This window comes from Bradyrhizobium sp. BRP20, from assembly GCF_020194215.1.
Classification (GTDB): domain Bacteria; phylum Pseudomonadota; class Alphaproteobacteria; order Rhizobiales; family Xanthobacteraceae; genus Bradyrhizobium; species Bradyrhizobium yuanmingense.
Genome location: NZ_JADYVY010000009.1, coordinates 1 through 55,808, shown reverse-complemented (window position 1 = coordinate 55,808; position 55,808 = coordinate 1). Strand labels below are relative to the sequence as shown.

The window sequence follows — 55,808 nt, the reverse complement described above, 5'->3', positions numbered from 1 at the left end:
GATTGGTATCGAGGTTCGCACCCTGGAAGCGCGGCGTCATCAGCCGGTAGTCACGGCCGGCCCTGCCTGAGTCCTTCGACCAGTGACCGCTGATCAGGCCGCGCGCGAGCACGCCGTAAGCGGTGATGCCAATGCCGAGCTCGCGGCAGGTCTTCAGGATATCGCGTTCGATGCCGCGCTCGATCAGCGAATATTCGATCTGGAGATCGGCGATCGGATGCACCGCATGCGCGCGGCGGATGGTGTCGGAGCCGACCTCGGACAGGCCGATATGCCTGACATAACCGGCCTTCACGAGATCGGCGAGACCGCCGATGGTCTCCTCGATCGGCACATTGGGATCGAGACGCGCGGGACGGTAGATGTCGACATAGTCGGTGCCGAGGCGCTGCAGCGAATAGGCGAGGAAGTTCTTTGTCGCCGCCGGCCTCGTGTCCATTCCCGCGAATTCACCGGCGGGGCCGCGCAGCGCGCCGTACTTGACGCTGAGCTGCACTTTGTCGCGCGGCACGTCCTTCAGCGCGTCCCGCAACAGCATCTCGTTGTGCCCCATGGCGTAGAAATCGCCGGTGTCGAGCAGGGTGATGCCGCCGTCGAGCGCCGCGTGCACCGTGGCGATGGCCTCGCCGCGATCGGCGGCGCCGTAGACCTCCGACATGCCCATGCAGCCGAGGCCGAATGTGGAGACGGTCGGGCCGGTTGAACCGAGTTTGCGCTGTTCCATGATGATCATCCTCGAAAAGGCGGCTGCGCCGCGTCACGAGGCCAGATATGAGCCAGAGCGATTGCGCTGATAAGCTGGACAATCCAGAACGCCTTGTTCACATTGACGAACAATGGCCGAGCCCGATTTGCGCGATCTCGATGTCTTCGTGGCAGTTGCCCGCACCCGGAATTTCCGGCGCGCGGCGGTCGAAATTCGCGTGTCCGTATCGAGCCTTAGCCAGCGGCTGCGGGACCTGGAGGAACGTCTCGGCGTCCGCCTGATGAACCGCACGACCCGCAGCGTCGCGCTGACCGAGGCGGGTGAGCTGCTGTTGTCGCGCGTCGCACCGGCGCTACGCGATGTCGGCGATGCCCTGGAGCAGGTCCGGGGCCTGCGCGGGGTCGCCTCGGGCCGCCTGCGCATCAATGCGCCGCCGCCCGCGGTCGATCTGGTGCTGGCGCCGCTGGCCGGGCCGTTCCTGAGTGCCCATCCGCAGGTCGATCTCGACATCGTCAGCGAAAGCGGCTTCGTCGACATCGTGAGCGGGGGCTATGACGCCGGCGTGCGCTATGGCGAGCATCTCGCGCAGGACATGGTGGCGATCCCGCTGAGCGGCCCACAGAGCTACGTCGTGGTCGCTTCGCCCGGTTACATCGCGCGGCGCGGCAGGCCGAAGCATCCGAAGGACCTGCTCGACCATGATTGCATCCGCGCACGCTATTCGAGCGGCGTCATGCACGATCTGGAATTCGAGAGAGCCGGGCAGGTGGTGAAGGTCGATCCGCCGGCGAAGCTGATCTCGACCAATATGAATCTTGCGATGCGCGCCGCGCTCGACGGCGTCGGCATCTGGGCCACGCTCGACGGCTATGTTGGCGATGCCGTGAAGTCGGGCGATCTGATCAGCCTGATGGAAGAATGGTGCGAGCCGTTTCCAGGCCCGTTCCTGTATTATCCGAGCCGGCGCCAGACGCCGCCAGCGCTGCGCGCGTTCATCGATTTCGTTGCGGATTGGCGCAAGCGCGAAGGGCGCGGGAAGTAAACCTCAAAGCATGCTCGGCAGCACGCGGTCCGGCGGCTTGTGGGCGTCGAGGAAGGTGCGGATGTTGATGATCACCTTCTCGCCCATCTCGACGCGGCCTTCGATCGTGGCCGAGCCCATATGCGGCAGCAGCGTCACCTTGCCGGCTCTGGCGAGCCGCACCAGCTTCGGATTGACCGCGGGCTCGTGCTCGTAGACGTCGAGGCCGGCGCCGCCGATCTCGCCGCCTTCGATCAGCTTGATCAGCGTGTCCTCGTCGGTGACCTCGCCGCGCGCGGTGTTGACGATATAGGCGTCTTTCCGGATCAGCTTCAGCCGCCGCGCCGAGAGCAGGTGATAGGTCGCCGGCGTGTGCGGACAGTTCACCGAGATGATGTCCATCCGCGCCAGCATCTGGTCGAGGCTTTCCCAATAGGTCGCCCCTAACTCCTCGGCGATCACGGGGGCGACAGGACGGCGATTGTGATAGTGGATCTGCAGCCCGAAGGCGCGGGCGCGGCGCGCCACCGCCTGGCCGATGCGGCCCATGCCGATGATGCCGAGGCGTTTGCCTCCGATGCGGTGACCGAGCATCCAGGTCGGCGACCAGCCGGCCCAGGGCTTGCCTTCGGTCAGGATCGAGGCGCCTTCGATCATGCGCCTGGGCACCGCGAGGATCAGCGCCATGGTCATGTCGGCGGTGTCTTCGGTCAGCACCTTCGGCGTGTTGGTGACGGTGATGCCGCGGGCATGGGCGGCTGCGACGTCGATATTGTCGACGCCATTGCCGAAATTGGCGATCAGGCGGAGCTTGCAGTCGGGCTGGTTGACGACCTCGGCGCTGATGTGATCGGTCACGGTCGGAACCAGCACGTCGGCGGTGCGGGCGGCTTCCGCGATCTGCTCGGGCGACATCGGCGTGTCGTCGAGATTGATCCGCGCGTCGAACAGCTCGCGCATCCGCGTCTCGATCGAATCCGGCAGCTTGCGCGTCACCACGACGAGGGGCTTTTTCTTCACCGACATGTCCTGCTCTCATGAGACATCGCAGGCCGCCTCTGTCGCCAAAGGCCGGTCGTTGAGGCCTCATTAACCCGGTTGTTCGACACTGCCCTTGCCGTGTCCGTCCCCGGCGTTTCCTCCAAGCTCACCCGACATTTCCGGCCGGAAAATCGGGGCCAATTGGTTGCTCAAGTGCCCGTTCTCTCTAGCAGAAGGCCGGGCCAAGACAAGAACCACGGCTCAAGGCTTGGAACCCGCGTGGGGCGGGGAGAAGGGGCAGGCGCGGCAGGGTTTGGAATTTGGGGTGAGGGCCCGGTGTGCCGGGTCTTCGAAGGAGACGGGTTGATGGCGTTGGGGCGTTTTTGTTGGGTGATGGCGCTCGTTTGCACCTGGTTGAGCGCCTCGGTCGGGCCCTCGCATGCGGCGAAGGACAATACCCCGCAGACCACCAGCGGCTTGCCGGTGCCGCGCTATGTCAGCCTCAAATCGGATCACGTGAACGTCCGCGCCGGCCCGACCAAGGACAATGACGTCGCCTGGGTCTACACCCGTGCCGGCCTGCCGGTCGAAATTACCGCCGAGTTCGAGAACTGGCGCCGGGTGCGCGATTCCGAAGGCGCCGAGGGCTGGGTCTATCATTCGCTGCTGTCGGGCCGCCGCACCGCGGTCGTCACCATGAAGCACAAGGACGATCTGGCTCCGATCTATGACCGGCCCGATCCCGACAGCGCGGTTGCGGCCAAGCTCCAGGCCGGCGTCGTCACCCAGGTCAAGAAATGCGCCGCAGGCTGGTGCCGCGTCATCGGCAATGGCTTCGACGGCTGGATCCAGCAGGAGCGCCTCTGGGGCGTCTATTCGGACGAGCAGGTCAACTGACGCCGTCGGGCGGCGGAGCAATCTGCCGCCCCAACGTCATGCCCGGGCTTGTCCCGGGCATCCACGCTCTTCTGACTAGTCCCAAAACGTGGATGGCCGGGACATAGGCGAGCGCAAGCGACGCCGTCCCTTTGGACGGCTATGCCCGGCCATGACGACCAAATCAGTGATGCAGGATTAGCTCAGCGCTTCTTGCGCAGGCGCACGACCATGTCGATGCGGGAGATCTCGTAGCCCTCGGGCACCTCCGGCATCTTGGACAGCGCCAGATGCGGATCCTCGATGTCGACCAGCTCGTGGCTGTTCTCGAGATAATAGTGGTGGTGGGTGGTGACGTTGGTGTCGAAATAGGTCTTGGTGCCGTCGACGCTGACCTGGCGCAGCAGGCCGGCATCGGTGAGCTGGTTCAGCGTGTTGTAGACGGTCGCCAGCGACACCGGGACCTTGGCGAGGGTGGCTTCCTCGTAGAGCATTTCAGCCGTGAGGTGGCGTGCGCCCTTGCCGAACAGCAGCCAGCCCAGCGCCATGCGCTGGCGCGTCGGCCGCAACCCCGCGGACTGCAGCATTTCGTTGACGTCGTGCCAGGGACACCCGGTCAGGGCCGGCTGGCGGCCGGACAGGAGGGCCGCGGCATGGTCGTCGTCGTGTTGGGACGCGGTATTCTCGTTCATTTCCAAGATTTCGGGCACGCGTGAACAATATCTCCCTGTAACATAAGAAGAGAAAGATGCAGATGCAAGTTTCTCGCAACTAGAGACGTTCTAATTAGGCTCGGAACCGGTTGGGGGAGCCCGTCATTTTACCTTCATCTCTGCGCTTTGCTACCCGAAATGGCCTGTGTTAGAGAGCGCGCGGTTCCGCTTAGCCGATTTTGGCGCAGCCGGGCATGGAGGCCCGGTTGGCAATCCATGCGAAGCTTGCGCAAGTCGCGGCCGGCGGTGGCGATTGGCGGTCCGATCGAGACGGGCCCATTTTCGCCAGGAACGCCGCTCAATCGGGATTTGAACAGAGGCTCGTGAATGCTGAACAGGCGCAACGGTTACGACTATGAAGATCTGCTGGCCTGTGCCCGCGGCGAGATGTTCGGCCCAGGCAACGCCCAGCTGCCGCTGCCGCCGATGCTGATGTTCGACCGCATCACCGACATCAACGACAATGGCGGTGAGTTCGGCAAGGGTCTGGTGCGCGCCGAGCTCGACGTGAAGCCCGACCTCTGGTTCTTCGGCTGCCATTTCAAGAACGATCCGGTCATGCCCGGCTGCCTCGGACTCGATGCGCTGTGGCAGATGGTCGGCTTCTACCTCGGCTGGAGCGGGGGGGAAGGCCGCGGCCGGGCGCTTGGCCTGAGCGAGCTGAAGTTCGGCGGCCAGGTGCTGACCGACGCCCGCAAGGTTGTGTACAACGTCGATATCAAGCGCGTGATGCGTTCGAAGCTCGTGCTCGGCATCGCCGACGGGTGGCTTTCGGTCGATGACCAGATTATCTATCGCGCCAAGGATCTGAAGGTCGGCCTGTTCAAGCAGGGCACGAGCCTGGGCTGAGCGCATCACTAAGAAGACAACGATTGAGGCGAGGCTGTCATGAGGCGGGTTGTGGTCACCGGGATGGGCATCGTCTCGTCGATCGGAAACAACACCCAGGAAGTGCTTGCGAGCCTTCACGAGGCGAAGTCGGGCATTTCGCGGGCTGAGAAATATGCCGAGCTGGGCTTCCGTTCGCAGGTGCAAGGCGAGCCGTCGCTCGATCCGTCGACGGTGGTCGACCGCCGCGCGATGCGCTTCCTCGGCCAGGGCGCGGCGTGGAATCACATCGCCATGGAGCAGGCGATCCAGGATTCCGGCCTGTCGCCCGACGAAGTCTCCAACATCCGCACCGGCATCATCATGGGCTCCGGCGGCCCCTCGGCGCGCACCATCGTCGAAGCCGCCGACATCACCCGCTCCAAGGGACCGAAGCGCGTCGGCCCGTTTGCGGTGCCGAAGGCGATGTCCTCCACGGCATCCGCGACGCTCGCGACCTGGTTCAAGATCAAGGGCGTGAACTATTCGATCTCATCGGCCTGCGCGACCTCGAACCATTGCGTCGGCAATGCCTATGAGACCATCCAGATCGGCAAGCAGGACGTCATCTTCGCCGGCGGCTGCGAGGAGCTGGACTGGTCACTGTCGGTGCTGTTCGACGCCATGGGCGCGATGTCCTCGAAGTACAACGACACGCCGGCCACGGCCTCGCGTCCCTACGATCTCAATCGCGACGGCTTCGTCATCGCCGGCGGCGCCGGCGTGTTGGTGCTGGAGGAGCTCGAGCATGCCAAGGCGCGCGGCGCGCGCATCTATGGCGAGGTGGTCGGCTATGGCGCGACCTCTGATGGCCACGACATGGTGGCGCCGTCGGGCGAAGGCGCCGAGCGCTGCATGCGCATGGCGATGTCGACGGTGAAGACCAAGGTCGACTACATCAACCCGCACGCGACCTCGACGCCGGCCGGCGACCCGCCGGAGATCGAGGCGATCCGCAAAGTGTTCGGCGTCGGCGAGAAGTGCCCGCCGATCTCGGCGACCAAGGCGCTGACGGGCCACTCGCTCGGCGCCACCGGCGTGCAGGAAGCGATCTATTCGCTGCTGATGATGAACAACGGCTTCATCTGCGAGAGCGCGCACATCCAGGAGCTCGACCCCGTGTTCGCCGACATGCCGATCGTGCGCAAGCGCATCGACAACGCCAAGATCGGCACCGTGCTGTCGAACTCCTTCGGCTTCGGCGGCACCAACGCCACGCTGGTGTTCAGCCGGCTGGATGCGTGATCTCTGACTTTGTCATGCCCCGCCTAGTGCGCAATTGCGCACGGGGGGCGGGGCATCCAGTACGCCGCGGCTTCTCTATTTATCACGACGGTCTCTGGAATACTGGATCGCCCGCCTGCGCGGGCGATGACGTCGAAAATAGGAGCGATGGCGGCAATGGAAGCTTTGATGAAAGGCAAGCGCGGTCTGATCATGGGCATCGCCAATGATCACTCCATCGCCTGGGGCATGGCGCGGACGCTTCATGCCCATGGCGCCGAGCTTGCCTTCACCTTCCAGGGCGAGGCGCTCGGCAAGCGCGTCAAGCCGCTGGCGGAGCAGCTCGGCGTCGATCTGGTGCTGCCTTGCGACGTCGAGGACATCGCAAGCGTCGATGCCACCTTCGCGGTGCTCCGCGAAAAGTGGGGCAAGCTCGACTTCGTGATCCACGCGATCGGCTTTGCCGACAAGAACGAGCTGAAGGGCCGCTATGCCGACACCAGCCGCGAGAATTTCTCGCGCACCATGGTGATCTCCTGCTTCTCGTTTACGGAAGTCGCAAAGCGCGCCGCCGAGCTGATGACGGAAGGCGGCAGCATGATCACGCTGACCTTCGGCGCCTCGGAGCGCGCGATGCCGAACTACAACGTCATGGGCGTGGCCAAGGCGGCGCTGGAGGCCTCCGTGCGCTATCTCGCCGCCGATTTCGGACCGCGCGGCATCCGCGTCAACGCGATTTCCGCAGGCCCCATCCGCACCCTCGCCGGCTCCGGCATCGGCGAGGCGCGGGCCATGTTCGGCTTCATGCAGAAGCACGCGCCGCTCCGCCGCGGCGTCACGCTCGACGAGCTCGGCGGCTCGGCGCTATATCTGTTGTCGGATCTCTCCGGCGGGGTGACCGGCGAAGTCCATTATGTGGATTCCGGCTACAACGTCATCCTGATGCCGCGGCCGGATGATCTGAAGTCATCGGAATAGCTTCGTAGCCTGGATGGAGCGCAGCGAAATCCGGGACAGGCTCATCCGCGGATGCGATTGTCCCGGATTGCGCTGCGCTCCATCCGGGCTACTGCAGCTACTTCGCTTTGCCTACCCTACGAGAGCTTGCTTAACCCGCCGCGATCTTCTCCGCGCGCTGGAAGGCCGGCCGCGCCGTGCAGCGCGCGAGATAGGCATCGAACGCGGGGCGCGACGGCACCATCTTGAACAGGCGCACCGCGAAGTTCAGGCCCGAGCCGATCACGACGTCGGCGGCGGAAAATTCCTCGCCGAGAATCCACGGACCTTTTTCGAGCGCGGCTTCCAGCACGTCGAACACCTGCGTGGCGCTGCCCCAGGCCGCCGTCGAGGTCGGGATCTCGATCTTGGTGAAGATCTGGATGATGGCCGGCTCGATGCAGCCCGGCGAAAAGAACAGCCATTGCAGATAGCGCGCGCGGCGCGGGTCGGTCACGGCGGGCGCGAGCCTGGTCTCGGGATAACGATCGGCGATGTAAGCGCAGATCGCGGCGGCTTCGCCAAGCGCCGCATCGCCGTCGATCAGCGCCGGCACCTTGCCCATCGGGTTGATCTTCAGATAGTCCGGCGCCTTCTGCGCGCCGGTCGAGATGTCGGTCAGCACGCGCTCATAGGGCAGGCCGCTCTCCTCCATCAGCCAGAGCGTCGTGAACGAGCGCGAGCGGGGCGACCAATAGAGCTTGATCATGGCGGGAACCTTTATTGCTGGAGCAGCTGAGGTAGCGTTTTGTCGAGACTCGTCGTCAGCAGCGTGCGGACACCATCGCGCAGCGCTTGGTTGCCCGCCACCTCGTTGGCAGACGCCGGAAAGGCCGTCTCATCCAATTCCTTGTTGGGGCCGCTGATCGGGTTGATCCCGATCAAGCGTGACATCATGGGTTCGGCATCCGTTGACGCCGCGCCCTTCTTGACGACCTCGAACGACTGTCCGTCGTACACGGTGATATAGGTCAGCGCGAACAGGAACGTGCGTCGCTTGATGGGATTGCCCCACTTCACGATGCCAAATCCTTCGACGGATTGATTCGTGTTGCTGAAGCCGTTCTGAAATCTCTCGACCAGGACATAGAGCTGACATTTGGTGCCTGCCGCGCTCTGCTGAACGAATTCCTGCCGCTCCTGGTTTCGTCTCAGCATCGGCGATCCGGATCCGCCAGCCTGCGCCCAGGCGCTCGGTGAATAAGCGAGGCGCTTGACAGATTTGCCGGCTGCGGCCGCGCGAACCCGCGACATGACGATGTCATCAAGTCCCCAGCCATCGATCGCGACGGGCGCGTACTCGTTGCCAAACATGGTGAAGCCAACCTGCTGAACACCGAACCGGTTGCCGACGATGGAAATAAGGCCAATCCCGCACGGTCCTGCATCCGCAGCGGCAGGCTGTTTGGAGCTCGGGGCGGCTTTCGGCGTGGCGCTCTTGGCTGGCCGAGCCGGTAATGGAGCGGATTGGGCCGCCGCGCCTGCGATGAGCCCGAACAGAAAGATCGTAGTCAAGCAGATGCGAAACATGGGACGGCTGATGCGGGTTGCGGCTTCCAGTATATTCTCGTCGACGAGAGACATCTACTAGTGCGCGGCGATGGCAACCGCAAGGTGAAGACCCCCTCGTCCTACCCGCCGCCTCGCCATGGCCGCTTCCACCGATAACACTTCATCACGAACCCGTTCGACGGCTCGATCTCTTCCCTCTCGAGCACAAAGCCTTCGCGCTCGTACCAGCGCCAGGCCTTTTCGTTCTCGCGGACGCAGCGCAGATACATCTCGTCGGGCATTTGCGTGCGCGTGAAAGCGAGCAGCTTCCGGCCGAGCGATTGCCCCTGATAGGCGGGCGCGACGAACAGCATGTCGAGATAGAGCTTCGGCAGGTGCAGCGCCAGCATCGCGGCGATCGTGCCGCGATCGTCGGCGACGAACAGGCTCCAGCCGTTCTCGATCTCGCGCCGGATGCGCGCCCGCAGGTTCGCCAGCAGGAAGTCGCTGGCTTCGGCGAGCCCGGTCGAGACCCAGCTCTCCATCCAGACGCGCCCGATCTCGTCGTACTCGGCCGCGCGGGCGGGGCGGATGACCGGATGCGACATCCGCCGGTCAAGCCTTCTGGCTGCGCAGGGATTGCCGCGCGCGCACCTTGCCGGCCGACAGGCACACCACCTCGGAAATCTGCAGCAGCTGCCGCGCCAGCGGGCTGGTCTTGCGCCAGACCATGCCGATGGTGCGCGACGGCTCGGGGTCGCGGAAGCGCGCCAGCGAGACCGAGGCGGAGCGCGTCTCCACCGGCACCGCCATCTCCGGGATCAGGGTGACGCCGATGCCGGCGCTGACCATCTGCACCAGCGTCGATAGCGAGTTCGCATCGAGCATCTCGCGCGGCGGCGCGGCCTGCATGTTGCAGAAGGAGAGCGCCTGGTCGCGGAAACAGTGCCCTTCCTCGAGCAGCAGAAGCCGCATCTCGCGCATCATCTCGCGCGACGGCACCGGCGTGCCTTCATCGGCGCCCGGCCGCACCAGCAGAAACTTCTCCTCGAACAGCGCGACCTCGGTGAGCGAGGGCTCCGACACCGGCAGCGCCACGATGGCGGTGTCGAGCCGGCCCTCCACCAGCTCCTGGATCAGCCGCGGCGTCATGGTCTCGCGCACGCGGATGTCGAGCTCCGGGTGCATGCGCGTGAGGTTCTTGGTGATCTTGGGCAGCAAATAGGGCGCGATGGTCGGGATCATGCCGATGCGCAGGCGGCCGGCGAAGCGGTCCTGCGAAGCGCGCGCGAAATCGCCGAGCTCGTCGACCGAGCGCAGGATGTCGCGGACCCGTTGCGCCAGCTCCTCGCCGAACCGGGTCAGCGCGACCTGGCGCGCGCTGCGCTCCAGCAACAGGCCGCCGAGCGTCTCCTCCAGTTCCTTGATCTGCATCGACAGCGCCGGCTGCGAGATCGAGCAGGCCTCGGCGGCACGGCCGAAATGGCCGTGGCGCGCCAGCGCATCGAAATACCGGAGCTGGCGCAGCGTCAGATTGATCATCAGAAAATCCTATCGCAGCGATCACTAAAGTCAACTTCCCCTGATAGGACGCGACGCTTAGAGTGGTTCTACCTGGCCAAGGGCGCGAGTTCGACGCCGCCAGAGGAGGTATTCATGGACGACACTTCGAAGTGCCCGTTTTCGGGCGGAAAACCCACGCGCTCAAACCGCGATTGGTGGCCGACGCAGCTCAACATCGAGGTGCTGCACAAGAATTCCGACAAGTCCGATCCGATGGACAAGGACTTCGATTACGCCAAGGAGTTCAAGTCGCTCGACCTGAACGCGGTCATCAAGGACCTGACCGCGTTGATGACGGATTCTCAGGAATGGTGGCCGGCCGACTTCGGCCACTATGGCGGCCTCATGATCCGCATGGCCTGGCACAGCGCCGGCACCTATCGCACCACCGACGGCCGCGGCGGCGCCGGCGCCGGTCAGCAGCGTTTCGCCCCGCTCAACAGCTGGCCCGACAACGCCAATCTCGACAAGGCGCGCCGTCTGCTCTGGCCGATCAAGCAGAAATACGGCCAGAAGATTTCCTGGGCCGACCTGATGGTGCTCGCCGGCAACGTCGCGCTCGAATCGATGGGCTTCAAGACCTTTGGTTTCGCCGGCGGTCGCGTCGACGTCTGGGAGCCGGAAGAGCTCTATTGGGGGCCGGAAGGCACCTGGCTCGGTGATGAGCGCTACAGCGGCGAGCGCCAGCTCGCCGAGCCGCTCGGCGCGGTGCAGATGGGCCTCATCTACGTCAATCCGGAAGGCCCGAACGGCAAGCCGGATCCGGTCGCCGCGGCCAAGGACATCCGCGAGACCTTCGCCCGCATGGCGATGAACGACGAGGAGACCGTCGCGCTGATCGCTGGCGGCCACAGCTTCGGCAAGACCCATGGCGCCGGCGATCCCTCGCTGGTCGGTCCAGAACCGGAAGCCGGTGCGCTTGAAGACCAGGGCCTCGGCTGGAAGAGCAAGCATGGGGCGGGCCACTCCGCCGACTCCATCACCAGCGGTCTGGAAGTGACCTGGACGAAGACGCCGACGAAGTGGAGCAACAACTTCTTCGAAAATCTCTTCAACTTCGAATGGGAGCTGACGAAGAGCCCGGCCGGCGCTCAGCAATGGACCGCCAAGAACGCCGAAGCGATCATTCCGGACGCGTTCGATCCGTCGAAGAAGCATCGGCCGACCATGCTGACGACCGACCTCTCGCTGCGCTTCGATCCCGCATATGAGAAGATCTCGCGTCGCTTCCTGGAGAACCCGGATCAGTTCGCGGACGCCTTCGCCCGTGCCTGGTTCAAGCTCACCCATCGCGACATGGGTCCGATCCAGCGCTATCTCGGCCCGCTGGTGCCGAAGGAGACGCTGATCTGGCAGGATCCGATCCCCGCCGTGAACCACGAGCTGGTCAGTGAGCAGGACATCGCGGCCCTCAAGTCGAAGATCCTGGCCTCGGGCCTGACGGTGCCGGAGTTGGTCTCGACGGCCTGGGCCTCGGCCTCGACGTTCCGCGGCTCGGACAAGCGCGGCGGCGCCAACGGTGCGCGCATCCGCCTTGCTCCGCAGAAGGACTGGGAGGTCAACGAGCCGGCTCAGCTCGCCAAGGTGCTCGGCAAGCTCGAAGCGATCCAGAAGGACTTCAACGCCTCATCCGGCGCCAAGAAGGTCTCGCTCGCCGACCTGATCGTGCTCGGCGGCACCGCCGCCGTCGAGAAGGCTGCCAAGGATGCCGGCGTCGACGTCAAGGTCGGCTTCACGCCGGGCCGCATGGATGCTTCGCAGGAGCAGACCGATGCGGCCTCCTTCGCCCCGCTGGAGCCGCGAGCCGATGGCTTCCGCAACTACATCGGCAAGCGGCATCAGTTCATGCAGCCCGAAGAGGCCCTCGTCGACCGCGCCCAGCTGCTGCGGCTGACCGGTCCGGAGATGACGGTGCTGGTCGGTGGCCTGCGTGTGCTCGGCGCCAATGCCGGCGGGTTGAAGCACGGCGTCTTCACCTCGAAGGTGGGAACGCTAAGCAACGACTATTTCGTCAACCTGCTCGACATGAGCACGCAGTGGGCACCGCCCGGTGCGGACGGCGTCTACGAAGGCCGCGACCGCAAGACCAACACCGTCAAGTGGACCGCAACGCGCGTCGATCTGATCTTCGGCTCGCACTCGCAGCTTCGCGCCTTCGCCGAGGTCTATGCCACCTCGGACTCCAAGGAGAAGTTCGTGAAGGACTTTGCGAAAGCCTGGACCAAGGTGATGAACCTCGACCGCTACGACATCGCGGCGCGATCCTGATCGGGGGCCCGCAAACAAAAGGGCGGCCGAGAGGCCGCCCTTTTTTCATCATCCCGGATCGGCGTTACACGTCGAGTGTGCCGGCCTTCGCGGCAGCGTAGCGCTCGCCCACCGCCTTCCAGTTCACCGTATTCCACCATGCCTTGAGATAATCGGCGCGCCGGTTCTGGTAGTTCAGATAGTAGGCGTGCTCCCAGACGTCATTGCCGAGCAGCGCCCGCTTGCCGTCCATCATCGGATTGTCCTGGTTGGGTCGCGTTTCGATGGCGAGCTTGCCATCCTTGCTGACAGTCACGAACACCCAGCCCGAGCCGAAGACCCGTCCGCCGGCAGCGTTGAAGTCGGCTTGCAATTTCTCCATGCCACCGAGATCGCTGTCGATCGCGGCGAGCAGGGCGCCTTCCGGCTTGCCGCCGTTCGGTCCCATGATCTGCCAGAACATCGTGTGGTTGGCGTGGCCTCCCATGTTGTTGCGGACGCCGGTGCGGATCGCGTCGGGTACGGCGCCGAGATTGCCGAGCACCTCGCCGACCGGCTTTCCAGCGATCTGCGGATTGTCCTTCGCGAAATTGTTCAGGTTGGTAATGAACGCCTGGTGATGGCGGCCGTGATGAATCTCCATCGTCTTGGCATCGATATGCGGTTCCAACGCGTTCGGCGGATAGGCCAGCGGATCGAGTTTGAACGGCCCTGTGGGCGCCATGGCCGCCTGCGCAAACGCCAAGCGCGGGGCAGCGGCGGCCGCAACGAGGCCGGTGGCTGCGAACATGAGACGGCGCCGGGATATGGATGACATCTGGTTCTCCTGTCTGGGACGATCCGCTGAGTGAAGCGTATGGCGGTAGACGTAGATACGCGGTTGCAGCCACTGCGGGTTTCGAACGAAGTGGCTGTGATGGTGCGACGGAATCGCGCATGGCGTTCGACGAAGCAGGTAGCAAACGGCCAAAAAAAGAAGGGCGGCCTTTCGGCCGCCCTTGGTGTTCAGATGTTCCGAGAGGTTACTCGCCGGCGGCTTCGCGCGGGGCCTTTTCGCCCTCGGCGGCCTTCTCCTTGCCCTCGAGATCCTCACCGGTGGTCTGGTCGACCACCTTCATCGACAGGCGGGTCTTGCCGCGATCGTCGAAGCCGAGCAGCTTGACCTTGACCTTGTCGCCTTCCTTGACGACGTCGGAGGTCTTCTGCACGCGGTTGGCCGCGAGCTGGCTGATGTGGACGAGACCATCCTTGGAACCGAAGAAGTTCACGAAGGCGCCGAACTCCATCACCTTGACGACAGTGCCGTCATAGATCTGGCCGACTTCCGGATCGGACGCGATCGACTTGATCCACTTGATCGCCGCCTTCATCGCCTCGCCGTCGCTGGAGGCGACCTTCACGGTGCCGTCATCCTCGATGTTGACCTTGGCGCCGGTCTTCTCGACGATCTCGCGGATCACCTTGCCGCCGGTGCCGATCACCTCGCGGATCTTGTCGGTGGCGATCTTGAAGGTCTCGATGCGCGGCGCATATTCGCCCAGCTCGGCGCGGGCCGCGGTGAGGGCCTTGGCCATCTCGCCGAGGATATGGATGCGGCCGTCCTTGGCCTGAGCCAGCGCGACCTTCATGATCTCTTCGGTGATGCCCTCGATCTTGATGTCCATCTGGAGCGAGGTGATGCCCGCTTCCGTGCCGGCGACCTTGAAGTCCATGTCGCCGAGATGGTCCTCGTCGCCGAGGATGTCCGAGAGAACCGCAAAGCGCTTGTCTTCGAGGATCAGGCCCATCGCGATGCCCGCGGTCGGCCGCTTCAGCGGCACGCCCGCATCCATCAGCGCCAGCGAGGCGCCGCAGACCGAAGCCATCGAGGACGAGCCGTTGGACTCGGTGATCTCCGAGACCACACGCGTGGTGTAGGGGAATTCATGGTGCGGCGGCAGCACCGGACGAATCGCGCGCCAGGCCAGCTTGCCGTGGCCGATCTCGCGGCGCTTGGTGCCGCCGAGGCGGCCGGTCTCGCCGACCGAATAGGGCGGGAAGTTGTAGTGCAGCAGGAACGTTTCCTTGTACGTCCCGGACAGCGCGTCGATGTACTGCTCGTCCTCGCCGGTGCCGAGCGTGGTCACGACCATCGCCTGGGTCTCGCCGCGGGTGAACAGCGCCGAGCCGTGGGCGCGGGGCAGCACGCCGACCTCGGCGACGATGTTGCGCACCGTCTTGCTGTCGCGGCCGTCGATGCGCTTGCCGGTATCGAGGATATTCCAGCGAACGATCTTGGCCTCGAGCTCCTTGAACACGCCGGCGACACGGAGCTTGTCGTATTTCGGCTCCTGGCCCTCCGGGAAGTAGTGGGCCATCACCTTTTCCTTGACGACGCCGACGGCGGCATAACGCTGCTGCTTGATCGGAATCGCATAGGCGGCGCGCAGCTCCTGCTCGACCAGGCCGAGCATCTCCTTCTCGAGCGCGGCGTTGTCGATGACGGTGACTTCGCGCGGCTCCTTGGCGGCCTTCTCGGCGAGCTCGATGATCGCGTTGATGACAGGCTGGAAGTGGCGGTGACCAAACATCACCGCGCCGAGCATGATGTCTTCGTTCAGTTCCTTGGCTTCCGATTCCACCATCAGCACGGCGTCGGCAGTGCCGGCGACGACGAGGTCGAGCTGGGTGTCGACCATCTCGTCGAGCGTCGGATTGAGAATGAACTCGTCGTTGGCGAAGCCGACGCGGGCCGCGCCGATCGGGCCCTTGAACGGCACGCCGGACAGCGTCAGCGCCGCGGAGGCCGCGACCATCGCCACGACGTCGGGATCGTTCTCCATGTCGTGCGACAGCACGGTGACGATCACCTGGGTCTCGTTACGCCAGCCGTCGACGAACAGCGGGCGGATCGGTCGGTCGATCAGGCGGGAGACCAGCGTCTCCTTCTCGGTCGGACGGCCCTCGCGCTTGAAATAGCCGCCGGGAATGCGGCCCGCAGCGTAGGCCTTTTCCTGGTAATCGACGGTCAGCGGCAGGAAGTCGACGCCCTCGCGCGGCGCCTTCGCCGCGACGACGGTGGCGAGCACCACGGTCTCGCCATAGGTGGCGACGACGGCGCCGTCGGCCTGGCGGGCGATCTTGCCGGTTTCGAGCTTGAGTGGGCGTCCGCCCCAGTCGATCTCGACTGAATGCTTATTGAACATAGAGGTCTTCTTTCATGGGTTCTCGAAAGAAGGGACGGCTCTCGAAAAACAAAAACCATGCGCAAGATGGCGGGACGCTGATCGGAGCGGATGATCAGCGTCCTGCGATCCTGCCATGGTTTTTGGATGTCGGATGGCGTCCATCCTTTCGGGTCATACGGGCGCCTTGCCCGTTGTGCCCAGCCGCCGGATTGCTGCTGGACTGTCAGTCGGCACGAATGCAAACACCGAAACTTCGATCTTCGCTCATCATGCCCGGACGCGAATCAACAATCCGCATCCGACGCGCACGCAACCTCGATCAAAAAGCTTAAAAACAAGCGCTTTCGTTCGAAACCACGCGCGAAAACGCGCGCCGGTGGCGCGCGCAGGAACTCTTAACGACGAATATTGTGCTTCTCGAGCAGCGCCTTGTACCGCGCCTCGTCCTTCTTCTTGAGATAGTCGAGGAGCGAGCGGCGGGTCGAGACCAGCTTCAAGAGGCCGCGACGCGAATGGTTGTCCTTCACGTGGGTCTTGAAATGGTTGGTGAGGTTGTTGATGCGTTCCGACAGGATCGCGACCTGAACCTCGGGCGAGCCGGTGTCGCCGGCCTTGGTGGCATTCGTCTTGATGACTTCCGCTTTGCGTTCTGCGGCAATCGACATCGTCAATTTCTCTCGTTGCGACCGGGGCTGGCAGTCAGGCCGGTCAGGTTGAACACACGCTTGGGGATGATTTCGCCATTGCCAACTTCGGCAAGCGCCAAAAGACGGCCTGCCACCGTGACATAGACTGTGCCGCTACAAGTGGGCGCATCCCGTCCGCGCAACAAAACGGCCTGGCCCCGATGGAGCCTTGCCGCATCAGCCCGAGTGACGGCCAGTGCCGGGATGTCGTCCAGCGCGGTCTCAACGGGCAAAAGCGCGTCGGCGAGGCTGCCCTCGCCGGACGCGGCTCTATCGCACAAAGCCTCCAACTGATCCAGCGGAATCATGTCGTTTTCGCCAAATGGGCCGACCAGGGTCCGCCTCAGCGCGCAGATATGGCCGTAAGTGCCGAGAATCCGGCCCATATCGCGGGCGAGCGCCCGCACATAGGTGCCCTTGCCGCATTCGGCCTCGAACACGGCCCGGTCGTTATCTGGTTGATCGACAAGGGTTAAATGGTGAATCTCGACCGGGCGGGGCGCCAGTTCCACAACCTCGCCGTCGCGGGCGAGATCATAGGCGCGCTCGCCCTGGACCTTGATCGCCGAATAGCGCGGCGGGATCTGCTCGATCACCCCGGTGAAGCGGGGCAGCAGGGCCAGGATGGCCTCCCGGCTCGGGCGCTGGTCCGAGGTCGCGGTCACCCGGCCCTCGATGTCGTCGGTGTCGCGCTCCTCGCCCCAGCAGACCGTGAAGCGGTAGCGCTTGCGGCCGTCCATCACGAAGGGGACGGTCTTGGTGGCTTCCCCGAGCGCGATTGGCAAGCCCCCCGAGGCGAGCGGATCGAGCGTGCCGGCGTGTCCGGCGCGCTTGGCGTTGAACAGGCGCTTGAGCACGGCGACGGCCTGCGTCGAGGTCATGCCGATCGGCTTGTCGAGCACGACCCAGCCATGGACGTCGCGGCGGTCGCGGCGGACCTGGTTGCCCTTCTGCTGCTTGGCGCGCGGATCGTTGTTGACGCGGCGCGGCTCCTGATGCGGCTGCGAATTGCCGCCCATCTCCGCGAAATCGTTGGTCTGCGCGTCGCGCTGATCGGTGTCGTTGCCGCCGATCGTGCCGTGAGCGGGGTCCATGGTCATTGCTCTTCTTCCCGATCCGAAAGCGGATCCTGTTCCAGGTCCTTCTGCACCGCAGGCGTTCGCAAAAGCTTCTCGATCCGTTCCGCTTCGTCGAATCGTTCGTCGACGCGGAAGCGAATGTCAGGTGCAAATTTCAGGTTAACGCGCCGCGCGACCTCGCCGCGCAAGAACTTCTTGTTGCGCTCGAGCGCAGCGATGACGATCTCGGTGTCGCGGCCACCGAGCGGCATCACGTAGACCGTTGCGAGCTTCAGGTCGGGCGACATCCGCACCTCCGGCACGGTGATGATGTGACCTTCGAGGTCGGCATCATGCACATTGCCTTGCGCCAGAATATCGGCCATCGCGTGGCGAACCTGCTCGCCGACGCGCAGCTGACGCTGCGAGCCGCCGGGCGCGGAACTCTTCTTCTGATGATGCCGTGGCATTTTTTCGAAAATCACCTCGTCATGCCCGCATCTGGGACACGGGCATTGTCATTTGTCCTGTTGAAACGAAGAGGGGGTGGATGGCCGGAAACATCCGGCCATCGCACTCCCGCAATCTCAGTTCAAAAAGATCCGAACGCTTCGGTAAGATTTGGACTTACAGGGAGCGCTGGATCGTCTCCACGCGATAACACTCGATCACGTCACCGGCACGCATGTCGTGATAGTTCTCGAAGGCCATGCCGCATTCCTGGCCGGACTGGACTTCCTTCACTTCGTCCTTGAAGCGCTTCAGCGTCGACAGCTTGCCTTCGTGCACGACGACGTTGTCGCGGATGAGGCGCACATTGGCGCCGCGTTCCACGGTGCCGTCGGTGACGCGGCAGCCGGCAACCTTGCCGACCTTGGAGATGTTGAAGATCTCCAGGATTTCGGCATTGCCCAGCATGGTTTCGCGCAAGGTCGGCGCGAGCAGACCGCTCATCGCCTTCTTCACGTCGTCCACGAGGTCGTAGATGATGTTGTAGTAGCGGATCTCGATGCCGTTGCGCTTGGCGGCCGCAGCGGCCTCCTTGTTGGCGCGAACCGAGAAGCCGATGATCGCGGCGTTGAAGCCTTCGGCCAGCGTCACGTCGGATTCCGAGATGCCGCCGACGCCGGCATGCAGGATGCGGGCGGCGACCTCGTCGGTGCCGAGCTTCTCCAGCGAGCCAAGGATGGCCTCCAGCGAACCCTGCACGTCGGCCTTGACGATCAGCGGGAATTCCTTGCGGCCCGCCGTCTTCAATTGCGACATCATCTGCTCGAGCGAGCCGCGCATGCCGGAGATCGAGGCTGCCGCGTTCTCGCGCTTCTGGTGCGCGCGGTAGCTGGTGACCTGGCGGGCGCGGGCTTCGTTCTCGACCACCGCGAGACGATCGCCGGCCTCAGGCGGGCCGTTGAAGCCGAGCACCTCGACCGGCACCGAGGGGCCGGCCTCCTGCACGGTCTCGCCCTGATCGGAGATCAGCGCGCGGACGCGGCCCATTTCGGCACCGGCGACGATGATGTCGCCGACGCGAAGCGTGCCGCGCTGCACCAGCACGGTCGCGACCGGACCGCGGCCGCGATCGAGCTTGGCCTCGATCACGGTGCCTTCGGCCGGACGCTCCGAATTGGTCTTGAGGTCGAGGATTTCGGCCTGCAGCGCGATCATCTCGAGCAGCTTGTCGAGATTGGTCTTGTTCTTGGCGGACACCTCGACGTCGACGACTTCGCCGCCGAAAGATTCCACCTGCACCTCGTGCTGGAGCAACTCGGTGCGCACGCGCTCGGGCTTGGCATCGGGCTTGTCGATCTTGTTGATGGCAACGATGATCGGCACGCCGGCCGCCTTGGCGTGATTGATGGCTTCGACCGTCTGCGGCATCACGCCGTCATCGGCCGCGACCACCAGCACGACGATGTCGGTCACCTTGGCGCCGCGGGCGCGCATCGCGGTGAACGCTGCGTGGCCGGGCGTGTCAATGAAGGTGATCTTCTTGCCGGTTTCAGGCGATGTCACCTGATAGGCGCCGATGTGCTGGGTGATGCCGCCGGCTTCGCCGGAGACCACGTTGGCGTGACGGAGCGCGTCGAGCAGCGAGGTCTTGCCGTGGTCGACGTGACCCATGACGGTCACCACGGGCGAACGGGTCTCGGTGTCGGTCGAATCGTCGGTCGCGTCGAACAGACCTTCTTCAACGTCGGAGGCGGCAACGCGCTTGACGGTGTGGCCGAGCTCTTCGGCAATCAGCTGCGCGGTGTCGGCGTCGATCACGTCGGTGATCTTGTGCATCGCGCCCTGCTTCATCAGCATGCGGATGACGTCGACCGCGCGCTCGGACATGCGGTTGGCGAGTTCCTGGATGGTGATCGCTTCCGGAATGACCACTTCGCGGATGAGCTTTTCCTTGGGCTCGTTCGAGGCGTGGCCCTTCAGGCGCTGGGTGCGGCGGCGGAACGAGGCGATCGAGCGCTCGCGCACCTCATCGGCATTGAGCGCGGTGACGACGGTCAGGCGGCCGCGCTCCTTCTGCGGGCCGGGCTTGTGGGTGGGCTTGGGGGCTACCACGGGACGCGCGGCGCCGCCGGGACCGCGGCGGATCTGGCGCGGCGCCTCGTCGTCGTCAGCTTCGGCCGCAACGGCCGGGCCGCGGCCGGCCGGTCCACCCGGACGCTGCGCGGTCGTGGTTGCAGGGCGCGCCGTCGTGGTTCCCGGACGTGCTGTGGTAGTGGTTCCAGGCCGGGACGCAGGCGCACCGGGGCGCGGTGCGGAAGCGGCGGGTGTTGCGGTCGCGGGGCGCGCGGCGGATGTCGGCTGCTCACCTTCGCCGAAACGCTTCTTGGCCTCAGTCTCGGCCTTGCGCTTGGCTTCGTCCTCGTGGCGGTGGCGCTCTTCCTCGGCCTTGCGGCGGGATTCGGCGGCTTCGCGCTCGGCGCGCTCGGCAGCCTCACGGGCGGCGCGGCGCTGGGCCTCTTCCTCGGCCTGGCGGCGTTCCTCGACCTCGCGCAGCTTGGCATCGGCCAGCGCACTGGCGCGGGCCGAACGCTCATCCTCGGTGAGGGTACGAAGCACCACGCCGGAACCGGCGTTGCGCGGCGGGGGCGGAGCCGGACGCGGCGGCGCGGCGGGTGCGGCCGGCGCCGGCTTTGCCGTCACCTCGGGCGCGTGCGGCTCGGGTCCATCGCCAATGCGGCGCTTGCCGCGCTTCTCGACCACGACCTGCTTGCTGCGGCCATGGCTGAAGCTCTGGCGCACGGTGCCCGTTTCGACGCGCGGCTTGAGCGATAGCGTCTTGCTCGGAACGCTCAGCTTCTTGTCGCCAGGGGTCTTGGTATCAACCATTCAGCAGTCCTAATCCTGATTTATCAGTGTTGTGCGTTGCCGCACCATCCAATCGGGTCGTCGTTGTCTCTCAGAAATCCTGGCCGGGTTTTTCGGCAGTCTTGTCGTCGTCCGCCATCCGGTATCGGACCAGGATCTGGCTACGTGACAGGAATGACTTGCTCGCCGGGCCCGCGAGCAGGGCAGCATGTATCACATTTGACCGGGTCAGTGCCAAATCCAATTCTACCGATTTCAGAGCGGTGACGACGGGAATCTGCGCCTTAGCACCGCGATTCCCGGCATTCTGACGCGCCAGCATGTCCAATTTGCGGATTCCGTCCGCGGCCCCGTCGCTGGCATGGATCAGGACCTCGACCGTTCCTTCCCGGAGGGCGCTCTCGACCTTGCCGAAGCCGGCCACGACCTGACCCGCCTTGGCGGCGATCCCAAGGGCTTCGGTCACGCTCCGGACCAGGAGCGCCTCGATGTCGGTGGGAAGCGTCTGAGGGATGCGCAGCTCGCGCTTGAAGGCCTTGCTAAATTGGTGACGCCGCACCGCTTCCGCAACCGTCTTGCGGGAGGCGGTGAGCCACATCCCGCGTCCGGGCAGCTTGCGCTTGAGATCGGGAACTATTTGTCCGTCAGGCGATGCAACGAAGCGGATCAGCTCGTCGATCGGCCGGACCTCGCGGCTGACCGCGCACATGCGCATGGTCGCGGACCTTTCGGTCCGCGGGCCATGGTCAAGTTCGAGGTCGGAATCTGCAAGCATCCGGGCGACATTCTCCTTTGCCCTTAAGCCGGTTGATCTTCGGTCGCCTCGGCCTCCTCGGTGGGCTTGGCGAGATCGGCTTCGGTGATCCAGCCGGCCTTGACGCGGGCCTGCATGATCATCGCTTCGGCGTCGTCACGGGAGATGTCGATGCCGTCGAGCGCGCCGGCGTGCTTGGTCGGCTCGCTGCCTTCCTTGCGCTCGGTCCAGCCGACCAGATCGTCGGTGGCGCAGCCGGCGAGGTCCTCGACGCTCTTGATGTCGTTCTCGCCGAACTTCACCAGCATCTTCGAGGTCACGCCGGGCACGTCCTTGAGCGCGTCCTCGACGCCGAGCTCCTTGCGCCTCGCCTCGAGCTCGGCTTCCTGCTGCTCCAGATATTCGCGGGCGCGATTCTGCAGCTCCTGCGCGGTCTCCTCGTCGAAGCCCTCGATGCCGGCGAGCTCCTTGACGTCCACCATCGCGAGCTCCTCGACCGAGGTGAAGCCCTCGGACGCCAGCAGCTGGCCGACCACTTCGTCGACGTTAAGCGATTCCATGAAGACCCGGGTCGAGTTCTCGAAGTCGGCCTGGCGGCGCTCCGATTCCTCCTGCTCGGTCAGGATGTCGATATCCCAGCCGGTGAGCTGCGAGGCCAGGCGCACGTTCTGGCCGCGGCGGCCGATCGCGAGCGAGAGCTGGTTGTTGGTGTCGGGCACCACGACCTCGATGCGCTCGCGGTCCTCGTCGATCACGACCTTGGAGACTTCCGCCGGCGCCAGCGCGTTGACCACGAAGGTCGCGATGTCGGGCGACCATGGAATGATGTCGATCTTCTCGCCCTGCAGCTCGTTGACCACGGCCTGCACGCGCGAGCCGCGCATGCCGACGCAGGCGCCGACCGGATCGACCGAGGAATCGCGGGAAATCACGCCGATTTTCGCACGCGAGCCCGGATCGCGGGCCACCGCCTTGATCTCGACGATGCCGTCATAGATCTCCGGCACTTCCTGCGCGAACAGCTTCGCCATGAACTGCGGATGGGTGCGGGAGAGGAAGATCTGCGGGCCTCTCGTCTCGCGGCGGACGTCGAAGATGTAGGCGCGAACGCGGTCGCCGTTGCGGAACACCTCGCGCGGCAGCATCTCGTCGCGGCGGATGATGGCTTCGCCGCGGCCGAGATCGACGATCACGCTGCCATATTCGACGCGCTTGACGACGCCATTGACGATGTCGCCGATGCGGTCCTTGAATTCCTGGTACTGCCGGTCGCGCTCGGCCTCGCGCACCTTCTGCACGATGACCTGCTTGGCCGATTGCGCGGCGATGCGGCCATATTCCAGCGGCGGCAGGGTGTCGGCGATGGTGTCGCCGACCTGGGCGCCGGGATTGGCGCGCTGCGCGTCCACCAGCGAGATCTGGTTGGAGTGATTCTCGACCTTGTCGACCACCAGCATGTGGCGCGACAGCCGCAGCTCGCCCTTCTTCGGGTCGATCTCGGCGTGAACGTCAGTCTCGCTGCCGTAACGTGCGCGCGCCGCCTTGGCGATGGCGTCCTCCATCGCCGCGATGACGATGCCGCGGTCGATCGACTTTTCGCGTGCGACGGCGTCGGCGATCTGAAGCAATTCGAGTCGGTTGGCGCTGACTGCCATGGCTAGTCTCCTTGGTCAGGCTCGATCTCGCCGCGCCGCGCGCGTTCGGCGGCAAGGCGATGTTTCTTCGTGTTGGTCGGGGCCGGCTTCTTCTTCGGCTTGGTGTTCTTGGTGATCTTCGCACTGATCTCCGCGTGCGGTGCAGCCGGCGGCTCCAGTCCGAGATCCCTGCGCATCTTGCGCTCCTCGGCCTTGCCGCGGCGCATGGATTCGGCGATCAGCTCGTCGGTCAGCACCAGCCGGGCCTCGCCGATATCCTCCATGGTCAGGAGAACGTCGGCATCGTCGCCAGCCTTGGCATCGTCGCGATGCAGATGCACGCGGTCGCCCTCGACGGCGCCGAGCGTGCCGCGGAAGCGCTTGCGCCCCTCATGCGCGACCGCCATCTCGATCTTCACCAGGTGCCCGGAATAGCGCTCGAAATCGGAGCGGCGCACCAGCGGGCGGTCGATTCCCGGCGAGGAGATCTCGAGCCGATAGGCGCGGTCGATGGGATCGGCGACGTCGAGCACGGGCGACAGGGCCCGCGAGATCGCCTCGCAATCCTCGATTTGCATCGAGCCGTCCGGCCGCTCGGCCATGATCTGCACGGTGCAGCCGGCCTCGCCGGAAATACGGATCCGGACCAGGCGGTAGCCCATGCCCTGCAGCACGGGACCTGCCACCGCGGACACCCGTGCCGCGACGCCGGGCTCGACCACGAGCCGCGGCTCGGCCAGCAATTCGGCATCCGTGGAACCAGGGTTCGGCTCGGTCATGTCCAGGGTCAGAGCGCTCGTTGGTTAAGGCTTGGGTTAAGGCTTGGTTACGATTTCAAAGCCCGCTTCGGAACTTTCCCGACGATGCGTCGGGCGCATCTCCCGCCGAGCCGCGTTCAGGTAATAAAAAAGAGCGGGTCCTTGCGGGCCCACTCTCACTACGCGGATCGTATGAGAAGATGAATTGGCGCTGATATAGCGCTTTCTCAACCCCCGGACAAGGCCCATTGCAGCGGGAACGGGGCCTTTTTGCGCCCGTCGGACTCTGCGCAACGCTTCCTTCATCAAGCAGGCCTAGATTCCCCGATTGTGGGGCGGCTTGGACCAAGGGCGCACCCGCGGCGTGCCCCGTTCGAGTTGCGTTTTCATGACCGTTGCCACGTCGCTCATTCCTGGACTGGACGATATCGTCAAGCGCGGCGATCCGCGCCGCCGCGGCGAGATCGCGCGCGCCATCTCCCAATTGTTCTTCCGGGATGCGGACAAGCTCCGCCCCGAGTTGATCGATCTGTTCGACAATCTCCTGATCGATCTCGTGCCCCATGCCGAGCTGGCATCGCGCGCCGATCTGTCCGAGCGCTTCTCGCGTCTGAACAACGCGCCGCCGCACCTCGTCAATCAGTTCGCGCGCGAAAACGAGATCGCGGTCGCCGGCCCCGTGCTGCGCCGCTCGCCAGTGCTCGACGACGCGGCACTGGTCGAGATCGCGCGCTTGAAGGGCCAGGGTCATCTGCTGGCGATGACCGAGCGTCCCGCTTTGTCGCCCGCCGTCACCGACGTGCTGGTCGAGCGCGGCGATCGCGACGTCGTGCGCCGTGCCGCAGCCAATGCCGGTGCAGTGTTCTCGCCGGGCAGCTATTCCGAGCTGATCAAGCGCGCGGCGCAGGACGGCGTGCTGACGCTGAAGATCGGCCAGCGCAACGACCTTTCCGGCGAGCACCTGAAGCAGCTGCTCGACGGGACGCTCGACGTCATCCGCCGCCGCCTCTCCACCGTGGTCAATCCCGCGCGCCAGGCCGAGATCAAGCGCGCGATGGCGGCGATCGAGGAGGCCGCGCTGCCGCCGGGTCCGCGCCGCGATTTCTCCGCGGCACAGCGCACGGTGCTGACCTTGAATCGCGAAGGCCATCTCGGCGAGAGCGCGCTGCTCGGTTTCGCCAAGGCGCACAAATACGAGGAATCGGTCGCCGCGCTGTCGGTGATGTCGGGCGTTCGCCTCCAGGTCCTCGACCGCCTGATCGCAGGCGACCGCTACGATCCGCTGCTGATCCTCGGTCGGGTGCTGAACCTCGGCTGGCCCACGGTACGCGCGCTTATCCTGCTCTGGTACGGCTCGAACCGCACGCCGGCCGACGCCGACATCGAGGCCGCCCGCATCAACTTCACGCGCCTGATGCCGACGACCGCCGAACGCGTCGTGAATTTCTGGCGCAACCGGCAGACGATCTAGCGTCCCACTCCGTCATTGCGAGCGAAGCGAAGCAATCCAGAACTCGTTCCGCGAAAACGCTCTGGATTGCTTCGTCGCCAGCGCAAATTGCCTTGCAATTTGTCGCGGGCTCCTCGCAATGATGGCTAACCCACCCGCCTGAACCGCAGATAAGCCGCCTTGCGTCCCTCGCGCGCGGCCTTTCGGCCGTAGCGCGTCATGGTGTAGCCCGGCCATGGAAGCCGGAAATCGTCGGCGCGTTCGGCCAGCCAGACGAAGTCCTGCGAGCGCGCAAGATGCGACAGTGTCCAGGCGCAGTAATCGTCGATGTCGCAGACGAAGCGGAATTCGCCGCCTCGCTTGAGCACGCGCGCCATCGCGGCGATGGTGCGGTCCTGGACGAAGCGCCGCTTCCAGTGTCGCCGCTTCGGCCAGGGATCGGGATGGATCAGGTCGATCCGCGACAGCGACTCCTTGGGAAGCCAAGCCAAGAGCTCGGCGGCATCGCCCGCGAACAGGCGGATGTTGCCGATGTTGGCCGCCTCGATCTGCGCGAGGATCTTGGCCATGCCGTTGACATAGGGCTCGCAGCCGATGAAGCCGGTGGTGGGGAAGTTCTGTGCCTCGGCCGCGAGATGCTCGCCGCCGCCGAAGCCGATCTCGAGCCTGACGTCGTCGGCTGCGGGATCGAAGATGTCGCGGGCGTCCGCCGGCGCCTCACCGTCGATATCGAGGGCAAGATGCGGCAGCAGCTGCTCGATCAAGCCGGCCTGGTGTTGCCTCAGCTTGTGGCCCTTGCGGCGCCCGAAGAAGGCGCGCTCGCTGTCGTCGCGGTCGGGGCCTGATTTACGTTCGCTCATCGCAGCGTCTGATAAAGCCGATGGAGCAGCCGCGCGCGCGGGGCGAGCGAGGAGACATAGAGCTGCTCATAATGAGTGTGTGCACCCTTGCCGTCGACGCCGAGCCCGTCGAGGGTTGCGGTGAAGGGAGCGGTGAAATTGCCGTCCGAGCCGCCGCCGGTGTGGGTGTCGATCAGCTCGAAGCCGATCTCGCCGGCGAGCGTCCTGGCATGCTCGTACAGCGCGGCACCTGCATTGCTCTTCTCGTAAGGCGGCCGGTTGAGCTCGCCCGTGACCGTGACCGTGACGCCATCGGTCTTCGAGGTCAAAGAGAGAATCTTGCCGACGAACTCGTCCGCGTCCTTGAGGCTCACGACGCGCAGATCGACTTCGGCATAGGCCTCCTCGGGCGTGACGTTGGGGCGCGTGCCGCCGCGCACCACGCCGACATTGACGGTCACGCCGCGCGCAACATCGTTCATTCCTTCCAGCGCGAGGATGACGTTGCCGAGTTCGCGGACGGCGCTGCGGCCGTCTTCGGGCCGCGAGCCGGCATGCGCGGGCACGCCCTTGATGAATACCCGGAAGCGTCCGACGCCCTTGCGCCCGGTGACGATCTTGCCGCCGTCGCGCGCCGGCTCGGTCACCAGCACGTATTTGGCCTTGCGCCCTTCCTGCTCGATCAGCGCACGCGAGGTCGGGCTGCCGATCTCCTCGTCGGAGGTGAACAGATGCGTGATGCCGAGCGGCGAGCGATCGCCCGTCGCGCAAAGCGCGCGGAAGGCGCGGTGGGCGATGTAGGCGCCGCCTTTCATGTCGTAGATGCCCGGACCGAACGCGACGTCGCCTTCGACCTTGAACGGCAGGCGCTCGATGAAGCCGATGGGATGGACGGTATCGAGATGGCTCAGCACCAGGATGCCCGGCTGATCTTGCCCCCAATTCGTGCGCGTCACGAGATGATCGCCGCAGCCGTCCGTGCCGGCGATGCGCTCGAGCGTGACGGGCAGGTCGCCGTATTGCTCCGCGACCACGGAGACCAGCTTGTTGACCTGTTCAGGTGCTTCCGTCGGCGTCTCGATCTCCACCCAGCGACGGATGCCATCGAGAATAGTTTGTGAATCGAACCAATTGGAGCCGGTCATGGACGCATCTGTGCCTTTGAATCGCATCATCGAAGCGGACGCGCATCAAAGCGCGGTCGTAAATGACGACATAGGCCAGATTTGATGCAGTCTCAAATCGCGGGGGACATGAGCTTCAACGCTTGTCCGGACCTTCGCGGGCCGCAATCTGCTCGACGAGATCGACGATCGAGCGGCGCATCTTCGAATCAGTGATTCGCGTGAACGCCTTGGTCAAAGCGAGCCCTTCGGAGGTGGCGAGAAAGTCCGAGACGTAAGAGGGCGAGGCGCCTTCGCTGAAGCCATCCGGACCCGGCACGCCGCTCGGGCCGCCCTCGAACAGGAAGGACACCGGCACCTGCAGAATCTCCGCGATCTGCTGGATGCGGCTTGCGCCGACCCGGTTGGTGCCCTTCTCGTACTTCTGAATCTGCTGGAAAGTCAGGCCCAAAGCTTCACCGAGCTTCTCCTGGCTCATGCCCAACATGATGCGGCGCATGCGCACGCGACTGCCGACATATTTGTCAACAGGGTTGGGCGCTTTCGACATTTCCTCAGCCCTCCAAACACCACCTTCGGCGCAATGATCAAGCATGCCTCGGGTGCAGCACCGTCAAAATCAAACCCTGTTATTGGGAAACATTGCGGAGAAATTTAGCAATGCACCGCCATCTTTCGCAGCCGGTGCAGAATGGGGAGCCCGCGTGCAGTCTGTCAACCGTGGGACTACGGTTGTCAAAGGATTCCGGCCGCTGCGGCGGCGGTGCGATCAGGGCTGGCGTTTGCCTATTCGTCGGCGGACCGCCAACAGCACGGCCACCGCGACGAGCATGATTGCGGGCACATCACCCACCCGTGCATAAACGGTCGGTGGGATCGCGGCCGGCAGGTTTGCGTCCAAAATGCCTTCGAGGCCGAGACCGAGGCTCGCGACCGTGCGGCCGACCGGATCGATCACTGCGGAGATGCCGGTATTGGCCGAGCGGACCAGCGGCAATCCGAGCTCGATCGCGCGCATCCGCGACTGCTCCAGGTGCTGGTAGGGACCGGTCGAGATGCCGAACCAGCCGTCATTGGTCAGGTTCACGATCCAGCCCGGACGTTCGTTGCGTGCAGCCACTTCGTCGGGAAAGATCGCCTCGTAGCAGATCAGCGGCAACGCGGGCGGCGCGCCGGCAACGGGGAGCGCATGCGGCACGGTGCCTGGAATGAAGCCGCCGCGCACACGCGTCAGTTGCTCGAAACCGAGCTTCTCCATCAGCGACTGGTACGGAAGAAATTCTCCGAACGGTACCAGATGCAGCTTGTCGTAGACGGCGAGCACGCTGCCGTCGTGATCGATCACGTAGATCGAGTTGTAGGCGCGCGTGATCGGCGTGCCCCGCGGCACATCGGGCGCGCGGACCGATCCCGTGATCAGCACCGTGCCCTTCGGCAACAGATCGGCGATTTGCGCCATCGCGTCGGCTTCGCGGGTCAGGAAGAACGGGAAGGCGGATTCCGGCCAGATCAGGATGGTGGCATCGCGCACGCCGGTCGATTGCGGGCCGGAGGCGCGGTCCGACAGCGCAAGGTACTTCTTCATCACCTCCGGCTTGGCGGCATAGTTGAATTTCTCGTCCTGCTGCAGGTTGGGCTGCATCAGGCGCAGCTTGGCGCCGGATACGATCGTGGTCGGATGCAGCGACAGGCGGATTGCGCCAAAGATGCTCATGACGAGCAGGAGCGCGACGGCCGCGGCCGGCACCCGCCATTGCAGGCGCCGATCCGGCGTGCGGTCGATCAGCGTCGCCGGGCTCGCGAAGATCGCAATCGTCAGGAACGTCATGCCCCACAGGCCGATCAGCGAGGCCGTCTGCGCCAGCGGCAATGGCTCGGACAACGCATAGCCGAACGTGTTCCAGGGGAAGCCGGTCAGCGCATGGCCGCGCAGCCATTCGCTGATGGTGAGGCTCGCTGCGAGCGCCAGCACGCGCGTGGCGTTCTTGCTCCAGAGCAGGCGCGCCAGCGCAAAGCCGATCGCCGTGAAGATCGAAAGATAGGCCGGCAGGCCCAGCACCGCGAACGGCGTCAGCCAGGCGAATGTGTCGGCTTCGACGAAGAAGGCGTAGCCGATCCAGTAGAGGCCGGGCACGAAATAGCCGAGCCCGAACCAATAGCCGGTCAAGGCGGCGGCGGGCACGCCGCCATAGCGGCCGGCCCCGGCGCCGTCGATCAGCCAGACCAGCACCGGGAAGGTGACGAACAGCACCGGAAAGAGGTTGAACGGTGCCAGCGCCAGCACCGACAGCGCTCCGGCCGCCATGGCGACGACTGCGCGCTGCCATCCCCAGGTGAGGATGATGGCGAGCGCAATTTGCCGAAGGCGCTGCGATGGGCTCACTGCGAGGCGGCCCCGTCGCGCGGCGGCGATGTCGGCGTGTCGCTGGCCGGCGCTTGTCCGCTCTCCGGCGTGGCTTCACGCCGCCGGCTCTCGCGCTGGGTGCGGGGCGCCGGGCGTTCCTTCCGCGTCGCGATGCGCAGCCGCTTGACGCGGCGCGGATCGGCATCGAGCACCTCGACCTCGTAATTGCCGGGGCCCGAGATCACCTCGCCGCGCACCGGCAGGCGCCCGACGAAGCTGACGAGATAGCCGCCCAGCGTCTCCACCTCCTCGCCAGCCTCGCCGGTGACGAAATCCTCGCCGATCACCGAGCGGACGTCGTCGAGGCTGGCGCGGGCGTCGGCGATGAAGGCGTTGTCGGGCAGGCGCACGATCGAGGGCGGCTCGTCGCTGTCGTGCTCGTCGTCGATCTCGCCGACGATCTGCTCGACGATGTCCTCGATCGAGACCAGCCCGTCGCTGCCGCCATATTCGTCGACCACCAGCGCCAGATGGATGCGCGAGGCCTGCATCTGCGCGAGCAGGTCGATCGCCCGCATCGACGGCGGTACGTAGAGCAGCTTGCGGATGATGTGCGCCTCGTGAAGCGGCAGCGCGAGATCGACCGCGCGCAAATCGAGCCCGGCCGGCAGCGGCTTCTTGCGCTTGGTCTTGGTGGCTTCCGACACGCGGGCGCGCGCGGTCATGAAGGCGAGCAAATCGCGGATGTGGACGATGCCGACGGGATCGTCGAGCGTCTCGTTGAAGACGACGAGGCGCGAATGGCCGGCGCTCTCGAAGCGGTCCATCAGTTCCCCGAGCGGGATGTCGCGCTTGACCGCGATGATGTCGGCGCGATGCACCATGACGTCGGCGATGCGGCGCTCGTGCAGGCTGAGGATGTTGCGCAGCATGGTGCGCTCGACCGCGGAGAAGCCGGTGTCGTCGGGCGTCGAGGCGTCGAGCACGACCTGGAGGTCGTCGCGCACCGACCCCGCCTTCCAGCCGAACAGCGTGCGGATGGCGCGCAGCAGCCAGCTTTCGGCGCTCGGGCGCAGCACCTCGCCCGGCGTCACCACAACCGGCAAATTGGCCGTGGTGCGGGGATTGTCGTGGGTAGGCTCGGAATCCGGCATCTCAGTGCGTCCCCGGGCGGTCGGCATAGGGATCGGGGATGCCGAGATGGGCAAGGATCTCGGTTTCGAGCGCTTCCATCTCCTCGGCGTCTTCGTCGTTCTCGTGGTCGTAGCCGATCAGGTGCAGGAAGCCGTGCACGGCGAGGTGGCTCAGATGATGGTCGAACGGCTTGTGCTCCTCGTCCGCCTCGCGCCGCATGGACTCATAGGCGATCGCGATATCGCCGAGCATGCGCGGGGCATCGCCCGGCTTCCACGCGCCCTCCGGCTGCAGCGCCGGGAACGACAGCACGTTGGTCGGCTTGTCGATGCCGCGCCAGTTGCTGTTGAGCGTGCGGATGCCGGCATCATCGGTCAGCATCACGGCCACTTCGGCGTCGGCAACGTCCTCGTCGACGCTCTCGGCGGCCGCCGCCAGTGCGCGCTGGATCACGGCTTCAGAATCGGGCTCGCGCTGCCAGCAATCGGCGACGACGAGGACCTCGGTCATGGGAAGGTTGGAATGGGACATTGTGTTGTCTCGGACGAAGGGCGCCGTGCTCGCGCCCACTTTGGTCCGGTGTTGCCTCGTCAGGATTGACCGGTGGCCGGCCGCTGCGGCGGCCCTTCATAGGCGGCGACGATCCGCGCCACGAGCTCGTGGCGGATCACGTCCTCCGCCTTGAAATGAACCTGGGCGATGCCCTCGACGCCGCCCAGGAGGCGGGTCGCCTCGGCCAGGCCCGAGGTCTGGCCGTTCGGCAGGTCGATCTGGGAGGGATCGCCCGTCACGATCATGCGGCTGTTCTCGCCGAGACGCGTCAGGAACATCTTCATCTGCATCGACGTGGTGTTCTGGGCCTCGTCCAGGATGATGGCGGCGTTGGTCAGCGTGCGGCCGCGCATGAAGGCGAGCGGCGCGATCTCGATCTCGCCGGTCTGCAGCGCGCGCTCGACGATGCGCGCATCCATGAGGTCGTAGAGCGCATCGTAGATCGGCCGCAGATAAGGATCGACCTTCTCGCGGAGATCGCCGGGCAGAAAGCCGAGCCGCTCGCCGGCTTCCACCGCCGGGCGCGACAGGATGATCTTGTCGACCTCCTTGCGCTCGAACAGCTGCGCGGCATGCGCGACGGCGAGCCAGGTCTTGCCGGTGCCGGCGGGACCGATGCCGAACACCAGCTCGTGCCGCTTCAGCGCGCGGATGTAGGAATCCTGCGCGGCGGTGCGCGCCCGCACCGGACGCTTGCGCAAGTTGATGCTGTCGAAGGTCGATTTGGCCGATTTGGCGTCGAACTCGAACAGCGAGCCCTGCGCGATCACGGCGCGGATCGCGCCCTCGACCTCGCCCTGGTCGAGATCGTGCCCCTTCGCGGCCTGCGCGTAGAGCATCTCCAGCACGCGGCGCGCAGCGTCGCAGCCGTCGCGGGTGCCGCCGATTGTGATGTGGTTGCCCTTGGAATCGACGATGACGCCGAGCCGCCGCTCGATCTGCGCCAGGTGCTGGCCGTAGGGGCCGACCAGCGCGGAAGCGGCGCGGTTGTCGTCGAAGTCGATGACGACCTGGGTCTCGGGCGGAACTTGCATGTCGCGGTCAAATTTGCGGCTGGGAGCGAACGAAGACGAATCCGATGCGCTTTTGGGCAAGGGTTCAGGCTCCACTGGCTTGCGATAAAGCGGGCTCGCGCACCTTGCGCGGCGTCACGAGCTCGCCGAGAAAACTGTAGCGCTCGAGGCTGTCGATTCTGACGGGCAGGATCTGTCCGATGATGTCGGGCGCGGCCATTACGTGGGCGGGCTGGAGGTAGGCGGTGCGGCCCACGATCTGGCCCTCCTTGCGCGCCGGACGCTCGAACAGCACGTCGACCGTTGAGCCAATCGCGGCCTTGTTGAAGGCCGATTGCTGGCTGTCGATCAGTTCCTGGAGCCGCTCCAATCGCTGGTCCATCTCGGCGGGGGACACCGTCTCCTGCATGTCCGCGGCCGGCGTTCCCGGCCGGGCGGAGTATTTGAACGAATAGGCCGCAGCGTAGCCGATTTGCGTGACAAGCGCGAGGGTGGCGAGAAAATCTTGCTCGTTCTCGCCGGGGAAGCCGACGATGAAATCCGATGAAAAAGCAATGTCTTGGCGTGCGGTACGAAAACGGTCGATGACCCGCCGGTAATCATCGGCGGTATGTTTGCGGTTCATGGCCGCCAAAATGCGGTCCGAGCCCGACTGCACCGGCAGGTGCACGAACGGCATCAGGGCACCGAGGTCGCGATGGGCCGCGATCAGGCTGTCGTCGACATCGCGGGGGTGGCTGGTCGAATAGCGCAGCCGCGCGATGCCGGGAATCGCCGCCAGATGTTCGAGCAGCCGGCCGAGCGGCCAGGTTTTTCCGTCCGGCCCGTCGCCGTGATAGGCGTTGACGTTCTGCCCGATCAGCGTGAGCTCGCGCACGCCGTTGTCAGCGAGCCGCTTCACGTCCTCGACGATCTTCGCGACGGGGCGCGACACCTCTGCGCCGCGCGTATAGGGCACGACGCAGAAGGTGCAGAACTTGTCGCAGCCTTCCTGCACCGTGACGAAGGCGGAAATGCCACGCGCGCGGATCGCGTCCGGCTTCGGCTGGGCCAGGAAGCCGAACTTGTCCGCGGCGGGAAATTCGGTCTCGATCGCGCGGCCTTCGCCCTCGGCGCGCTTCAACAGCTCCGGCAGATGATGATAGCTCTGCGGTCCCACCACGACGTCGACGACAGGCGCGCGCCGCACGATCTCCTCGCCCTCGGCCTGCGCCACGCAGCCCGCCACCGCGATCTGCATCGCGCGGCCTGCACGCGCGGCCTCGTCCTTGGCGACGCGTAGGCGGCCGAGCTCGGAATAGACCTTCTCCGAGGCCTTCTCGCGGATATGGCAGGTGTTGAGGATGACGAGGTCGGCATCCTCCGCGCTCGCCGTCTCCACGAATCCTTCCGGGGCCAGCGTGTCCACCATGCGCTGGGCATCGTAGACGTTCATCTGGCAGCCATATGATTTGATGTGCAGCTTGCGCGGCGGCGTCATGGAACCCGAATGGAGCTGGAGGACGGCCCTCAGATATAGGCTGCAGGGCCGAAAATCCAGCGAATGGAGCCATTTCCGCCTGTCATTCCGGGGCGCGACGCAGTTGCGAACCCGGAATCCAGAGTTTTACTGCGAGATTCCGGGTTCACGCGCGTCGCGCGTGCCCGGAATGACGGTTCGAGGCAACATCAGCCCGCCAGAGCGTCCGCCGCGACCCGCCGGACCAGCTCGGGCAGCTGATGCATGTCGGCAAAGAGCAGGTCGGCGCCGGCCAGGCGCAAAGTTTCGGCATAGCCGTCGCGGCAATGGCTGCCCCCGTAAAAGCCGAAAACCGTCATGCCGGCGGCGCGGGCGCCGGCGATGCCGGCCAGACTGTCCTCGATCACGACGCAGCGCTCGGGCGGCACGCCCATTTGGCTCGCCGCGAACAGGAACAGGTCTGGCGCCGGCTTGCCGTTCTTCACCTGCGAGGCCGAGAAGATGTTTGGCGCGAGGCGCTCGTAGAGCCCGGTGCTCCCGAGGCTCACGCGCATCCGCTGATGCGAGCCGCTCGAGGCGACGCAGACGGCTTGCGTGACGACATCCAGCACATCGTGGATACCGCGGATCGCTTCGAGGTCGGCTTCGAATGCGCGAAACAGCTCGTCCTGGAGATCGCCGTGATAGGCCTCCGGCAGCTTGCGGCCAAGCTCGGTCTCGATCTCGAGATTGGCCTGCTTTGTCGAGCGGCCGAGGAAGCGCGCGAACACCTGCTCCGACGTGATCGGATAGCCGTGGCGCGTCAGCACGTCCGCATGCGCCCGGCAGGAGATCACCTCGCTGTCCACGAGCACGCCGTCGCAATCGAAGATGATGAGATCGATGGGCACTAAACTCAATTCGTCGGCTTGTCGTCGTCGAGCGGGACGCAATAGAGCTCGAGCCGGTGATCGACCAGGCGATAGCCGAGCTTGCGGGCGATCTCGGCCTGCAGCTTCTCGATCTCCTCGGAGGTGAACTCGATCACCTTGCCGTCGCGCAGATTGATGAGGTGGTCGTGATGGCTGTCGCGCATCTGCTCGTAACGCGCGCGGCCCTCGCGGAAATCGTGGCGTTCGATGATGCCGGCGTCCTCGAACAGCTTCACGGTGCGATAGACCGTCGAGATCGAGATCTTGTCGTCGACCGCAACGCAGCGCCGGTAGAGTTCCTCGACATCGGGATGATCAATCGCTTCGGCCAGCACGCGGGCGATGACGCGGCGCTGCTCGGTCATGCGCATGCCCGTTGCGGCGCAGCGCGCCTCGATCTCGGATGTCTTGGACACAGAAGAATGTTTCAGTGTGGTCATAGCGTTGTCTGCCTGGGCGGGCGCTTTCTGCCACCGATGTTACGACAAGTCACGCCGCATCAGAAGGGCGTTCAATTGTTCCCCGTTGGGCTGCTTATAGTAGCGATCGCGGCGTCCGACCACCACGAATCCGGCTCGATCGTAAAGCCGCCGCGCCGGCTGGTTGTTCTCCTCCACTTCCAGAAATATGGTGCGTACGCCGCGCCCGGCGAGGTGGCCGAGATGGGTCATCAGCAGCGTGCGGGAGAGGCCGCGGCCGCGATAAGCCCCGTCCACCGCGATCGAGAGAATCTCCGCTTCGTCCGCGCCGATCCGCGACACCGCAAAGCCGATCGTCTTGCGGCCGAGCCGCAAGCGATGCACCAGCGTGTTGCGCTCGCTCATCATGCTCTCGAACTCGCCTTCGCCCCAGCCGTGCGCGAACGAGGCGCCGTGAAGCTGCGCGAGGCGCGCGGCATCGCGCATGGTCGCGGGCTCGACGGCGGCGGTGCCGCCGCGCCACCACTCCGACAGCCATCCCATCATGAGGTCGCGGCTTGTGCTGCGAGCGGCGTCGATGCCGCCGGCTTGGCGTCGGGCGCTTTCAGATAGAACGGCCGCGCCGGATTGGTGTCGGGATTGGCCGCCGCACCGAGCCAGGCGACCCAGCTGATGTCGGGCGCGGGCTGCGCGTCGACCGCAACGGGCTGCGGTCCGTCCTTCGGCCAGCGACCTGCGAGGATCCCGGCGGCATTGCCGACCAGATGCGGCGCACCGAATTGCGAGGCCGCGATCGCAGCGTCGATGGAGGCGACAGCCGGCCGCACCAGCTGGCTGCCGTCGCCGGCGACGATCTGGAAATAGACGTGATCGTGCCGCGCATCGATCGCAGAGATCACCGGCGCCGTTCCGCTCTTGGCGACGACCCCAGCGGCATAGGCCGACAGCGTCGTCAGCCCGACCGCCGGCCGTTTCGCCGCAAGCGCAAGGCCCCGCGCCGCCGAGATGCCGACGCGCAGGCCGGTGAAGCTGCCGGGCCCGACCGTGACGGCGATGCGGTCGAGCGAGGTGAAGGAAAGGCCGGCCGATTGCATCACGCGCGCGATCATCGGCATCAGCGCCTCGGCATGGCCGCGCTTCATCAGCTGCGATTCCCGTGCGAGGAGCTCGCCGGCGTCGGTGTCGAGAACGGCGGCCGCGCAGGCTTCGAGCGCAGTATCGATGGCAAGGATCAGCATGATGGAGCAAATGGCGAGTGGCGAATGGAGAACACTCTAGCGAACCAGGCGCCTGTCCGCCATTCGTCAGGCAGGATTTGCACTTCCGATATGCCCTATTGCGCAAGGAGGGCTATCGCCTTGAGAGTTTTTCCCTGCGGCCATCCATCGAGACGCCCGCTTGGGCGGGCTCCTCAGGATGAGGGCGGAGTGCGCGGCAACAGTTTCAAGGAGCACTGACGCTGATTAGCCTCATCCTGAGGAGGCGCGTAAGCGCCGTCTCGAAGGACGAGGCGTGCGCGCAGGCCGCTGCCACAAATCATATGCGATAGCCCCGCATTTCGCTGGGTGGGCAGGATTATCCCTCGCGTGCGTTCCTGAATTCCTTGGTCGCCTTGTCCAGCACGAACAGCGATCCCTCCGCCACGCCGAAATAGGCGCCGTGGGTCTGCATCCGGCCGCTCTCCACGGCCTTGCGGACGAACGGGAAGGTCATCAGGTTTTCCAGGCTGCGGAACACGGCGGCCTTCTCGATGCGCTCGACGAATTGCGCCATGGTCTCGTGCTCGCGCTGCTCCACAACCTCGCCCGGCTTGATGAACATCTGCATCCAGCGGCCGATGAAATCGCCGGGCGTGAGCGGCTCGATCTTGTCGATGAAGGCGCGGATGCCGCCGCATTGGGCGTGGCCGAGCACCACGATGTGCTTCACCTTCAGCACTGTCACCGCAAACTCCAGCGCTGCCGAGACGCCGTGCGCGCCTTCGTCAGGCTGATAAGTCGGCACCAGATTGGCGATGTTGCGGACGACGAAGAGCTCGCCCGGCCCCGCGTCGAAGATCACCTCGGGGGAGACCCGGGAGTCACAGCAGCCGATCACCATGGTCTCAGGCGACTGCCCTTTGACAGAGAGCTCACGGTAGCGGTTCTGCTCGGTCGGCAGCCGCTGGGTGGCGAAGGCCTTGTAGCCTTCCAGCAAGTGCGTCGGGAATGTCGTCATGGCCCATGCCTAATCACATACCGCCAAGGCCGACAAGCCTTTCGAATGGGCAGGCCAAATGCTATCGGCTGGGGGACGACAGACCAGGAAGGAACGCCAGCATGACCCGCCCGCGCCGCAGCCATCTGTTCATGCCCGGCTCCAACCCGCGCGCGCTGGAAAAGGCGCGCAATCTCGCCGCCGACGGCCTGATCCTCGATCTCGAGGATTCCGTCGCCCCGGAGGCCAAGGCGGCGGCGCGCGACGGCATTGCGGCGGCGATCGCCGCCAAGGGTTTTGGCAGGCGCGAGGTCCTGATCCGGACCAACGGCCTCGATACGCCCTGGTGGCCGGATGACGCCGCCATGGCCGCTAAGGCCTCGCCGGACGGCATCCTGGTTCCAAAAGTTTCAAGCGTCGAGGATCTCGACGCCATCGGCCGCAAGCTGGCCGAGCTCGGCGCCGCGCCGACCGTCAAGGTCTGGGCCATGATCGAGACCGCGCGCGCCGTGCTGCATGCCGAGGAACTGGCCGCCGCCGGCCGCGATCCTTCGCGCCGTCTCTCGGGCTTCGTGTTCGGCCCGAACGACATCTCGCGCGAGACGCGGATCAGGATGCTGCCGGGCCGCGCCGCGATGATCCCGATGATCACCCATTGCATCCTGGCGAGCCGCGCGCACGGCCTCGAGATCCTCGACGGCCCCTACAGCGACATCGCAAATTCCGACGGTTTCGCCACCGAATGCGCGCAAGGCCGCGATCTCGGCTTCGACGGCAAGACGCTGATCCACCCCTCCCAGATCGACGCTTGCAACGCCATCTTCACCCCGCCGGAGGAGGAAGTCGCCCGCGCGCGAAAAATCATCGCGGCGTTCGAACTGCCGGAGAACGCCTCGCGCGGCGCGATCCGCCTGGATGGTGCGATGGTGGAACGCCTGCACGCCGACATGGCCCGGCGCACGATCGCGATTGCGGACGCGATCGCTGCGATGGGGAAGGGCTGAGGCGCGAGATCCACTTCTCCACGCGCCGCAGGTTTTGCACTCTATCGTCCCGCCCGCGAAACGGCTTTGAATTCACCGCCTGCTCCGTGGGAGGCGGCGATGGCGCTTTGCCGGAACCGCGCATCGGCAGGCTGGGGCGCCGCCAATTCCTGGCAATACATTCGATCGATCGTGCGCTGCATGAGCGCATAGCAATCGCATGCGATCCTCTCGAGCCGCGACCGATGGATCTCGACAAACCCGCGCCGCTCGGACGGGATGGCGCCGGCCTCGCGTAGCTTGCTCATCGTCAAAGTCACCGTCGTCCGCCGGACCCCAACCAGTTGCGCCAGCGCCTCCTGCGTCACCGGAAGCAGGTCCTCGGGAACGCGGTCGTGAAGCTGCAGGAGCCACCGCGCCATGCGGCCATCCACCCGGTGCAGCGCGTTGCAAGCGGCGACATGCTGGAGCTGCAGCAACACGGCGCGGGCGTGGACCTGCACGACATTCCTGATCGCTGCGCTTTGCACATGGGCAGCGCGAAATTTGGCGGCGGAAATCACCGATGCAGTGCCGGCTGTGCGAGCAATCGCGGTCACGGATGAGGGCGAGGGGCCGAGCACGGAGAACGAGGCCAAAGCGCCTTCGCGTCCCATCAAGCTGGTCGCGACCGTTTGCCCGTCCGGCATATCGAGCATGAAGGCGATCGCGCCGCTATGGGGAAAATAGACGGGGTCGAGTTCGTCGCCCGATCGCACCAGGACGGCATCGGGTTCGAACGAGACCTTCTGGAAGTGGGGCGTCAGCAAAGCGAGATCCGCCGGCGGCAGCGCCGCCAATAGCCGATTCCCGATGCCCTTGCGGTGGGCAGTCACGGTGTCCTCTGTTGAACGAGCACCCAACGAACGACGGGAATCATCTGTTTCATTCGCCATGATTATCCGAAATGCGAATTGCGGAACGGCAGCGATCCAAACAGAGCTAATAGTCGAGATCAAGCACGGATATTTGCGGTGAGCTTTCCCGCATCCTCGCCGCGCAAACAGTCATACTATTTACGCTCGTTGCCATCCGACGATGCGCACAAGCGAAAGCTCTGCTGTACGCTGCCATCAGCGGTCCGGCAGATGGTCGGGTCTTTCTCGGTGACGGTAGCGGTGACGAAATCGCGGATGCGATCGCGGTGATGCGGAAGGGCTGAGGGCTCGCGCACTCCGTCGCGTCGCGACGGAGTGCGCCAATGCCGCCGCACTCAGATCGTCTGGCCGCCGGACACCTCGATGCGCTGGGCCGTAACCCAGCGATTCTCCGGACCGAGCAGGCTCGCGACCATCGGCCCGATGTCGTCGGGCACACCGACGCGGCCAAGCGCGGTCATTTGCGCGAACTGCTTGTTCAAATCCGGCATGTCGCGGACGGCGCCGCCGAGGAAGTCGGTCTCGATCGCGCCCGGCGCTACGACGTTGGCGGTGATGCCGCGTTCGCCGAATTCTTTTGCCATGTAGACGGTCAGAACCTCGATGGCGCCCTTGGCGGCGGCATAGGCCGAGAAGCCGGGGAAAGACACGCGCGTCAGCCCGCTCGAGAAGTTGACGATCCGGCCATTGTCGCCAAGCAGCGGCAGCAAGGCCTGCGTCAGAAAGAACGGCCCTTTGACATGGGTGTCGAAGAGCGCGTCGAACTGCTGCTCCGTCGTCTCGGCCAAGGTGGCCATTTCGCCCTGGCCGGCATTGTTGACGAGATGATCGAACTTGTCGGCGTGCCAGTGCTCCGCCAGCGCCGACGCGACTTTTGCGGCGAACGCCGGAAAGGTCGATACGGAGGTGACGTCGAGCTGGAGCGCGACCGCTTTTCGGCCGAGCGCCTCGATCTCGGTGACGACCTCGCGGGCGGCGGCGGCGCCGCTGCGATAGGTCACGATGACGTCGCCGCCGTGACGCGCGATGGCGATTGCGGTATTGCGGCCAAGGCCCCGGCTGGCGCCGGTGACGAGCGAAATGGTGGGCATTTGAGGCTTCCTCGTGAAGTTTCGGTGGGGCCTTTCTGCCTGTGATCGAGCATCCGGTGTTGCCGGATGCTCCGATCGTCTTGCCCAATCCTCCAGGAATGCGGCCGGCGGCAGCCTTGCCTGAAACTCCCGTCTTCTTGCCCGATCGCCTCTCGGCAATTGCCCGCATGCATGGCGCGGCCTAGATTGGGCCCGTGACCGAAACGCTGCTCCAGATCGCCAGCCGTTACGCCGCAGCTCACGCCGACGGCAAAGGCCTTGCGTCCACGCCTTTCGCCGGCATCTCGATCATTCGTGAGACCGCGCCGAGCGCGCTCCAATTTGCGATCTCCAAGCCGCTGGTCGCTTTGGTGCTGCAAGGTGCCAAGCGTGTTGCGGTCGGCGCCACGTCGTTCGACCTGGGTGCGGGCGATTCGCTGGTGATCTCGAGCGACGTGCCGACGGTCAGCCAGATCACGCGCGCCACAGCCGCGGTGCCCTATTTGTCGCTCGTCGTCGAGCTCGATCCCATCGTCATCGAGGGGCTGGTCGTCGAGATGGGGGCCGCGCCTTATGTTCCGTCGCAGCCGCTTCGGGTCGAGCCAGCGGAGCGGGATGTGAGCGATGCGGCGCTGCGGTTGTTGCGCCTGATCGATCGGCCCTCGTCCGCCTCAATTCTCCAGAGCCAAGTGCTGCGGGAGCTGCATTATTGGCTATTGGCCGGTCGGCACGGTGGTGCCATCAGGGCGCTCGGTATGGCCGACAGCCATGCGCAGCGGATCGGCCGTGCGGTTGCGATCATTCGCGCCGACTATGCCAAGCCTTTGCGTGTCGACCGGCTCGCCAAGGCCGCGGGGATGAGCCACTCGGCCTTTCACCTGCACTTTCGCAGCATCACGTCGCTGACCCCGCTTCAGTTCCAGAAGCAGCTGCGTCTGATCGAGGCGCGCCGCACCATGCTGGCCGATGGCGCAAGCATCGCGACCGCCTCTCATCGGGTCGGCTACGAAAGCGTTACGCAGTTCACGCGGGAATATTGCCGATTGTTCGGCATGCCGCCTGGGCGCGACATGCGCGAGGCGAAGCGGCGCGTCGAATCGGCGGCTTGAAGAGCTCTCACATGGCGACGATCGACCGGATCTACATCCTCGACGGAGGCATTGCTGAGGTCGAAGACGGCTCGATCTATTCTCCCGGCATCAATGTCGGCATTCCCATGGCGTTGAGCTGCAATGCCTATCTCATCCGTCACCGCGGCGAGTGGCTGATCTGGGATACGGGAATAGCAGATGAGCTGGCGAAGTATCCGGAAGGGCGCATCATCGCACACGGCATACGCGGCATCGTGCGTCGTCCCATCGCGGACCAATTGGATGAAATCGGGGTGCGGCCCCGCGATATCGGCACGATCCTCCTCTCTCACGCGCATTTCGATCATATCGGAAATGTCGACCTGTTCGAAAACGCAAGATGGATCGCTCAACGGGCCGAGTTCGAAGCCATGTTCGGACCTGACCCCGACGAGTTCGGCTACTCACTGCCGCACTACGAGGCGTTGCAGGAGCGGCCTTTCGAGATTGTCGATGGCGACCACGACCTATTTGGCGACGGCGCGGTGCGCATGATCTTCACGCCCGGCCATACTCCCGGGCATTGCTCGCTGCTGGTGAAGCTGCCGCGGCGCGGCGCCGTGCTGCTGAGCGGTGACGTCGCGCACAACCGGGAGAACCTCCGGCACATGCGCGTGCCGTCGTTCAATGCCGACCCGCAGGCGACGGTTGCGTCGATGGCCAAGGTGGTCGAGCTGCTACGCGTCGAGAACGCCGAAATCTGGATCAATCACGATACGGCGCAAAGCCAAGGAATGGCTTACGCGCCGAAATGGATCGAGTAGCGCAATGCCTCACCGCGGCACGAGGTCGGCACGCTCGAGCGTCTCCAGGGTCGAGGCGTTGGCGCAATAGCCGTGGTAATTCTCCGCGGCGGTGCCCTCAGTGAGATCGCGGTCGCACTGTCCCTTGTGATTGCAGAGCGAGCAGACCCGCTCGAGGTCGCGGAGCAGCAGCGGCTGCGCGCGGCCGAGCGCCTCAGTGCTGATGCCGAGCTGTTCGAGCATCTTCGGCAGCTCGTCGGCGGCGTGCCGGCCATGACGGACCAGCTCCTCCAGATCGTCCGGCGCGATCCTGAGATCATTGGCGATCCGGTCGAAATCGGCGCGGTCGAGCTGCCGCATTTCGTTGATCTCGCGGCGGTGCTTCACCCAGTTCGCGAAGGACTCGATGAGATCCTGGACGATGGGGTAGGGCCTGGTTGCGGTGCTCATGGAAAGCTCCATTCGGACGGTCGGAATTGGAGCGAGATAAGCACAATGATGCAGAAGCGCGTTGCGCTGGATCAAACAGGAAAGAGCGGGGTTGCCAACCTCTCCCGCTTGCGGGAGAGGTCGCGCCGAAGGCGCGGGTGAGGGCTCTTTCCTCTGGGGGATTGTCCCATTGCAGAGACCCTCTCCCCGACCCTCTCCCGCAAGCGGGAGAGGGAGCGCACCTCCTGCGCAGCAGCTACCTGAATCTCTCCGCCGCCCAGGCATACAGGCTGCCGGGAATCGGCTTCTCGCCGCCGCGTCCCTTCGGCGAGATGTGCAGGCCGATGATGGCGGGGTCGGTGACCAGGCCAAGATAGCTCGAGGGATCGAAGAACAGCTTTGGCTCGGCATGCACGGCGTAGAACGATTGCTTCGGCAATGCGTTCTGCAGCTCGCCGGCACGGCGCGCGAGCGCGGTGAGCGCCGCGGGCCCGTAGATCGCGACGCGAATATCGGCGAGCCGGTTCGAGCCGCCGCGCAGGCGGCGCATCATGAAGGTGATGCGATGGCGCACGGACAGCCAGTTCGGCGTCAGCTCCTCCTGCTCCATCAGCTCTTCGAAGGCGGCAACGATGCCGTGCGTGGGCGGCAGATAGAGCACGGAATTGCCGAGCTGGCGCGGCCGCTCCCAGGCGAAGTAGGGTTTTGCCGGATCGATCTCGACCGGCCTCAACAACAGCACGTCGGCATCCAGCCAGAGGCCGAGGCCCTTCGCCATCAGCTTCATGCGGAAGAAGTCGCTGAATTGCAGAATGGTCCAGTCGCGCCAGCTGCCGTCCGGCTGCGGCGGCCGCAGGCGTTCGGAGAACGCATGCGGCAGGATCGCCTCGGCCTCGGCATTCGCGACGCCGGCCGGCAATCCGGGAATAGTGTCGAAGCTGTAGACCGTGACCTTGTGCCCGGCAGCCAATTGCGAGCGCAGACAGGTCTGGCGCAGCGCATCCATCGGGCCATGCCAGAAGGTGACGATCTCGGGCAGCATGCGGGAAGTCATAAGGGATAATCAGAACAAAGAAAAAGCCCCGGCGCTTGCGGCACCGGGGCTCAACAAAAACTTGCGATCAGGCCCAGGCGCGTTCGCGCTTGAGCTTGTCCTCGTACGAGTCGATCGAGGCCTTCTTCTCCATGGTGAGGCCGATGTCGTCGAGGCCGTTGATCAGGCAGTGCTTGCGGAACGGGTCGATCTCGAACTTGACCTTGCCGCCGTCGGGGCCGCGGATCTCCTGGTTCGGCAGGTCGATCGTCAGCGTCGCATTGGCGCCGCGCTCGGCGTCGTCGAACAGCTTGTCGAGGTCCTCTTGGGTGACGCGGATGGGCAGAATGCCGTTCTTGAAGCAATTGTTGTAGAAGATGTCGCCGAACGAGGTCGAGATCACGCAGCGGATGCCGAAGTCGAGCAGCGCCCAGGGCGCGTGCTCGCGGCTCGAGCCGCAGCCGAAATTGTCGCCGGCGACCAGCACCTTCGCGTTGCGATAGGCGGGCTGGTTGAGCACGAAATCCGGATTCTCGCTGCCGTCGTCCTTGTAGCGCTGCTCGGAGAAGAGCCCCTTGCCAAGGCCGGTGCGCTTGATGGTCTTGAGGTACTGCTTCGGAATGATCATGTCGGTGTCGACATTGATGATCTTCAGCGGCGCCGCGACGCCTTCCAGCGTGGTGAACTTGTCCATGGTTGCGCTTTCCCGCACGTGGTTCAGGGAACCGGCTATTTATCGCGATCGGGCCGGAAATCCTAGGCCGAATTCGGCAGATCTAATCTGCCGTAGGGGGTTTGAAGCCGAACTGGCGCGGCATCGGAATTTCACCTCTCCCCGGTGGGGGAGAGGTGGACCGAGAGCGTCCTACTCCGCCTTAGCCTCGATCGCGGCCATATCGTCGTCCGACAGACCAAAATGGTGGCCGATCTCGTGGATCAGGACATGGCGGACGATGTGGCCGAGGCTTTCATCGTGCTCGGCCCAATAATCCAGGATCGGGCGGCGGTAGAGCCAGATCATGTTGGGCAGCCGTGCCACGTCGCCAAAGCTCTGCTGGGGCAGGCCGACGCCCTGGAACAGGCCGAGCAGGTCGAACTCGCTCTCGCATTCCATCTCGTCCAGGACCTCCTCGGTCGGGAAGTCCTCGACGCGGACGATCACGCCCGCGCAAAGCTTGCGAAATTCCGCCGGCAGGCGCTCGAACACGTCGTGAGCCATCGCTTCCATTTCGGCCAGCGAAGGGGCTTTTAATTCCGTCCACATGAGCACCTCTTAGCGCGGGTTTCCCGCTGATGCATCTGGCTTTATAAGCGCGGCGAGGTTGACGGGCGCCGCCAAAACGGGGAGCGTGGGGCCCTCAAACGGGACGTTTCAGGCGGGCGGGAAAATGCGAGCGAAAACAGCGCTGGTTCTACTGTGCATGGGGTTGTTTTCGCAGCTTTGCGTCGGCGCCGAGGCGCAGGCCGCCAGTTCCGGACTCCGGATGGCCCAACTGGTCTCGCCGGACGATGTCCCCCCGCCGCGCAAGCGGCCGCGCCTGCGCATCACGCCCTATTACAGCCCGGACGGCGTCTATCCCCGCTACAATCCCGGCCCCGACGCGGTCCGGGTCTGCAACGCCACCTATGTGCAGGAGTACCGGCCGAGCGGCACGGTGATCGTGCCGCGCGTGAGCTGCTACTGGCGCCGGGGCTGACTTCGCGGCGACCTCGTGAGGGTGTGATGGCGAGATGGATCGCATGGGCCTTTGCCGTCGCGCTGGCCACTGGGCTGCCTCGCGCATCCGCCGCGCCAAGGGCGGCGGTCCCGGAGGCATCGGCGGGAATCGCGGTTTTCGATGTGCGACGACACGCGCGAACCTATGACATCGCACGGCCTGCCATACGCCGCGATCCGCGCTACTACGCGCGGCCTGTCTACTATCGTCCCTATCCCTACGGCGTGCCGGCACCGTTTGTGTTCACCTACGGCCCCTTCTGGTAAGGCGCCGCTTTGGCGGCCGGCTTTGCGATCGCGCGAGGCACGGCGTCGCATCGCGGCGCCGCGCCTTGTTCATTCATGGCGCGTTCACATCGCTGTCCGCAACTTGATCCCGGGAGCGACCGCAATTGAACGGCAATGGCGCGGCGGAGACGTCGCAGCTCTGCCGTCCGGATTCAGGGAGGATTCCATGCTCAGGATGTTGGGCCGCCGGGTCGGCTCGGTGCGCTTGCTCGGGCTTGCGGCCGCCGCGACGCTGATGCTGTCGGCCGGCAGCGCGCGTCGCGCTGAAGCGCTCACCTTGATCAATCCGGCGACGTCGCCGATGACGAAGGCCGCGACCGACGATCTCGTCACGCAGGTTCGCCGTGGCGGGCACGGCGGACATGGCGGCGGGCATTTTCACGGCGGCGGTTTTCGCGGCGGCGGCGGGCATATCGGCCGCGGTTTCCACGGCGGTGGCTTCCGCGCCGCGCCGGCCTTTCACCACAGACATGTCGGCATCCATCGCCATGGCGGCTTTCGCCACGGCGGATATGGCGGGGTCCACCGGCACTGGGGCCATCACCGCCCCCATTTCCGGCATCGTCACTTCTACCGGCCCTATTATGTCGGCGGCTACTATCCTTCCTACTCTTATCCGCGCCGCTGCCGGATCATCTGGACCTATTACGGCCCGCGCCGCGTCTGCCACTGGCCGCGGTGGCACTATCCGTACCGCTATTGGTGACGTGAGTGAGTGCCGTCATTTTGGCCATGACGTGTCCTCGCGAAACCGTCGCGAGGACATCGTCGGCGCCGTCGATTAACGACGCTTTGCCGCGATCGCTACAATTGCAGGGACCAGCTTAGCGCCAGTCCCTGACGTCGACGAAGTGGCCCGCGATCGCCGCCGCTGCCGCCATCGCCGGCGACACCAGATGGGTGCGACCCTTGAAACCCTGGCGGCCTTCGAAATTGCGGTTTGAGGTCGAGGCGCAGCGCTCTTCCGGCTTCAGCTTGTCCGGGTTCATCGCAAGGCACATCGAGCAGCCCGGCTCGCGCCATTCAAAGCCGGCCTTGATGAAGATCTTGTCGAGACCCTCGGCTTCGGCTTGCTCCTTCACGATGCCGGAGCCCGGCACGACCATGGCATTGACGTTCGCCGACACGGTCTTGCCTTCGGCGATCTTCGCCGCGGCCCGCAGGTCCTCGATGCGGCCGTTGGTGCAGGAGCCGATGAAGACGCGGTCGAGCTTGATGTCGGTGATCTTCGTGCCCGCCGTCAGGCCCATATATTTCAGCGCGCGATGCTTGGAGATGCGCTTGGCCTCGTCCGCGATCTTATCAGGATCGGGCACGATACCGGTGACAGAAATCACGTCTTCAGGCGAGGTGCCCCAAGTCACGATCGGCGGCAGCTTTGCGGCATCGAGGCGCAGCTCGTGGTCGAAATGCGCGCCGTCATCGGAGCGCAACTTCTCCCAGTAGCGCATCGCCGCGTCCCAGGCCGCGCCCTTCGGAGCCTTCGGGCGATCACGCAGGAAGTCGAACGCCTTCTGGTCGGGCGCGACCAGGCCAGCGCGCGCGCCGCCTTCGATCGACATGTTGCAGACCGTCATGCGGCCTTCCATCGAGAGCGCACGGATCGCTTCGCCGGCATATTCCAGCACGTAGCCGGTGCCGCCCGCGGTGCCGATCTCGCCGATGATGGCCAGGATGATGTCCTTGCCCGTCACGCCATCCGGCAATTTGCCGTCGACGGTGACGCGCATGTTCTTGGCCTTCTTCTGGATCAGCGTCTGCGTCGCCAGCACGTGCTCGACCTCGCTGGTGCCGATGCCGTGCGCGAGCGCGCCGAACGCGCCATGCGTCGAGGTGTGGCTGTCACCGCAGACGATGGTGGTGCCGGGCAGCGTAAAGCCCTGCTCGGGGCCGATGACGTGGACGATGCCCTGGCGCTTGTCGAACTCGTTGTAATATTCGATGCCGAACTCCTTGGCGTTTTCGGCCAGCGCCTTGATCTGCTCGATGCTTTCAGGGTCGGGATTCGGCTTGGTGCGGTCGGTGGTCGGCACGTTGTGGTCGACGACGGCGAGCGTCTTCTCGGGCGCATGGACCTTGCGCCCCGTGGCGCGCAGGCCTTCGAACGCCTGCGGCGAGGTCACCTCGTGCACCAGATGGCGGTCGATATAGAGCAGGCAGGTGCCGTCCTCGGCTTCGTGCACCAGATGGTCGTTCCAGATCTTGTCGTACAGGGTGGTCGGCTTGGACATGAGCTTGAGCTCCGAAGAATGTGTGTCAGCGATGAGCGCGGCAGAGCGCGCGGGCAACAAAATCGTCAGCGCAGCCTTCAGGCTGCGCGGCTAAGCTCTGACGTTGCCGAGGTCGCGAAGCGTCCGAAGAACCGGCCAGGCAGCCGCGAGCGATCGTCGATGACGATGCGCTGGATGCGGGCGAAGCTGGTCAGATCTGGAAACATTCTAGAAGCTATATAGCACGCACCGGTAAAAGCGCGAGAGTTTCAGCTCGTCATTGCGAGCCACCGGGTCCGCGCGTAGCGCGGCCCGATGACGGGCTCCGCGAAGCAATCCAGAAATGCATCTGCGGAGGCAGTCTGGATTGCTTCGTCGCAAGGGCTCCTCGCAATGACGGTCAGGCAAACAAAAAGCGCGGAGCCGAGCCCCGCGCTTTCGAAAGACCTGCCTGGTGGCGAAAGCTTACTCGCCGACGGCAGCAGCGCGGTCCTGCTTCTCGACGATGCGGGCCGACTTGCCGCGAAGATTGCGGAGATAATAGAGCTTGGCGCGACGCACCTTGCCGCGGCGCACCACCTTGATCGAGTCGATCATCGGGGAGAGCAGCGGGAACACGCGCTCGACGCCCTCGCCATAGGAGATCTTGCGCACGGTGAAGCTCTCGTTGAGGCCACCGCCGGAACGGCCGATGCAGACGCCCTCATAGGCCTGCACGCGGGTGCGGTCGCCTTCGACGACCTTCACGTTGACGATCACGGTGTCGCCGGGGGCGAATTCCGGGATGTCCTTGCCGGCCGACAGCTTGTCGAATTGCTCCTGCTCGAGCTGCTTGATCAGGTTCATGGGTAAATCTCCATCGGCGCGCCCAGCCCTGGAAACGGGGGGCTGCGCAAAATTCGTCTATCCAGCCATTGCGGATTTGGCCGCTCCTATAAGGCAAGCCGGAGCGTTTGTCACCCGTCTGTCTTGGTTTTTGGCGTTTTTTGGCCGCTCCCCCGATTCGCGGCCTTTTCCCACAAATCCGGGCGCCGGGCGGCCGTCAGGGCCTCGGATTTGGCCCGCCGCCAGGCGGCCACCTTGGCGTGGTCGCCGGAGGTGAGGACAGCAGGGATCGGAACCCCCTCGAACAGCTGCGGGCGGGTGTATTGGGGGTACTCCAGCAGGCCGTCCGAAAAGCTTTCCTCGGTTCCGGAGGCTTCCTTGCCCATCACCCCCGGCAGCAGCCGGACGCAGGCGTCGATCAGGGCTAAAGCTGCGATTTCGCCCCCGGACAGCACGTAATCGCCGATCGAGACCTCCTCCAGGCCGCGCGCGTCGATCACCCGCTGGTCCACCCCCTCGAACCGCCCGCAGACGATCAGGGGGCCGGGGCCTCGGGCGAGCTCGACCACCCGTGCCTGGGTCAATGGCCGACCCCGCGGGCTCATGAGCAGGCGTGGCCGCGCTTTTGTCGGGTCTTGCCCGATCTCGGCAGCATCGATCGCCGCGGCCAGAACGTCCGCCCGAAGCACCATGCCCGGCCCGCCGCCGGCCGGGGTGTCGTCGACGCTGCGGTGGCGGTCGGTCGCGGACGCCCGGATGTCGCGAGCCTCGATCTGCCAGAGCCCGGACGCGAGCGCCCGGCCGGCGAGGCTCACGCCGAGCGGCCCCGGAAACATCTCCGGAAACAGCGTCAGCACCGTCGCGCGCCAGGGTGAGGGATTGGTCATTGCATCCTAGTCTCGTCGTCCCGGGGCGCGCAAAGCGCGAGCCCGGGACCCATAACCACCGCAGCCCGTTTTGCGATGGCTGGAGCGATCAGCTTAGCGAAAAATTCCGGCCTGTGGTTATGGGTCCCGGCCTTCGCCGGGACGACTCGCGGAAGAAGCTTCGTCACGATCCTCCCCCTCGATCTCCTGCGGCAACGCGATCACGACGCGGCCGCCTTTGAGGTCGACTTCCGGCACCACCGCGTTGGAGAACGGCAGCAGCATCGTCGGGCCCTTGAGCGGCGCGATCTCGATGATGTCGCCGGCGCCGAAATTATGGATCGCGAGCACGCGGCCGAGCGCATCGCCATCAGTTGTGACGGCGGCGAGCCCGATCAGATCGGTGTGGTAATATTCGTCCTCGTCCGTCGCGGGCAGTTTTTCGCGCGCGACGTAGAGCTCGATGCCGTTGAGGCGCTCGGCCTCATCGCGGGTCACGACACCCTTGAATGTCGCGACCAGATGATCTTTGGCCTCGCGCACCTGCGCGATTTCGAACTGGCGCCTGCCGTCCTTGGTCGACAGCGGACCGTAGCGGCGGACGGCAAAGGGATCCTCGGTGAAGGTCCACAGCTTGACCGCACCGCGCACACCATGCGCGGCGCCGATCCGCGCGACGCAGACCAGCGCCGACATGATCCGGCCTTACGCCTTGGCGGCGGCTTCGGCCTGCGCCTTGCGCTCCTTGCGCGGCACGGCCTTCTCAGGGTTGTTGCGCGCTTCGCGCTTCTTGACGCCGGCGGCATCGAGGAAACGCGCGACGCGGTCCGACGGCTGCGCGCCCTTGGCGAGCCAGGCCTTCACCTTGTCCATGTCGAGCTTGAGGCGGGTCTCGTTGTCCTTCGGCAGCAGCGGATTGAAATGGCCGAGACGCTCGATGAAGCGGCCATCGCGCGGAAAGCGCGAATCGGCGACGACGACGTGATAGACGGGACGCTTCTTGGTGCCTGCACGGGCGAGGCGGATAACGACGGACATTCAGTTCTCCTTGAAAGTGTGGTTTTGCAAAGTACGTTTTGTTCGGTCGATTGGTATTCCGCGTCGCCTGAGATGCTGATGATCCCCGCGCGACGAATTCCTCATTTCTTCTTGCCGGGGAAACCGCCGAGGCCCGGCAGCGTCGGCTTGCCGCTCAGCCCGGTTAGTCCCGGAAGGTTCGGTAGGCCTTGGCGAAGACCGGGCGGCAGATCCTTCGGCAGATTCGGCAGGCCTTGTCCGCCGCCCGCGCCTTGCATCTTCTCCTGCAGCGCCTTCATCTCTTCGGGCGAGGGCATCTTCATGCCGCCGCCGAAGCCCATCGCCTGCGCGATGCCGGCGAGCGGGCCGCGCTTGCCCGAGCCCATGGCCTTCATCACGTCGGCCATGTTCCGGTGCATCTTCAGCAGCTTGTTGACGTGCTCGACGCTCTGGCCGCTGCCGGCCGCGATGCGCTTCTTGCGGCTGGCCTTCAAGAGGTCCGGATGACGCCGCTCATCGCGCGTCATGGAATCGATGATCGCGACCTGACGCTTCAGGATCTTGTCGTCGATGCCGGCCGCCGCGATCTGGTTCTTCATCTTGGAGATGCCGGGCATCATGCCCATCAGCCCGCTGATGCCGCCCATGTTGGCCATCTGCAGCAGCTGCTCGCGCATGTCGTTGAGGTCGAACTGACCCTTGCGCATGCGCTCGGCGGTGCGTGCGGCCTTCTCGGCGTCGATATTGGCGGCGGCGCGCTCCACCAGCGAAACCACGTCGCCCATGCCGAGGATGCGGCCTGCGATACGATCGGGGTGGAAGTCCTCCAGCGCGTCGGTCTTTTCGCCGGTGCCGATCAGCTTGATCGGCTTGCCGGTGACGGCGCGCATCGACAGCGCGGCACCGCCGCGGCCGTCGCCGTCAACGCGTGTGAGCACGATGCCGGTGAGGCCGACGCGCTGGTCGAACGAGCGCGCCAGATTCACGGCGTCCTGGCCGGTGAGCGAGTCCGCGACCAGCAGCACTTCGTGCGGGTTGGCCGCCGCTTTGATGGCAGCGGCTTCCGCCATCATCTCTTCGTCGAGCGTGGTACGGCCGGCGGTGTCGAGCAGCACGATGTCGTAGCCGCCGAGCTTGCCGGCTTCCAGCGCACGTTTCGCAATTTGCGGCGGCTGCTGGCCGGCAACGATTGGCAAAGTGGGAATGTCGAGGTCGCGGCCGAGCACGGCCAGCTGTTCCATCGCCGCCGGGCGGTAGACGTCGAGCGAGGCCATCAAGACCTTGCGCTTGTCGCGCTGGACCAGGCGGCGGGCGAGCTTGGCGGTGGTGGTGGTCTTACCGGAGCCCTGCAGGCCGACCATCATGATCGGCACCGGCGGCACGGAATTGACGTCGATGGTCTGGCCTTCGGCGCCCAGCGTGTTGACCAGCTCGTCATGGACGATCTTCACCACCATCTGGCCGGGGGTGACCGACTTGACGACTGTGGCGCCGATCGCCTGTTCGCGCACGCGCTCGGTGAAGCTGCGCACGACTTCCAGCGCGACGTCGGCCTCCAGCAGCGCGCGGCGCACCTCGCGCATCGCGGCGTCGACGTCCTTTTCGGTCAGCGCACCGCGCCCCGTCAGACGATCGAGAATGCCACCAAGCCGTTCCGACAGATTGTCGAACAATGCCGTTGTCCTGTTGCTGTCTTCCCGACGGGAAGAGCGCTCCGTTACTCACCGCTGTCATGCCCCGGCTTGACCGGGGCATCCAGTACGCCGCGGCACCTCGGTTCCAGCCGAGCCGCCCCTGGAATACTGGATCGCCCGATCAAGTCGGGCGATGACCACTTCCTTGGATAAGCGATCTTCCAAACACCTTTGCGCCCGAGGGCGCACAGCGCTGTCGGGCGTTGACCTCCGGCCTCGAGGCCGGTCGGCGGGTCGAAAAGAAAGCCTTTCCGAGAAAGTGGCGGGGTTAAACGCCGCTCCCGCTCAAAAGTCAAGGAAAGTTAGGATGTCGGCCCGCCCTTGGTAAGGCAAGGTTTTGAAAACGTGATCCTTTTGTCGCAGGTTCCTTTTCCGCCAGCCCCGCCCATATAGGCGGTGATGTCTTACCCCTCCGACCATCTCTAGAAGTCCGCCCGTGCCGGTCACCCGCCGCCGCCTTTTTGGATTGCTTGCCGGAGCCGGTGCGCTGGTCGGCGTCCCCTCCCTCTGGATGTCCAGCATGAAAACCTATGACGGTCCCGCCTCCGACCATTTCGATGGCCTGACCTTCTTCGATCCGGACGGGGCGCCGCCGAAATCGCTGCGCGAGGTGCTGCGCTGGCAGCTCGGCGGCAAGCGGCAGCGGGCGACCTGGCCGGACTGGGCCCCCAGCCCACACGCCGACACCCCGCCGGCGCGTGTCGACGGCGACAAGGTGCGGCTCTCGTTCGTCGGTCATGCCAGCTGGCTGATCCAGGCCGGCGGCCTCAACATCCTCATCGATCCGGTCTGGTCGGAGCGGGTCTCGCCGGTCGCCTTCGCCGGGCCGAAGCGGCACAACGACCCCGGCATCGCCTTCGAGAAGCTGCCGAAGATCGACGTCGTGCTGGTCTCGCACGGCCATTACGACCATCTCGACATCGCGACGCTGTCGCGGCTCACCAAGAATTTCGCCCCGCGCGTCGTCACCCCGCTCGGCAACGACGTCACCATGCGCAGCTGGGATTCCACGATCAAGGTGGAAGCGTTCGACTGGCACGACCGCGTCGAGCTCGGCGAAGGCGTCGCGGTGCATTTAGTGCCGACAAGGCACTGGACCGCGCGCGGCCTGTTCGACCGCAACAAGGCGCTGTGGGCGAGCTTTGTCCTGGAGACGCCGGCCGGGAAGATCTACGTGGTCTGCGATTCCGGCTACGGCGATGGCCGCCATTTCCGCCGCGTCGCCGAGAAGCACGGCAAGCTGCGCCTGGCGATCCTCCCGATCGGCGCCTACGAGCCGCGCTGGTTCATGCGCGACCAGCACATGAACCCCGAAGATGCGGTGAAGGCGCTGGCCGATTGCGGCGCCGAGCAAGCGCTCGGGCATCACCACGGCACGTTCCAACTGACGGACGAAGCGATCGACGCGCCGGCGATAGCGCTGGTCGAGGCGCTGGATGCCGCGAAGATTCCGCAGGAAAGATTCGTGGCGATGCTGCCGGGGCAGGTGGTGGAGATTTAGGTCGTGTATCCATAAACCCGGCGGCTTGATGCGACGAAAGCAATGTCCGTTTTGCTCCCATTGCGGCAGGTGCGTGCGGTTCTGCGCCGTTGAACCAGAAAGCCCATGACGCAACAAAGCACCATGGATTTCTTTTGGTCGGAAGACCTTTATTAATCGATGGATGGAGCCGGCCCGTGGGATTTTTGCTGAGAATTGTGCTTGCAACCGCTCTCGTGAACCTTGCTCCGGCCGTCGCCCAGGCGAAGAACGCCGTCGCTTCTCCTGCCTTGCAGAAGGAATTCGATGGCTTCATCGAGAAGTTTCGCGCGGCGCTGAAGGCAAACGATTCCGCCGCCGTCGCCGGTATGACACGATTGCCATTCATGAACGACAACGCAATTCGCGACGCCGCTCAATTTGGCGCCAAGACCTATCGGACCTCGTTCACGGCGAGAAATCGCGCGTGTATCCAGCGCGGCAAGGCCGTCTACGATCGCGATGACTATAAGAACGACAGTTACTTCGTCTTCTGCGGCGAGCTCATCTTCGTCTTTACCAAGACGCCGGCGGGGTTCCTTTTTACTGATATCAGCGTGAATGATTGATCGGGCAACGATGCTATCCCTGCCGCCGGACGTATGATCGGGTCGTCGGCCCATTGGTATTGCGACGATGCGCCTCTTACGAAAGCGGCTACTGCCCCGGCTTGATCGCCCAGCTCACATTCACCGTCACCGTCAGCGTCTCCTCGCCCGGCGCGACCGCGGCCTGTGGGGCTGCGGCCATCCGTTCGGCCATGCGGCCCTTGAACAGCGGCACCGGGCCGCCGCCCTCGGTGACGCTGAGCGGCGCGCCCAGCGTCACACCGGCAGCCTTCGCGTAAATCTCCGCCTTGCGCCGCGCGTCGGCCACCGCCTGCTCGCGCGCATCATCCAGCAGCTTCGAGGCCTGCGTCACCTCGAACGAGATGTTGCCGATGTCGTTGGCGCCGGCGCTGACGAGCGTGTCGATGATGCCGGCCACCTTGGTCACGTCGCGGATCTTGACGGTGACGCGGTTGCTGGCGCGGAAGCCGACGACCGGGGATGCGCCGGTGGATTTGTTCTGGCCGTATTGCGGCTGCAGCGACAGCCGCGAGGTCTGGTAATCCTTCTCGGCGATGCCTGCGCTCTTCAGCGCCAGCAGCACCTTGCCCATCGCGGCGTTGTTGGCATCGGAGGCCTCTTTCGCTGTCTTGGCGTCGTTGGCGACGCCGGCATCGATTTGCGCGAGATCGGGCGCCGCGGACACGGAGGCTTCGCCGCTCACCGAGATCGCGGAGGGAAAATCCTCGGCGCGCGCGGGCGCGGCGAGCAGTGTGGTGGCGAGGACGGCGGCAAGTAGGGCAGGCTTTTTCATCAGTCTCACTTCAGTGGCACGAAAACATTGATCACGAGCTTGTCCTCGGACGTCTTTAGGGGATCGGTGAGGTACTCCTCGATAAAGGTGTCCTTGGCTTCCAGCCTCTTGTCGTCGAGATGATTGGTGATCGCCTCATACGTATTGTCCATGTTGTCGTAGGAGCCGCGATGGACGAATTTCAGCGCCTTGCCTTCAGGCGATTTGCCGATGCTCATGTCCTTGGGCAGGTTCTTCGGGTCCTGATCGACCGGGATCTGGGCAAGAAAGGTGAAGCCGGTATCGTCCGTCGAGGTGTAGACGATCATCGAATTGCCCGATGGCTTGATGCCCTGCTTGTCGAGCAGCGTGTTCAACGCCTTGAAGGCGTCGATCAGCGTGTCGAAGGCGGAGTCCCAATTGGCGGTGCCCTTGACCATCACGACCTTCTTCGGCTCGAGCGTGGTCTCGAGGCCAAAGGGATCGGCGGCCTGAACCGGGGCGGGGGTCGCGGCGGCGGCCGGGGGC

57 protein-coding genes (1 of these 57 running past the window's edge) are annotated in these 55,808 nt (G+C 65.1%); 14 read left to right on the top strand and 43 right to left on the bottom strand.

Features of this window, described 5'->3' with window-relative positions; translation table 11 throughout:
* Positions 1-724: the 5' portion of an aldo/keto reductase gene (locus I6F33_RS21550; RefSeq protein ID WP_225144094.1), read on the bottom strand. It extends 284 nt beyond the left edge of the window; the window shows 724 of its 1,008 coding nt (coding positions 1-724); its start codon is at positions 722-724; its stop codon lies beyond the left edge, outside the window.
* Positions 725-836: 112 nt separating this feature from the next.
* On the opposite strand from I6F33_RS21550, the gene I6F33_RS21545 reads away from it, so the two are divergent.
* Positions 837-1,748, top strand: a complete 912-nt coding sequence (locus I6F33_RS21545) for a LysR family transcriptional regulator (protein WP_036040912.1) — start codon at positions 837-839, stop codon at positions 1,746-1,748.
* A gap of 3 nt (positions 1,749-1,751) precedes the next feature.
* On the opposite strand, the gene I6F33_RS21540 is transcribed toward I6F33_RS21545, so the two are convergent.
* On the bottom strand, positions 1,752-2,753 hold the full coding sequence (locus I6F33_RS21540; protein ID WP_036009043.1) for a D-glycerate dehydrogenase: 1,002 nt from the start codon (positions 2,751-2,753) through the stop codon (positions 1,752-1,754).
* A gap of 321 nt (positions 2,754-3,074) precedes the next feature.
* On the opposite strand from I6F33_RS21540, the gene I6F33_RS21535 reads away from it, so the two are divergent.
* Complete coding sequence (locus tag I6F33_RS21535) at positions 3,075-3,605, top strand: SH3 domain-containing protein (protein WP_036009040.1); 531 nt, start codon at positions 3,075-3,077, stop codon at positions 3,603-3,605.
* 182 nt (positions 3,606-3,787) lie between these two features.
* On the opposite strand, the gene irrA is transcribed toward I6F33_RS21535, so the two are convergent.
* Positions 3,788-4,276, bottom strand: coding sequence for an iron response transcriptional regulator IrrA (gene irrA / locus I6F33_RS21530; protein WP_036009037.1), 489 nt, complete (start codon positions 4,274-4,276; stop codon positions 3,788-3,790).
* A 348-nt stretch (positions 4,277-4,624) separates the two neighbouring features.
* Between irrA and fabA the strand changes: the two genes are divergently transcribed.
* The 3 genes from fabA to fabI all read left to right on the top strand — a co-directional run bounded on the left by fabA (position 4,625) and on the right by fabI (position 7,366).
* Entirely contained in the window at positions 4,625-5,146 is a 522-nt protein-coding gene (gene fabA, locus I6F33_RS21525; RefSeq protein WP_036009034.1) for a bifunctional 3-hydroxydecanoyl-ACP dehydratase/trans-2-decenoyl-ACP isomerase, read from the top strand.
* A gap of 39 nt (positions 5,147-5,185) precedes the next feature.
* Positions 5,186-6,409: a beta-ketoacyl-ACP synthase I gene (gene fabB, locus I6F33_RS21520; protein ID WP_036024480.1), complete on the top strand. Its 1,224-nt coding sequence runs from the start codon at positions 5,186-5,188 to the stop codon at positions 6,407-6,409.
* Positions 6,410-6,565: 156 nt separating this feature from the next.
* Positions 6,566-7,366, top strand: coding sequence for an enoyl-ACP reductase FabI (gene fabI / locus I6F33_RS21515; protein ID WP_225144093.1), 801 nt, complete (start codon positions 6,566-6,568; stop codon positions 7,364-7,366).
* 130 nt (positions 7,367-7,496) lie between these two features.
* Here the strand turns inward: fabI and I6F33_RS21510 are convergent, their stop codons facing one another.
* Genes I6F33_RS21510 through I6F33_RS21495 form a run of 4 tightly spaced genes read right to left on the bottom strand, consistent with a single transcriptional unit; the run spans position 7,497 to position 10,417 of the window.
* Positions 7,497-8,093 (bottom strand): glutathione S-transferase family protein, encoded by a 597-nt coding sequence (locus tag I6F33_RS21510; protein ID WP_057027867.1) that lies wholly within the window; start codon positions 8,091-8,093, stop codon positions 7,497-7,499.
* Between the two features lie 11 nt (positions 8,094-8,104).
* Complete coding sequence (locus tag I6F33_RS21505; protein ID WP_225144092.1) at positions 8,105-8,968, bottom strand: hypothetical protein; 864 nt, start codon at positions 8,966-8,968, stop codon at positions 8,105-8,107.
* A 47-nt stretch (positions 8,969-9,015) separates the two neighbouring features.
* Positions 9,016-9,483 carry a GNAT family N-acetyltransferase gene (locus I6F33_RS21500; RefSeq protein WP_225144091.1) on the bottom strand — a complete coding sequence of 156 codons (468 nt, stop codon included), beginning with the start codon at positions 9,481-9,483 and terminating at the stop codon, positions 9,016-9,018.
* Positions 9,484-9,490: 7 nt separating this feature from the next.
* Complete coding sequence (locus I6F33_RS21495) at positions 9,491-10,417, bottom strand: hydrogen peroxide-inducible genes activator (RefSeq protein WP_157285966.1); 927 nt, start codon at positions 10,415-10,417, stop codon at positions 9,491-9,493.
* Between the two features lie 114 nt (positions 10,418-10,531).
* On the opposite strand from I6F33_RS21495, the gene katG reads away from it, so the two are divergent.
* On the top strand, positions 10,532-12,706 hold the full coding sequence (gene katG / locus I6F33_RS21490) for a catalase/peroxidase HPI (RefSeq protein WP_036009010.1): 2,175 nt from the start codon (positions 10,532-10,534) through the stop codon (positions 12,704-12,706).
* A gap of 64 nt (positions 12,707-12,770) precedes the next feature.
* Here katG and I6F33_RS21485 read toward each other — a convergent pair whose 3' ends face one another.
* From I6F33_RS21485 to rimP, 9 genes are all read right to left on the bottom strand, one after another.
* Positions 12,771-13,502 (bottom strand): superoxide dismutase, encoded by a 732-nt coding sequence (locus I6F33_RS21485; protein ID WP_275945398.1) that lies wholly within the window; start codon positions 13,500-13,502, stop codon positions 12,771-12,773.
* 205 nt (positions 13,503-13,707) lie between these two features.
* A complete protein-coding gene (pnp, locus tag I6F33_RS21480) occupies positions 13,708-15,870 on the bottom strand; it encodes a polyribonucleotide nucleotidyltransferase (RefSeq protein ID WP_225128069.1) in 2,163 nt (720 codons plus the stop codon).
* Positions 15,871-16,247: 377 nt separating this feature from the next.
* Positions 16,248-16,517: a 30S ribosomal protein S15 gene (gene rpsO, locus I6F33_RS21475; protein ID WP_008540131.1), complete on the bottom strand. Its 270-nt coding sequence runs from the start codon at positions 16,515-16,517 to the stop codon at positions 16,248-16,250.
* A 2-nt stretch (positions 16,518-16,519) separates the two neighbouring features.
* Positions 16,520-17,638 carry a tRNA pseudouridine(55) synthase TruB gene (gene truB / locus I6F33_RS21470; RefSeq protein ID WP_036009001.1) on the bottom strand — a complete coding sequence of 373 codons (1,119 nt, stop codon included), beginning with the start codon at positions 17,636-17,638 and terminating at the stop codon, positions 16,520-16,522.
* On the bottom strand, positions 17,635-18,066 hold the full coding sequence (gene rbfA, locus I6F33_RS21465) for a 30S ribosome-binding factor RbfA (protein WP_225144090.1): 432 nt from the start codon (positions 18,064-18,066) through the stop codon (positions 17,635-17,637). Before rbfA ends, truB begins: the two co-directional genes overlap by 4 nt.
* A 157-nt stretch (positions 18,067-18,223) precedes the next feature.
* Positions 18,224-20,932, bottom strand: coding sequence for a translation initiation factor IF-2 (gene infB / locus I6F33_RS21460; RefSeq protein WP_225144089.1), 2,709 nt, complete (start codon positions 20,930-20,932; stop codon positions 18,224-18,226).
* A gap of 70 nt (positions 20,933-21,002) precedes the next feature.
* Entirely contained in the window at positions 21,003-21,686 is a 684-nt protein-coding gene (locus tag I6F33_RS21455) for an RNA-binding protein (RefSeq protein WP_025032907.1), read from the bottom strand.
* Positions 21,687-21,709: 23 nt separating this feature from the next.
* The gene (gene nusA / locus I6F33_RS21450; RefSeq protein WP_036024506.1) at positions 21,710-23,320 is read right to left on the bottom strand and encodes a transcription termination factor NusA; all 1,611 of its coding nucleotides are present in this window, start codon (positions 23,318-23,320) and stop codon (positions 21,710-21,712) included.
* A 2-nt stretch (positions 23,321-23,322) separates the two neighbouring features.
* Positions 23,323-24,078 (bottom strand): ribosome maturation factor RimP, encoded by a 756-nt coding sequence (gene rimP, locus I6F33_RS21445; RefSeq protein WP_225113789.1) that lies wholly within the window; start codon positions 24,076-24,078, stop codon positions 23,323-23,325.
* A 367-nt stretch (positions 24,079-24,445) separates the two neighbouring features.
* Between rimP and I6F33_RS21440 the strand changes: the two genes are divergently transcribed.
* Positions 24,446-25,528, top strand: coding sequence for a DUF2336 domain-containing protein (locus tag I6F33_RS21440; protein ID WP_225144088.1), 1,083 nt, complete (start codon positions 24,446-24,448; stop codon positions 25,526-25,528).
* 125 nt (positions 25,529-25,653) lie between these two features.
* On the opposite strand, the gene trmB is transcribed toward I6F33_RS21440, so the two are convergent.
* The 13 genes from trmB to I6F33_RS21375 form a co-directional block, all read right to left on the bottom strand.
* Positions 25,654-26,367, bottom strand: coding sequence for a tRNA (guanosine(46)-N7)-methyltransferase TrmB (gene trmB / locus I6F33_RS21435; RefSeq protein WP_225144087.1), 714 nt, complete (start codon positions 26,365-26,367; stop codon positions 25,654-25,656).
* Positions 26,364-27,521 carry a M20 family metallopeptidase gene (locus I6F33_RS21430; protein ID WP_225144086.1) on the bottom strand — a complete coding sequence of 386 codons (1,158 nt, stop codon included), beginning with the start codon at positions 27,519-27,521 and terminating at the stop codon, positions 26,364-26,366. Before I6F33_RS21430 ends, trmB begins: the two co-directional genes overlap by 4 nt.
* A gap of 85 nt (positions 27,522-27,606) precedes the next feature.
* Positions 27,607-28,020, bottom strand: a complete 414-nt coding sequence (locus I6F33_RS21425; protein WP_018319423.1) for a helix-turn-helix domain-containing protein — start codon at positions 28,018-28,020, stop codon at positions 27,607-27,609.
* 219 nt (positions 28,021-28,239) lie between these two features.
* Complete coding sequence (lnt, locus tag I6F33_RS21420; protein ID WP_225144085.1) at positions 28,240-29,853, bottom strand: apolipoprotein N-acyltransferase; 1,614 nt, start codon at positions 29,851-29,853, stop codon at positions 28,240-28,242.
* Positions 29,850-30,968, bottom strand: a complete 1,119-nt coding sequence (locus I6F33_RS21415) for a hemolysin family protein (protein WP_225144084.1) — start codon at positions 30,966-30,968, stop codon at positions 29,850-29,852. The genes lnt and I6F33_RS21415 overlap by 4 nt, the downstream gene beginning before the upstream one ends.
* 1 nt (position 30,969) lies before the next feature.
* Positions 30,970-31,479 carry an rRNA maturation RNase YbeY gene (ybeY, locus tag I6F33_RS21410; protein ID WP_225144083.1) on the bottom strand — a complete coding sequence of 170 codons (510 nt, stop codon included), beginning with the start codon at positions 31,477-31,479 and terminating at the stop codon, positions 30,970-30,972.
* Between the two features lie 59 nt (positions 31,480-31,538).
* Entirely contained in the window at positions 31,539-32,534 is a 996-nt protein-coding gene (locus tag I6F33_RS21405) for a PhoH family protein (RefSeq protein ID WP_225144082.1), read from the bottom strand.
* A gap of 64 nt (positions 32,535-32,598) precedes the next feature.
* A complete protein-coding gene (miaB, locus tag I6F33_RS21400) occupies positions 32,599-33,993 on the bottom strand; it encodes a tRNA (N6-isopentenyl adenosine(37)-C2)-methylthiotransferase MiaB (RefSeq protein WP_225144081.1) in 1,395 nt (464 codons plus the stop codon).
* A 188-nt stretch (positions 33,994-34,181) separates the two neighbouring features.
* A complete protein-coding gene (locus I6F33_RS21395) occupies positions 34,182-34,862 on the bottom strand; it encodes an HAD family hydrolase (RefSeq protein WP_036008953.1) in 681 nt (226 codons plus the stop codon).
* 5 nt (positions 34,863-34,867) lie between these two features.
* Positions 34,868-35,323, bottom strand: a complete 456-nt coding sequence (locus tag I6F33_RS21390; RefSeq protein WP_225128085.1) for a Fur family transcriptional regulator — start codon at positions 35,321-35,323, stop codon at positions 34,868-34,870.
* Positions 35,324-35,362: 39 nt separating this feature from the next.
* A complete protein-coding gene (gene rimI / locus I6F33_RS21385) occupies positions 35,363-35,848 on the bottom strand; it encodes a ribosomal protein S18-alanine N-acetyltransferase (protein WP_036008947.1) in 486 nt (161 codons plus the stop codon).
* A complete protein-coding gene (gene tsaB, locus I6F33_RS21380) occupies positions 35,845-36,540 on the bottom strand; it encodes a tRNA (adenosine(37)-N6)-threonylcarbamoyltransferase complex dimerization subunit type 1 TsaB (protein ID WP_225144080.1) in 696 nt (231 codons plus the stop codon). Before tsaB ends, rimI begins: the two co-directional genes overlap by 4 nt.
* Before the next feature lie 337 nt (positions 36,541-36,877).
* On the bottom strand, positions 36,878-37,519 hold the full coding sequence (locus I6F33_RS21375; RefSeq protein ID WP_036008941.1) for a carbonic anhydrase: 642 nt from the start codon (positions 37,517-37,519) through the stop codon (positions 36,878-36,880).
* A gap of 101 nt (positions 37,520-37,620) precedes the next feature.
* On the opposite strand from I6F33_RS21375, the gene I6F33_RS21370 reads away from it, so the two are divergent.
* Positions 37,621-38,502: a CoA ester lyase gene (locus tag I6F33_RS21370; protein ID WP_036008938.1), complete on the top strand. Its 882-nt coding sequence runs from the start codon at positions 37,621-37,623 to the stop codon at positions 38,500-38,502.
* Between the two features lie 41 nt (positions 38,503-38,543).
* Here the strand turns inward: I6F33_RS21370 and I6F33_RS21365 are convergent, their stop codons facing one another.
* Together I6F33_RS21365 and I6F33_RS21360 are read right to left on the bottom strand one after the other, a co-directional pair.
* Positions 38,544-39,416: a Crp/Fnr family transcriptional regulator gene (locus tag I6F33_RS21365; RefSeq protein ID WP_225144079.1), complete on the bottom strand. Its 873-nt coding sequence runs from the start codon at positions 39,414-39,416 to the stop codon at positions 38,544-38,546.
* A 317-nt stretch (positions 39,417-39,733) separates the two neighbouring features.
* Entirely contained in the window at positions 39,734-40,489 is a 756-nt protein-coding gene (locus tag I6F33_RS21360) for an SDR family NAD(P)-dependent oxidoreductase (RefSeq protein ID WP_057026585.1), read from the bottom strand.
* A 194-nt stretch (positions 40,490-40,683) separates the two neighbouring features.
* Here I6F33_RS21360 and I6F33_RS21355 point away from each other — a divergent pair, with 194 nt between their 5' ends.
* Together I6F33_RS21355 and I6F33_RS21350 are read left to right on the top strand one after the other, a co-directional pair.
* Complete coding sequence (locus I6F33_RS21355) at positions 40,684-41,577, top strand: AraC family transcriptional regulator (protein WP_036040800.1); 894 nt, start codon at positions 40,684-40,686, stop codon at positions 41,575-41,577.
* Positions 41,578-41,588: 11 nt separating this feature from the next.
* Positions 41,589-42,362: an N-acyl homoserine lactonase family protein gene (locus tag I6F33_RS21350; protein WP_225144078.1), complete on the top strand. Its 774-nt coding sequence runs from the start codon at positions 41,589-41,591 to the stop codon at positions 42,360-42,362.
* A gap of 9 nt (positions 42,363-42,371) precedes the next feature.
* Here I6F33_RS21350 and I6F33_RS21345 read toward each other — a convergent pair whose 3' ends face one another.
* From I6F33_RS21345 to I6F33_RS21330, 4 genes are all read right to left on the bottom strand, one after another.
* A complete protein-coding gene (locus I6F33_RS21345) occupies positions 42,372-42,791 on the bottom strand; it encodes a hypothetical protein (RefSeq protein WP_109145541.1) in 420 nt (139 codons plus the stop codon).
* Positions 42,792-43,026: 235 nt separating this feature from the next.
* Positions 43,027-43,812, bottom strand: a complete 786-nt coding sequence (locus I6F33_RS21340) for a hypothetical protein (protein WP_225144212.1) — start codon at positions 43,810-43,812, stop codon at positions 43,027-43,029.
* A gap of 79 nt (positions 43,813-43,891) precedes the next feature.
* Positions 43,892-44,497: a 3-isopropylmalate dehydratase small subunit gene (gene leuD / locus I6F33_RS21335; protein WP_057026583.1), complete on the bottom strand. Its 606-nt coding sequence runs from the start codon at positions 44,495-44,497 to the stop codon at positions 43,892-43,894.
* Between the two features lie 171 nt (positions 44,498-44,668).
* Complete coding sequence (locus I6F33_RS21330) at positions 44,669-45,067, bottom strand: metallopeptidase family protein (protein ID WP_225144077.1); 399 nt, start codon at positions 45,065-45,067, stop codon at positions 44,669-44,671.
* 157 nt (positions 45,068-45,224) lie between these two features.
* Between I6F33_RS21330 and I6F33_RS21325 the strand changes: the two genes are divergently transcribed.
* Positions 45,225-45,500: a hypothetical protein gene (locus tag I6F33_RS21325; RefSeq protein ID WP_225144211.1), complete on the top strand. Its 276-nt coding sequence runs from the start codon at positions 45,225-45,227 to the stop codon at positions 45,498-45,500.
* A gap of 474 nt (positions 45,501-45,974) precedes the next feature.
* Positions 45,975-46,514 carry a hypothetical protein gene (locus tag I6F33_RS21315; RefSeq protein ID WP_225144075.1) on the top strand — a complete coding sequence of 180 codons (540 nt, stop codon included), beginning with the start codon at positions 45,975-45,977 and terminating at the stop codon, positions 46,512-46,514.
* A 118-nt stretch (positions 46,515-46,632) separates the two neighbouring features.
* Here the strand turns inward: I6F33_RS21315 and leuC are convergent, their stop codons facing one another.
* The 6 genes from leuC to ffh form a co-directional block, all read right to left on the bottom strand.
* Positions 46,633-48,039 (bottom strand): 3-isopropylmalate dehydratase large subunit, encoded by a 1,407-nt coding sequence (leuC, locus tag I6F33_RS21310; RefSeq protein ID WP_036024581.1) that lies wholly within the window; start codon positions 48,037-48,039, stop codon positions 46,633-46,635.
* 444 nt (positions 48,040-48,483) lie between these two features.
* Positions 48,484-48,864, bottom strand: coding sequence for a 50S ribosomal protein L19 (rplS, locus tag I6F33_RS21305; RefSeq protein WP_036008895.1), 381 nt, complete (start codon positions 48,862-48,864; stop codon positions 48,484-48,486).
* Positions 48,865-48,974: 110 nt separating this feature from the next.
* Positions 48,975-49,730, bottom strand: coding sequence for a tRNA (guanosine(37)-N1)-methyltransferase TrmD (gene trmD, locus I6F33_RS21300; protein WP_225144074.1), 756 nt, complete (start codon positions 49,728-49,730; stop codon positions 48,975-48,977).
* A gap of 117 nt (positions 49,731-49,847) precedes the next feature.
* Positions 49,848-50,405, bottom strand: a complete 558-nt coding sequence (gene rimM / locus I6F33_RS21295; RefSeq protein ID WP_036008886.1) for a ribosome maturation factor RimM — start codon at positions 50,403-50,405, stop codon at positions 49,848-49,850.
* Positions 50,406-50,414: 9 nt separating this feature from the next.
* Positions 50,415-50,747: a 30S ribosomal protein S16 gene (gene rpsP / locus I6F33_RS21290; protein ID WP_025032875.1), complete on the bottom strand. Its 333-nt coding sequence runs from the start codon at positions 50,745-50,747 to the stop codon at positions 50,415-50,417.
* Positions 50,748-50,848: 101 nt separating this feature from the next.
* Positions 50,849-52,399: a signal recognition particle protein gene (gene ffh, locus I6F33_RS21285; protein WP_225144073.1), complete on the bottom strand. Its 1,551-nt coding sequence runs from the start codon at positions 52,397-52,399 to the stop codon at positions 50,849-50,851.
* A 457-nt stretch (positions 52,400-52,856) separates the two neighbouring features.
* Here ffh and I6F33_RS21280 point away from each other — a divergent pair, with 457 nt between their 5' ends.
* Complete coding sequence (locus I6F33_RS21280; protein ID WP_225144072.1) at positions 52,857-53,921, top strand: MBL fold metallo-hydrolase; 1,065 nt, start codon at positions 52,857-52,859, stop codon at positions 53,919-53,921.
* Positions 53,922-54,097: 176 nt separating this feature from the next.
* Positions 54,098-54,508: a hypothetical protein gene (locus tag I6F33_RS21275; protein ID WP_225135298.1), complete on the top strand. Its 411-nt coding sequence runs from the start codon at positions 54,098-54,100 to the stop codon at positions 54,506-54,508.
* 88 nt (positions 54,509-54,596) lie between these two features.
* Here the strand turns inward: I6F33_RS21275 and I6F33_RS21270 are convergent, their stop codons facing one another.
* Together I6F33_RS21270 and I6F33_RS21265 are read right to left on the bottom strand one after the other, a co-directional pair.
* Positions 54,597-55,301 carry an SIMPL domain-containing protein gene (locus I6F33_RS21270; RefSeq protein WP_225144071.1) on the bottom strand — a complete coding sequence of 235 codons (705 nt, stop codon included), beginning with the start codon at positions 55,299-55,301 and terminating at the stop codon, positions 54,597-54,599.
* Between the two features lie 5 nt (positions 55,302-55,306).
* A partial coding sequence (locus tag I6F33_RS21265; RefSeq protein ID WP_225144070.1) for a GyrI-like domain-containing protein occupies positions 55,307-55,808 on the bottom strand: 502 nt, incomplete at its 5' end.

Bases quoted from the DNA above. Each gene is read 5' to 3' on its own strand.
- I6F33_RS21545 (WP_036040912.1), top strand. From the start codon at position 837: ATGGCCGAGCCCGATTTGCGCGATCTCGATGTCTTCGTGGCAGTTGCC.
- I6F33_RS21540 (WP_036009043.1), bottom strand. From the start codon at position 2,753: ATGTCGGTGAAGAAAAAGCCCCTCGTCGTGGTGACGCGCAAGCTGCCG.
- I6F33_RS21535 (WP_036009040.1), top strand. From the start codon at position 3,075: ATGGCGTTGGGGCGTTTTTGTTGGGTGATGGCGCTCGTTTGCACCTGG.
- irrA (WP_036009037.1), bottom strand. From the start codon at position 4,276: ATGAACGAGAATACCGCGTCCCAACACGACGACGACCATGCCGCGGCC.
- fabA (WP_036009034.1), top strand. From the start codon at position 4,625: ATGCTGAACAGGCGCAACGGTTACGACTATGAAGATCTGCTGGCCTGT.
- fabB (WP_036024480.1), top strand. From the start codon at position 5,186: ATGAGGCGGGTTGTGGTCACCGGGATGGGCATCGTCTCGTCGATCGGA.
- fabI (WP_225144093.1), top strand. From the start codon at position 6,566: ATGGAAGCTTTGATGAAAGGCAAGCGCGGTCTGATCATGGGCATCGCC.
- I6F33_RS21510 (WP_057027867.1), bottom strand. From the start codon at position 8,093: ATGATCAAGCTCTATTGGTCGCCCCGCTCGCGCTCGTTCACGACGCTC.
- I6F33_RS21505 (WP_225144092.1), bottom strand. From the start codon at position 8,968: ATGTCTCTCGTCGACGAGAATATACTGGAAGCCGCAACCCGCATCAGC.
- I6F33_RS21500 (WP_225144091.1), bottom strand. From the start codon at position 9,483: ATGTCGCATCCGGTCATCCGCCCCGCCCGCGCGGCCGAGTACGACGAG.
- I6F33_RS21495 (WP_157285966.1), bottom strand. From the start codon at position 10,417: ATGATCAATCTGACGCTGCGCCAGCTCCGGTATTTCGATGCGCTGGCG.
- katG (WP_036009010.1), top strand. From the start codon at position 10,532: ATGGACGACACTTCGAAGTGCCCGTTTTCGGGCGGAAAACCCACGCGC.
- I6F33_RS21485 (WP_275945398.1), bottom strand. From the start codon at position 13,502: ATGTCATCCATATCCCGGCGCCGTCTCATGTTCGCAGCCACCGGCCTC.
- pnp (WP_225128069.1), bottom strand. From the start codon at position 15,870: ATGTTCAATAAGCATTCAGTCGAGATCGACTGGGGCGGACGCCCACTC.
- rpsO (WP_008540131.1), bottom strand. From the start codon at position 16,517: ATGTCGATTGCCGCAGAACGCAAAGCGGAAGTCATCAAGACGAATGCC.
- truB (WP_036009001.1), bottom strand. From the start codon at position 17,638: ATGACCATGGACCCCGCTCACGGCACGATCGGCGGCAACGACACCGAT.
- rbfA (WP_225144090.1), bottom strand. From the start codon at position 18,066: ATGCCACGGCATCATCAGAAGAAGAGTTCCGCGCCCGGCGGCTCGCAG.
- infB (WP_225144089.1), bottom strand. From the start codon at position 20,932: ATGGTTGATACCAAGACCCCTGGCGACAAGAAGCTGAGCGTTCCGAGC.
- I6F33_RS21455 (WP_025032907.1), bottom strand. From the start codon at position 21,686: ATGCTTGCAGATTCCGACCTCGAACTTGACCATGGCCCGCGGACCGAA.
- nusA (WP_036024506.1), bottom strand. From the start codon at position 23,320: ATGGCAGTCAGCGCCAACCGACTCGAATTGCTTCAGATCGCCGACGCC.
- rimP (WP_225113789.1), bottom strand. From the start codon at position 24,078: ATGACCGAGCCGAACCCTGGTTCCACGGATGCCGAATTGCTGGCCGAG.
- I6F33_RS21440 (WP_225144088.1), top strand. From the start codon at position 24,446: ATGACCGTTGCCACGTCGCTCATTCCTGGACTGGACGATATCGTCAAG.
- trmB (WP_225144087.1), bottom strand. From the start codon at position 26,367: ATGAGCGAACGTAAATCAGGCCCCGACCGCGACGACAGCGAGCGCGCC.
- I6F33_RS21430 (WP_225144086.1), bottom strand. From the start codon at position 27,521: ATGATGCGATTCAAAGGCACAGATGCGTCCATGACCGGCTCCAATTGG.
- I6F33_RS21425 (WP_018319423.1), bottom strand. From the start codon at position 28,020: ATGTCGAAAGCGCCCAACCCTGTTGACAAATATGTCGGCAGTCGCGTG.
- I6F33_RS21415 (WP_225144084.1), bottom strand. From the start codon at position 30,968: ATGCCGGATTCCGAGCCTACCCACGACAATCCCCGCACCACGGCCAAT.
- ybeY (WP_225144083.1), bottom strand. From the start codon at position 31,479: ATGTCCCATTCCAACCTTCCCATGACCGAGGTCCTCGTCGTCGCCGAT.
- I6F33_RS21405 (WP_225144082.1), bottom strand. From the start codon at position 32,534: ATGCAAGTTCCGCCCGAGACCCAGGTCGTCATCGACTTCGACGACAAC.
- miaB (WP_225144081.1), bottom strand. From the start codon at position 33,993: ATGACGCCGCCGCGCAAGCTGCACATCAAATCATATGGCTGCCAGATG.
- I6F33_RS21390 (WP_225128085.1), bottom strand. From the start codon at position 35,323: ATGACCACACTGAAACATTCTTCTGTGTCCAAGACATCCGAGATCGAG.
- rimI (WP_036008947.1), bottom strand. From the start codon at position 35,848: ATGATGGGATGGCTGTCGGAGTGGTGGCGCGGCGGCACCGCCGCCGTC.
- tsaB (WP_225144080.1), bottom strand. From the start codon at position 36,540: ATGCTGATCCTTGCCATCGATACTGCGCTCGAAGCCTGCGCGGCCGCC.
- I6F33_RS21375 (WP_036008941.1), bottom strand. From the start codon at position 37,519: ATGACGACATTCCCGACGCACTTGCTGGAAGGCTACAAGGCCTTCGCC.
- I6F33_RS21370 (WP_036008938.1), top strand. From the start codon at position 37,621: ATGACCCGCCCGCGCCGCAGCCATCTGTTCATGCCCGGCTCCAACCCG.
- I6F33_RS21365 (WP_225144079.1), bottom strand. From the start codon at position 39,416: ATGGCGAATGAAACAGATGATTCCCGTCGTTCGTTGGGTGCTCGTTCA.
- I6F33_RS21360 (WP_057026585.1), bottom strand. From the start codon at position 40,489: ATGCCCACCATTTCGCTCGTCACCGGCGCCAGCCGGGGCCTTGGCCGC.
- I6F33_RS21350 (WP_225144078.1), top strand. From the start codon at position 41,589: ATGGCGACGATCGACCGGATCTACATCCTCGACGGAGGCATTGCTGAG.
- I6F33_RS21345 (WP_109145541.1), bottom strand. From the start codon at position 42,791: ATGAGCACCGCAACCAGGCCCTACCCCATCGTCCAGGATCTCATCGAG.
- I6F33_RS21340 (WP_225144212.1), bottom strand. From the start codon at position 43,812: ATGCTGCCCGAGATCGTCACCTTCTGGCATGGCCCGATGGATGCGCTG.
- leuD (WP_057026583.1), bottom strand. From the start codon at position 44,497: ATGGACAAGTTCACCACGCTGGAAGGCGTCGCGGCGCCGCTGAAGATC.
- I6F33_RS21330 (WP_225144077.1), bottom strand. From the start codon at position 45,067: ATGTGGACGGAATTAAAAGCCCCTTCGCTGGCCGAAATGGAAGCGATG.
- I6F33_RS21325 (WP_225144211.1), top strand. From the start codon at position 45,225: ATGGGGTTGTTTTCGCAGCTTTGCGTCGGCGCCGAGGCGCAGGCCGCC.
- I6F33_RS21315 (WP_225144075.1), top strand. From the start codon at position 45,975: ATGCTCAGGATGTTGGGCCGCCGGGTCGGCTCGGTGCGCTTGCTCGGG.
- leuC (WP_036024581.1), bottom strand. From the start codon at position 48,039: ATGTCCAAGCCGACCACCCTGTACGACAAGATCTGGAACGACCATCTG.
- rplS (WP_036008895.1), bottom strand. From the start codon at position 48,864: ATGAACCTGATCAAGCAGCTCGAGCAGGAGCAATTCGACAAGCTGTCG.
- trmD (WP_225144074.1), bottom strand. From the start codon at position 49,730: ATGACCAATCCCTCACCCTGGCGCGCGACGGTGCTGACGCTGTTTCCG.
- rimM (WP_036008886.1), bottom strand. From the start codon at position 50,405: ATGTCGGCGCTGGTCTGCGTCGCGCGGATCGGCGCCGCGCATGGTGTG.
- rpsP (WP_025032875.1), bottom strand. From the start codon at position 50,747: ATGTCCGTCGTTATCCGCCTCGCCCGTGCAGGCACCAAGAAGCGTCCC.
- I6F33_RS21270 (WP_225144071.1), bottom strand. From the start codon at position 55,301: ATGAAAAAGCCTGCCCTACTTGCCGCCGTCCTCGCCACCACACTGCTC.